Genomic DNA, 57,671 nt, shown 5'->3' with positions numbered 1-57,671 from the left:
GACCGGCGTTCATGCCGTGGTCGGCCGCAACGGCATGGGCAAGACGACGCTCTGCAACACCATCATGGGGCTGCTGAAGCCGCAGCGCGGCTCGATCCGCTTCGAAGGCACGGAGATCGCCGGCCTCGCGCCGCACAGAATTGCCGCGAAAGGCATAGGCTATACGCCCCAGGGGCGCCGCCTTTGGCCGTCCCTGACGGTGGATGAACACTTGAGGCTGTCGCAGAGCGGCGGCAACTGGTCCATCGAACGTATTTACGACAACTTCCCGCGCCTGGCCGAACGCCGCCGCAACGGCGCCGCCCAGCTTTCCGGCGGCGAGCAGCAGATGCTGGCGATTTCGCGGGCGCTGCTGCAGGACCCGCGGCTGCTGGTCCTGGACGAGCCGACCGAAGGCCTGGCGCCGGTGGTGGTGGAGCAGGTCGAGCAGCTTCTCGCCAGATTGGCGGAGGAGGAAGACGTCTCGATCCTGCTGATCGAACAGAATATCGCCGTGGCGACGTCGATTTCCAAGGACGTGGCCATCATGGTCAATGGCCGGATCAATCGTGTGATACCGGCGCGCCAGTTGGCCGGGGACCGCACTCTGCAGGAACGCCTGCTCGGGGTAGGCCGTCATTCCCACGAGGACCTCGACCTCGAGGTTCCGGCGGAAGAAGCGGCGCCGAGCGCGGAAGCAGAAACCGTTGAGGCTCCGACCGCTGTAGAGACAGCCGAGATGCCGGTGGCGTCGGCGCCTGAGCCTGCGCGGCCTTCCAGCCTGGTCTATGTACCGCCGACCCGCTGGTCGAGCGCCGCCTGGCAGGAAGGCAAGGGTCCACAGGAGTCGCTACCGCGGCCGGGCGGCGACCAGACACCGCTGCGGCCCTTCGACGCCAAGCCCGAACCCCTGTTCAAGGAGCCGCCGACGCCCCTGGGGGCGCTGTTCGGGGAGGAGGTCTATGTTGCCGGCACCTTCGATACCAAGGGCGCGGAACTGACCTACATCCGCAACTGCCTTCTGGACAGCGGCCTGCAGGCGGTCCGCACCGTCGATCTCTCGACCTCCGGGAAACCGTCGTCGGCCGATGTCCCGCCGCATATGGTTGCCGCCTATCATCCCTCCGGCGGCAGTGCGGTTTTCACCGGCGACCGGGGTGCCTCGGTCGGGGCCATGGCACTGGCTTTCCGGAACTGGATTCAGCGTCAGCGGGGGATCGGCGGCATCATATCCGCCGGCGGGTCCGGCGGCACGGCCTTGGCGACGCCGGCCATGCGCAGCCTGCCCATCGGCATTCCCAAGGTGATGATCTCCACCGTCGCCTCGGGCGACGTCGGCCAGTACGTCGGCCCGACCGACATCATGATGATGTACTCGGTGACCGATGTGCAGGGGCTGAACCAGATCTCGCGGCGGGTGCTGGCCAACGGGGCAAAGGCTTTTGCCGGCATGGTGGGGGATGTCGGGAAGTCGTCCGCCGCCCAGGCGGAGGAGGTGGAAAAGCCCGGTCTGGGGCTCACCATGTTCGGCGTCACCACCACGGCGATCCAGCAGATCACCGCACAGCTGGAAGACCGCTACGACTGTCTGGTGTTTCATGCCACCGGGACCGGCGGACGTTCAATGGAGAAGCTGGCGGACAGCGGCCTGCTGGCGGCCGTCGTCGATCTCACCACCACGGAAGTCTGCGACATGATGATGGGCGGCGTTTTTGCCGCCGACGAGGACCGCTTCGGCGCCTTCATCCGCACGGGCATCCCCTATGTCGGCTCGCTCGGGGCCCTGGATATGGTGAACTTCGGCGCCCCTGACACGGTGCCGGAGCGCTATCGCGACCGGCTCTTCGTCGAACACAATCCGCAGGTAACCCTGATGCGCACCACGGCCGCGGAGAACGCGCGCATGGGCGAATGGATCGCCGGCCGCCTGAACGAGATGACCGGGCCGGTGCGGTTCCTGATTCCCGAGGGCGGTGTCTCTGCCCTCGATGCGCCGGGTCAGCCGTTCCACGACCCGCAGGCCGATCGTGCCCTGTTTGATGCTCTCGCCGGGCGTTTTCAGGAAACCGCGACGCGCCGCTTGATCCGGACCCCTTACAACATCAACGACCCCGCGTTCGCCGATGCGGTCGTCGCTGCGCTGGAAGAGATAAACCCTACCAAGAGGACAAGCCGTTATGCCGCGTTTTGAGAGGAAAGTACTGCTGGAGCGGTTCCAGGAAATGAAAAGGCGCGGCGAGCCGATTGTCGGCGGCGGTGCCGGGACCGGCCTCTCCGCCAAGTGCGAGGAGGCCGGCGGCATCGACCTCATTGTGATTTACAACTCCGGGCGTTATCGCATGGCCGGGCGCGGTTCGCTTTCCGGCCTCATGGCCTATGGCAATGCCAACGATGTGGTCATGGAGATGGCCCATGAGGTCTTGCCGGTGACGACCAGGACCCCGGTGCTTGCCGGGGTGAACGGCACCGACCCTTTCTGCATCTTCGACCACTACCTGGATCAGGTGAAGGCGATCGGCTTTTCCGGCGTCCAGAATTTTCCAACCGTCGGGCTGATCGATGGTACCTTTCGCGCGAACCTGGAAGAGACCGGGATGTCCTACAGTCAGGAAGTGGACATGATCCGCCTGGCGCACCAAAAGGACATGCTGACCACGCCTTATGTCTTCAACGAAGAGGACGCCAAGGCGATGGCCGGGGCTGGCGCCGATGTTGTCGTCTGCCATCTGGGTTTGACGACCGGCGGCTCGATCGGGGCCGAGACGGCGCTGTCGCTGGCCGACTGTCCTGCGCTGGTGGACGCCTGGGCGCAGGCGGCGCTCTCGGTCAATCCTGACGCCATTATCCTGGTCCACGGCGGGCCGGTCGCGATACCGGCAGATGCCCAGTATGTCCTGGACAACAGCGAACACTGCCACGGGTTCTACGGCGCCTCCTCGATGGAGCGCCTGCCGACGGAACAGGCACTGACCGAACAGACAAAAGCCTTTAAGGCACTGACACTAGGTTCAAAGGGAGGGTGAGGTCATGACTAGCGGCCTGATCGGATCGATCATTCTCTGGCTCATCGTCGCGATCATCGTGATCGTTGTCGGGGTCTATCTGCTGAACTGGCTCTACCACCGCTCGACGAAAGAGGTCGCCTTCGTGCGCACCGGCTTCGGCGGCGAAACGGTGGTGATCAACGGCGGGGCGCTTGTGCTGCCGATTGTTCACGAGGTCACCTCGGTCAATCTCAATGTCGTGCGCATTCCCGTCGCGCGGGCCCGCGAAGCGGCGGTGATCACCCGCGATCGCATGCGTGTCGATATCGAGGCCGAGTTCTTCGTGCGCGTGATCCAGCAGAAGGAAGCGGTGGCCGCCGCCGCCTCGACCCTGGGTCAGCGCACGCTGGAGCCGGATCACCTGGCGGATCTGCTGAGCGGTAAGTTCGTCGGCGCGTTGCGCTCCGTCGCTGCCGAGATGACCTTGGATGAAATGCATGAGAAACGCGGCGACTACGTCGCCATGGTCGAGGCGCGGGCGGCCGACGCCCTGGCGCGTAACGGCCTGGAGCTCGAGTCCCTGGCGATCACCGATCTCGATCAGACCAATCTGGAATTCTTCAATCCTTCCAACCGCTTCGATGCAGAGGGCCTGACCCAGCTGATCCAGACCATCGAGGGCCGCCGCGAGCTGCGCAACGATATCGAACAGTCCGCCATGGTGGCGATCCGCACCCGCAACCTGGAGGCTGAAAAGGAAACCCTGAAGCTGGAACAGGAGAGCGAGAGCTCCCGCCTGAACCAGGAGCGGGCGCTGGAGGCATTGCGCGCCGAGCAACGGACCGAGATCCTGCGCAGCCGCGTTGTGCAAGATGCCGAGGCGGAGAAGTCCCGCATCGCCAGCGAACAGGAAACCCGGGAATACGATATCGCCCGGCGCCGCAGCCTGGAAGAGACCGAGATCAAGGCGCAGGAAGAGGTGGAGCAGGCAAGGATTGCGCAGGAGCAAGCGTTGGAGAAGGCCCGCATCGAACGGGAACGTCTGATCCGTCAGCAGCAGATCAAGCAGCGCCACGATGTCGAGACCGCGGAGATTGCCGCCGGCGAAGATGTCGAGCGTGCGAAGATCGTCTCGGAGCGCCAGCTGCGCGAGGCGCGTATCATTGCCGAGGAGGAGACCGAGGGTCGCGATATCGCCCGTGGGCAGGAGATCGAGACGGCGAAGATCGCCGCACACAAGGCGGTGGAGTCCGCCCGCATCGCCCAGGAGCAGTTGCTCGACAAAGTGCGTATCGAGCGCGACCGGCTGCTGCGCTCGCAACAGATCGCCCAGCGCCAGTCCATCGACGAGAGCGAGATTTCCGCCCAGGAGGAAATCGAGCGGGCGCGCATTGCCTCCAACCGCGGCCTTGAAGAAGCCCGCATTCTGCAGGATCGCGACCTGAAGCGCCTTGAGGTGGAACGTGCCCAGGCCCTGGAGCTGGCCGAGATCGAGCGGCAGATCGTGGTGTTGCAGAAACAGTCCGATGAAGCCGAGGTCCGTGTGGCAACCGAGGTGTCCCGCGCCAAGGCGGTGGCGGCGGAGGAGAGGGTCGTCACCACCCGCGAGACCGAAGTCGCCGAGCGGATTGCGGTGATCGACCGGCTGCTGGCGAGCAAGGATGCGGATACCGCGAAGATCGCCGCCGAGGCGGAGAAAGTCAGCGCCGCTGTTGCCGCCGAAGCGCAGCGTCTGCGCAACGAGGCGGAAAATATTCTCAGCGAGGATGCCCGCGCAACGATGCTGCGCTCCAAGATGATCGATCGTCTGGAAGGCATTGTCCGCGAGAGCGTGCGGCCGATGGAGAAGATCGACGGCATCAAGATCCTGCACGTTGACGGCCTCGCCGGCGGCGGGGGCAGCGGTAACCGTACGCCGACCGACGAGGTGATCGAAAGCGCCCTGCGCTATCGCGCCCAGGCGCCGCTGATCGACGAGATGATGAAGGAGATCGGTGTCGAGAACCCCAATGTCGCGCGCATGGGGGATATCTTCCGGTCTGCGCGAGACGCTCAAAGCCTCGCCAAGGATGCCGAAGCGCAGAAGAAGGACGACTGAGGATGGCGCAGGTTTACACCTCCTCTGTCATCGGCGCCCCGGCGGAGCGGGTCTGGGCGGCGATCCGCGATTTCAACGGCCTGCCCGACTGGCATCCGGGCATTGTGGAAAGCCGGATCGAGGGCGGTGGGCCCGCCGATCAGGTCGGCTGCGTGCGCGCTTTCCGGCTGCAGGATGGTGGCGTCATTCGCGAACGCCTGCTGGCGCTTTCCGACTACGACTACAGCTGCAGCTACGCGATCCTGGAAAGCCCCATGGGGGTGGAGAACTACATCGCCACCTTGAAGCTAACGCCGGTCACCGACGGTGCGCGCAGCTTTGCCGAGTGGTCGGCGGCATTCGATTGCGCGCCGGAGCGCGAGGCGGAACTGGTCGCCATGATCGGCAAGGACGTCTTTCAGGGTGGCTTTGATTCGCTGAAGAGCCGGTTCGGAAGCTGAGATGGTCGCCATCAGCCGCAGCACCATCATCGATGCGCCGATTGCGGCGGTCTGGGAGATTCTGCGCGACTTCAACGGGCACGACCGCTGGCATCCGGCGGTCGACCGCAGCGCGCTGGAGGAAGGCAGGAAAACCGATCAGATCGGGTCGGTGCGCAACTTCGTGCTCGACGGCGGCGAGCGGATCCGTGAGCGTCTGCTGAGCCTTTCCGACAAGGACCGGCGGCTGCGCTATGCCATCGTCGAAAGCGATGTGCCGCTGATGAACTATGTTGCCGAGGTGGCGCTGAAACCGGTGACCGATGGTGACCGGACGTTCTGGTCCTGGACCTCGAAGTTCGAGACGCCGGAGGGGCGCGAACGCGAGCTGGCGCAGCTTGTGGCCGAGGGTGTCTACGATGCCGGCTTCGAGGCGGTCCGGGCGCGGGTCGAACGCCACCAACCCGCCTTGTCCGCGCCAACACCGAGCGCTTCAGGGGCTGCCGCCATCGATGGTATGGCGATGGTGATCGAGCGCCACGGCGGCCCCGAGGAACTGCATCCGGTCGCGGTGTCGGCGCCGCCGCCGGGGCCCGGCGAGCTGCGCCTGCGCCATACGGCAATCGGGGTGAATTTCATCGATATCTACAGCCGCAGCGGCGCTTTCGATCTGCTGCAGCCGCCGGGCGCCCCGGGCATGGAAGCAGCGGGGGTGGTGGTCGATGTCGGACCCGGCGTGCGCCATCTGAGGCCGGGCCAGCGTGTTGCCTATGCCTGTCCGCCGGTCGGTGCCTATGCCAGCGTCCGCACCATGGCGGCGGCGCTGGTCGTGGCGCTGCCGGACAGCATCGACGATGAGATGGCGGCGGGCGGCCTGCTGAAAGGGATGAGCGCCGAATTCCTGCTGCACCGGGTGCGTGAAATCCGAAAGGGCGAAACGGTGCTTGTCTATGCCCCGGCCGGCGGGGTAGGGCGATTGCTTTGCCAGTGGGCGACGCATCTCGGCGCCACGGTCATCGGCGCCACTTCGAGCGAGGAAAAGGCCCGTCTGGCCCGGGCTGCCGGCGCCCGCCATGTTATTCTGCCCGGTACGACAAGCCTTGAAGAGCAGGTCCGCAGTCTCACCCAGGGGCGCGGCGCTGATGTGATCTATGACGCCGTGGGCCGTGACAGCTTTGCCCATTCCGTCGCGGCCTTGGCGCCCTGCGGGCATCTCGTCAGCTTCGGCCAGGCCTCCGGGCCGGTCGGCAGTTGGGACATCGGCACCCTGGCTGCCAGCTCGGCGACGATTTCCCGCCCGAATTTCGCCCACTACACCGACACGCCGGAAAAGGTCGCAGCGATCACCGAGCGCCTGTTCGACGCCATCGAGCGGCGGGTGATCACCGTTGAGATCGGCCGCCGCTATCCCTTGTCCGCAGCGGCGGAGGCCCACCGCGCCCTGGAAAGCCGCCAGACCACGGCCTCGACCATCCTGATACCGAATGAAAACGAGGAAGGCATCCGATGAAACTTGCGCTGTTCGCATGGCAAGACGGTCTCCATGTCGGCCGGATCGATGAGGGCCGGGGCGTTGTCGAGCGTTTCGACGTCGCGTCCGAAAACCTGGCAAACGACGGCGTCGCCAGCCTGATTGGCGGTGACCTGCCGCCGCTGGCGGAGACGCTGCCGTTGGACGAGGTCAGCCTGCAGGCGCCGATCCCGCGGCCGCGGCGCAACGTCTTCTGCGTCGGCAAGAACTATCACGAGCATGCCCAGGAGTTTGCCTCCTCCGGCTTTGACAGCTCCGCGGCCAAGGGCGCGGTGCCGGAGGCGCCGATCGTCTTCTCGAAACTGCCGGAGTCTGTTGCTGCCGCCGGGGCACCGATCAGGATCGACCCTGCCGTCAGTACGGCGATCGACTACGAGGCCGAGCTGACGGTGATCATCGGCAAGGCCGGGCGCAACATTCCGGCAGCCGAAGCTCTGTCCTATGTCTGGGGCTACACCATCGTCAACGACGTCACGGCGCGCGACCTGCAGGGCCTGCACAGCCAGTGGCTGATCGGCAAGTCGCAGGACAGCTTCTGTCCCATGGGTCCCTGGGTGGTGACGGCCGATGCGCTCGACCTCTCCGACACGGCGGTGCGCTGCTGGGTCAATGGCGACCTGCGTCAGGATTCCAACACCGGCTTGCTGATCTTCGATGTACCAACGATCATCGCGGCGATCTCCAACGGCATCACGCTCCAGCCCGGCGATGTCATCGCCACGGGGACGCCTGCCGGGGTGGGCATCGGTTTCACGCCGCCGAAGTACCTGACGCCGGGTGATCGGGTGAAGGTCGAGATCGCCGGCATCGGTAGCCTGGAGAACCCGGTGGAGGCTTATTGAGCCATGCCTGACCTGCATCTCGGCAGTCTGGTCATGGAGGACCATGGGGAAGGCCATGGAGAAGGGACGGCGGTCGTCCTGGTCCACGGCCTCGGTGGCAGCTCCAACAGTTTTCAGACGCTGATGGGGGCGTTGGAGGGCTACCGCGTGCTGCGCCCGGACCTGCCGGGGGCCGGCCGTTCGGCCTTGCGCCCGGGACGCCCTGGACTGCGCGGTCTGACCAGCGCCGTCGGCGATGCCTTGCGGTCGGCGGGTGTCGAGCGGGCGCATCTTGTCGGACATTCCATGGGTACGCTGATCTGTCAGTATCTTGCGGTATCGGCCCCAGAGTGTGTGCTAAGTTTGACTTTGTTCGGGCCGATCCTGGTGCCGCCGGCGGCGGCAAAGGTGGCCTTGAAGGAAAGAGCGGAAACGGCGCGTGCCGAGGGCATGGCTGGCATCGCCGGGGCGGTTGCAGGCGGCAGCGTCGCTGCCGCCTCGCGCGCGGCCAACCCCGTGGTCACGGCCTTTGTGCGCGAAAGCCTGATGCGCCAGGACCCGGCCGGCTACGCCGCACACTGTGATGCGCTGAGCACGGCCGAGGCGGCCGATCATCCGGCCATCCAGGCCCCGACGCTGTTGGTGGCGGGGGAGAACGACCCCGTCGCGCCGGTTGCCATGGCGCAGCAACTGAACGCGCAGATCGCCGGATCGACGCTGGAGATCATTCCGTCGGTCGCACATTGGATGATGATGGAGGCGCCACAGCGGTCTGCAGATCTGTTGCGATCGCATCTCGATGCAACCGCGCCGTGAGCGCGAGATAGAGGGAGACAGGACTATGGCAGAAAGCAGTTTCGGCGGCTGGGGCGGTGCCAGCAGCACTGGAAACGGCGAGAGCGAGATCGTCTTCACCAACGTGCGTGTCCTCGACGGCAGCGGCGAGCCACCCTATGCCGGCGAGGTCACCGTCGCCGGCAATCGGATAAAGTCGATTGTTCGCTCCGGCGGCGGTTTCGGCTGGAGCGCGAACGGCGGCCAGCGCATCGACGGCCGCGGTATGACCCTGATGCCGGGACTTATCGATGCCCATCTGCATCTGAGCTGGAACAACGCGCCGGGCATCGACCCGATCCAGATGATGCCGGTGGAGGAGCATGTCATCAATTGCGTTCAGATGGCGCGCCTAGTGCTCGATGCCGGCTTTACCGCCGGCTACGGCGCGGCGGCGGCCAAGCCGCGGCTCGACGTGGTGATCCGCGATGCGATCAACCAGGGCAGGGTGCCGGGGCCGCGCTATACCGCAGCGGGCCCGGAGATCACCGCCGTCGGCGGTCTGGGCGATGCTTCGAAGCCGCACATCCCCGACGAAGGCCTGAACCTTGGGATCGTGGTCTCCGGGCCGGAAGACATCCGCCTGAAAGTCCGTCAGCTCATGAAGTGGGGGGTGGATACCATCAAGATCAACCTCTCGGGCGAAGAGATCACCGGCATGGGGGCGGAGGAAAACCAGTTCTCCGACGAGGAGATCGCCATGGCGGTGAACGAGGCGAAGCGCCGCCATCGCCGGGTTGCCGCCCATGCCCGCTCCAAGGAGTCGATCAAGAAGTGCGTCGAGTTCGGCATCGAGATCATCTACCACGCCTCCTTCGCGGATGAGGAGGCCCTGGATATGCTGGAGGCCAACAAGGACAAGCATTTCGTCGCGCCTGGCCTGGCCTGGCTGATCAACACGGCGCGCAATGCCGGCGACTACGGCATCAAGCCGGGGACTCCGATCACCATTGCTTATGAGCGCGAACTGGAAAACGCCATCGATACGATGCAAAAGATGCACAAACGCGGCATCCGCGTGCTGACCGGCGGCGATTACGGCTTTGCCTGGACACCGCATGGTACCAACGCCAAGGATCTGGAGTACTTCGTCGACATGGTTGGTTTTACGCCGATGGAAGCCATTCAGGCGGCGACCAAGTACGGCGGTCAGATCATGGGCATGGGCTCTGAGCTCGGCCAGATCCGCGAGGGCTACCTCGCCGACCTGCTGCTGGTCGATGGAGACCCCCTGGCCGATGTCCGCGTTCTTCAGGATCATAAACGCCTGGTGGCGATCATGAAGGACGGCAAGTTCCACAAGGCGCCGGAGAACCTGACATCGGGTATGCGGTTGACGGCTTAGAGATAACGTTGCAACGGTGCTGTCACGGTAACTGAGTGACGGGTCGGCAACCTATTCCGCCGCTACGGGTTTGGGACCGTCGAGGCCGGACAACTCGGTCTCAATCGCTTTTTCGATCGTGGATCGCGGCGTGGTGAGACGGCCCAGCAGGCTGTAGAGCACCGGTGTGAGGAATAGCGTCAGGACACCGGAAAACAGCAACCCGCCGACGATCACCGTGCCGATGGCCATCCGGCTCTCCGCGCCCGCGCCGCTGGCCAACACCAGTGGCACCGCCCCCAAGATGGTCGATATCAGGGTCATCACGATGGCGCGCAGGCGCAGCACCGTGGCCTCCACCGCTGCGTCGCGCAGGCTCATTCCCTGATCGCGGAGCTGGTTGGCAAACTCCACGATGAGGATACCGTTCTTTGCCATCAGTCCGATCAGCAGGATGATACCGATCTGGCTGTAGATGTTCAGCGTGATCCCGGTGAGCGCCAGCGAGAAAACCGCACCGGCAATGCCGAGCGGCACCGTCAGCATGATCACCAGCGGATGCACAAAGCTCTCGAACTGGGCCGCAAGCACCAGGAACACGATGAGGAGTGCCAGCACGAAGGTGGTCATGGCGCCGCTGGAGGTTTCCCTGAACTGCTGCGATTGGCCGGCAAGCCCGATCCTCGCTTCGCTGGGCAGTGCCTCCGCTGCGGCTTGCTCCATGAAGGCGACTGCCTGGCCCAAGGTGTAACCCTCCGCGAGCGATCCCTCCACCTGGATCGAGGGCAAGCGATTGTAGCGCCGCAGTTCCGCCGCCGCCGCCACCGTCTCCACGTCGATGAGCGCGCTGAGGGGCACCAGCGACGTCTCGTCGCCGGCACGAATGAAGATGAAGTCGATATCCGAGGGTGAGGCGCGATCGCTCTCATCGGCCTGCAGGAGCACCGGGTATTCGCGGCCCCGGTCCACGAACTGTGTCACCTCTCTGGAGGCCAGCATGGTCTGCAGCGTGGCGGCGATGGTGTCGACGTTGATCCCCAGGTCGTCGGCGCGGTCACGGTCGACGTTGATATCGATCTGCGGCTGGTTCTCCTCGTAGTCCATCTCCATGTTTTGCAGGTTGGGGTTGTCCTGCGCGATGGCGAGGAGATCGCTCGCCCAGCCTTTCACGCTTTCGAAATCGGCGCCGCTGACCACGACGCGTAGAGGCGTGCGACTGCCCCGCAACCCAAGCCCCGCCGGCGTCACCGGACGGCCGCTGGCGGCGGTGATCTGACGCATCTTGGGGTTCATCGCCGTCACCACGTCTCGGTGGCTGCGCTCGCGCTCCGACCAGTCGGCGAGCCGCAGCACAATGAAGGCGCGGTTCTCGCGGCCGAAACTTCCACTGAAAGTAAAAACCGTCTCCACGTCGCCCGAATCGCGCAGCGGCTGGACGATCCGCTCCACCTGCCGCGCCGCGCCGTCGGTGAAGGTGACGGTACTTCCCTGGGGGGCTGTCAGCGGGACGAAGACCACGCCCCGGTCCTCACTGGGGCTGAGTTCCTGCGGAATTGTGCCGTATACCCCATAGCCGATCCCCGCGATCGCCAGCGCCAGCGCGATGACGACAATCGGGATTCTGATGGCATAGTCCACGCAGGCGCGGAAGCCGCGCAGGAACCAGCCTTCGTGTCTGGGTAGTTTCAGGACATCTTCGGGCAGCGAGGCCGGTCCGCGTAGAACCTTGGAGGCCAGCGCTGGGCAGGCCGTGAGGGCCACGAAGGTGGAGATCAGCACCGCGCTTGCCATGACAAAACCAAACTCGGTGAACAGGCGCCCGACTTGTCCCTGGAGGAAGGACAGCGGCACGAACACGGCGATCAGGGTGAGCGAGGTGGCGATCACCGCGAAGGTCACCTGGCGAGAGCCGAGCACGCTGGCTTTCAATGGGCTCTCCCCCTGGTCGATGCGCCGTTGAATGTTTTCCAAGACCACGATGGCGTCGTCGACAACCAGCCCGATGGCCAGAAGCAGTGCCAGAAGCGTCAGTACGTTGATGGAAAAACCCATGGCGGCGATCAGTGCGAGGGTACCGATGAGTGCCACAGGAATGGTGATCGCCGGGATCAGCGTCGCCCGCCAGGACCGCAGGAACACGATGATGACCCCCACCACCAGGGCCAGCGAGATGCCGAGTGCCGTTGCGACTTCCCGGATTGACGCGCCGACGAAGATCGCGTCATCCGAGCCCACTTCGATGGCCATGCCCTCCGGCAGGCCGCCGGCCATCGCCGCGATCTCGGCGCGGACCCCGTTGGAGATGGCAATGGTGTTGGACTGGCTCTGCCGCACCACCGCGAGGCCCACCGCGGTGACCCCGTTGTTGCGCACGATGGTGCTGTCGTCGGAGACGCCCGCCACCACCCGCGCCATGTCGCCCAGCCGAATCGGGTGACCCGCTACCCGGTCGATAACAACGTTGGAGAAGGCCTCCACCGTTGGAATGCGGCTGTTGAGGCGAACCGTGAGCTGGCGGGAGGCGGTTTCGAGCTCTCCGGCGGGCAGCTCGATGTTGGCGCGCTGAAGCGCCGTCTCGATGTCGGCGACTGTCAGGTTGCGGGCCGCCATCGCCCTTCGGTCGAGCCAGATCCGCACCGCCATCGGCCGGTCGCCGTAAAGGTCGATGCTCGCAACCCCCGGGACCGTTGCCAAGCGGTCCACCACGTAGCGGTCCACGTAGTCGGTAATCTCGTCGGGTGTCATGTTGGGGTTCACCACCGCCAGACGCATCACCGGGTCGGCATCGGCATCGTTCTTGATCACCTGAGGTTCCTCCACGTCCTCCGGGAGCTCGGCACGCACCCGCGCGACGGCGTCGCGTACATCGTTAGCCGCCTCGTCGATACTACGGCCCACCTCGAACTCGATGGTGACGGTGCTCCGCCCACGGCGGCTTTGGGAGCTAATGGTCTTGACGCCGGAGATCCCGGCGATGGAACCCTCCAGCACCTCAGTGATATCGGTGTCGACGATTTCGGGTGCGGCCCCGGTGTATTCGGTACGCACCGAGACTATGGCCGCGTCGATGTCGGGCAGCTCGCGGACCGGTAACTGGGTTAGCGCAGCGATGCCGAACACGATGATGAGAAGGCTTGCGACGGCGGCCAGCACCGGGCGCCGGACGGCGATGTCGGACAGCATCAGGAGTGGCTCCCTTCAGCCGTTGGCGTTGTTAGCGCTGCTGGCGTTTCCTCGGTGGCCAACGGCGGGACGTCCTCCTTGGCAGGGACGGGGCCAGAGTCCGGGGCGGGAACGGCGGGCGGTGCGTTCATCACGTCGACGGCAATGCCGTCGCGCAGCGATTGGATGCCGCGCGAGATCACCGGTTCCCCCGCCGTGACCCCGGTTTCCACCTCCACCACGCCCTCGCGGCGCAGCCCGGTGGTGATGCGCCGGCGCACCGCTTTTCCGTCCTCGACTACGAACAGAAATGCATCGCCCCCCTGCACCAGGATCGCCTCCTCCGTTACCACCACGGCATCACGCTCACCCATAGCCAGGGTGAGGCGCATGAACATACCGGCCGGCAGATCACGATCCTCATTGGGAAGCCGGGCGCGCACCCTGAAGGCGCGTGACGTCTGGTCGACGCGGCTGTCGACGACGACAACGGTTCCGGTGAAGCTGCGCCCGGGGAAGGCCGCGGTAGAGGCGGTGACGGGTTGACCCTCGTCGATCTGGCCGTAGACCGTTTCCGGCAGACGGAATTCGATCTCCACCGCCGACAGGTCGTCGAGGCTGGTCAGCACGGTGTCGCTCTCCACCCTCGCGCCCAGATCCACCGCGGTGATGCCCAGGACGCCTGCGAAGGGCGCGCGGACGGTGCGATCGGCAAGGCGCCGCTGCGCACGCTCGCGCGCCGCCCGGGCGATGGCCACCTCGGAGCGCACCTGATCGATGGTGGCGTGGCTGACATTGTTGCGGCTGAGCAGCGCCTCGGACCGCTCCAACGCCCGGGTTCTCTCCTCCAGTATGGCCTCAGATTCGGCCAAGGTTGCCTGCTCGATCTCGTCGTCCAGCCGCGCGAGCACCGTACCGGCCGCCACCTCGCGGCCGGCCACGATATCGATTTCGACCATGCGCCCCTCGACGTGCGGCACGATGTCTACTGAGCGCAGGGCCCGCGTGGTCCCCACAGCCTCCATAACCACGCTCAGCTTGCGGGCCTCGGCGGGGGCGACTTCGATGCCGATGCTTCGAGGTGTGCGCTGCTTCGACGGAGCGGCTGTCTCCGCCGGGGCGATGATCATTTCCTCATAGTAGAGGTATCCCCCGACAGCGAGGCCGGCGAGGATCGCCACGGACAGAATTTGGCGCAAACTTCCCATCATACCTCGCTTCTCGCGTCTACCCAGTGCGCTCCGCAGTGTCGAAGTCAACCCCCGGAGAGCGTTTGATTTCACGATCGATGTACGTCAATACCCTGCTTTGAGGAGCGGTTCGGATAAAAGTTTGTCGCAAAATGTAACGGCGACCGAGGTTGCGACAAACTGCGACAAACTTGCTGCCGGCCAGCTTTTTTGCTGTGAAACAACATCTATCTCTAGTGATTGCAGGAGCATCCTGCCAAGCCATTTATCGTCGGGGCAAAGACCATATGCTCACAACTGATGTCGCCATCGACCACGAAGCAGGTGAGCGTCGCCGCGGGTGGAATTCGACGCAGATTCCCCATCAAACCTCGTTTGGCGCGCCTGCGCGCAATGCATTCCGCAATTCCAAAGTCAGATCCCCAAGCACCTTAGCCTTTTCGGCGTCGATGCCTGCCTGCGCGATAGAGAGTGCTCGGTGTTCTGGTTTGGCGCGACTGTACACAAAAGGGGCGCCCATAGGTCCGCAGCCGGAAGGATAAAACCATGCCCAAGACCTCGACATATGATTTCATCTCCCGTGTCAATCACTGGGTCATCGCGCTTGTTGTAATCGGGATGATCGGTTTCGGTCTCTATCTCGCATACGGCGGTCTCGCGCGCGAAGACCGGGGGCCTCTGATTGCCATTCACAAATCTATCGGTGTTCTGGTCTTCGGCTTTGGCGTGTGGCGTGTGTTGTGGCGGATCGTTCAGGGCTTTCCGGCATCCGCATCGGCGATGCCGGCATGGCAGGAAACGGCATCGAAGTTTGCGCATTGGGGACTGATGGCGGGAACCCTTCTCATGCCGCTATCGGGTGTCCTGTCGTCTGTCTTCCGCGGGCGCGCCGTAGAGGTCTTTGGCTGGTTTGCGATCCCGGCGCAGACGGAGATCACCTGGTTGGCTTCACTCGGCTCGGCGACCCACCAGTTTGTCGGTTATGGGCTGGCCGCCCTGGTGACGGTTCATGTTGCAGCAGCGCTGAAACACCATTTCCACGACACGGATCTGACCTTGAAGCGCATGCTGCGCGGAGAATCTCAGACCGGGCCGTCCTGATAGGGGAACGCTCATATCTCGCCCCTCATCCTGCCGGACAGGTCAGTCCGTGGCGAAGCAATAGAACAGACCGTCACCGCCCGTGCCTTGCAGGTCGGCAAGGCTGCAGCCGCGCGACGGGTGGGCGGCGTTCCAGGAGGTCGGGTTCGCACCGCCGCCCGTCCGGTCGTGATGTCCGACCATCGCCGAGCCCTCGCCACCGCTTGTCCAGTCGGCGCAGGCAGAACCCTCCAGCCGGCCATCAAGGCCTGAACCTGTAAGGATATCGTGCCGGTTCGGGTCGTCTCCGCGCCCGTTCACCACCTCGCCCCGCTCGTTCAGCGACGCGGCCTTGCTGAGCCCGTTGTCCTCGCTGTGCAGCGCCTCGACATCGTCTGAAACCTTCACTCCCGCCGCGTTGTACCAGGGACCGCTGCCGATCCGATCCCTAGCATCTTCTGCGCTGGATGACAGGTAGGCCCGCCAGGTCTTGCCCGTGACACCGGCTGCTGCAGCAAGGTTGTCGCAATGAGCGTCCGCACCCTCAAGGCCTCCGAGATTGGCGCCCTGTCCGGGATTTTCACTGGTGATGAAAAAGCTCATTGCGGCCTCCTGACCGGCGGCGGCCGAGACGAAGCCAAATGACAATGCGGCTGATAGCGCTAGGCGGATGATCATGGGGGGTGTCCTTGCATCATGCTTTCTGGGGTAGCGATTCAGATGACGATGGTTCTCGGCATCAGGCGGTCCGGGCTATGACCCGGATTACGAGAGGTCTACGGACTTCGTTGAAAGTCCGACGGAGAGAGACAGAGACCCCTCGTTCACGAGCCACCGGCGCAGCGTGAAGCGGCGTGCGCCGCATCTGTGCATGGGGTCGTCAGCAGCAAGTTCCTGTGCTTCCTCAAACGATCCTGCGCGGTAGACAATCAGGCCGGTGCCTTGCATCAGCTCGCCGGTCGGGTCGGACAGAGGTCCGGCGAAGGCGAGCTTTCCGGCTGCCTCAAGTGATCGCTGGTATTCCAGGTGTTCGGGCAGGTTGGCGCGGACTTCGTCCGATGTCTCCGCGGGCACCGATTCCACAACGAAAAGTTCAAGGGCCAAGGCCCCACGCTCTTTTGCCGTGCGTTTGTAGGCTTCCCAGGAAGGCATTTAATGACTTTTCTCGACAGTTGCGTAAGAAAATCGATTTTCTTTGACTATATCATGAATAATCGCCAATGATAGGGAAAACGCAACAGGGGAGCCAAGATGAGATTTGTTGTCGGCAGTCATAACAGCGCCCAGGCCGTGTTTCTTGTTGAGGATGACAGGGCGGTGAACCTTTCCCTGGCTCATCCCGGTGTCGGGGCGGATCTCATGGGGCTTATCAACGCGCCGGCCCTGATGGCTGAAATCGCGCGGGTTGGTTTGTCGGGAGAGACCCTGCCTGTTGCCTCGATCACGCCAGCGCTTCCGGTGGCCAAGCCGGGGAAGGTCATCTGCCTTGGCCTGAACTATATAGATCACATCAAAGAGGGCGGCTACGACGTTCCGGATTACCCGGCGCTCTTCATGCGATCCCTCAATTCTCTCATGGCGGCGGGTGAGCCTATGGTTCGTCCCTCTTGCTCCGAACGGCTGGACTACGAGGCCGAGCTGATGCTGATCATCGGTACGGGTGGCCGGCATATCGCCGAGGCCGACGCCTTGGATCATGTGTTCGGATACACCGTGTTCAACGATGGTTCGGTTCGCGATTACCAGCGAAAGACCCATCAGTGGACTCCGGGCAAAAACTTCGATCAGACGGGCCCTATCGGCCCCTTCGTCGTTACACCCGACGAACTGCCAGACGGGGCGACCGGGCTCAAAATCGAAAGCCGGGTCGGTGACGAGATCCTGCAAAGCGCCAATACGTCTGACATGTTGTGGTCCGTTGCGCGAACCATCGCAACGATCTCGGAATTCACGACCCTGGAGCCCGGAGATCTGATCGCCATGGGTACGCCGCCTGGCGTGGGCCACGCGAAGACTCCACCGCGCTGGCTTCGGCCTGGAGAAACAGTCGAGGTCGAAATCGAAGGGATCGGCATTTGCGCCAACCCGATTGTCGACGAGGCCGATTGGTTGAGATCCACGGCGGCTGAATGATGGCGCTTACGGGAGAAGAATTACAGCAGGCCCGGCACGCAGCGCAGGACGCCGTTCGGGCGGTGCGTGCGGGAAAAGCCGAGCTTGACGGTTCATCGATCGATCTGATCCTGCGGAAAGCGCGGTCGCACTATGCATGGCACGACAAGCCGGTTTCCGAGGATCTCCTGCGCTTGATCTACGAGATAACGATCGCCGGTCCGACCAGCATGAATTGCTGCCCGGCGCGGTTTGTCTTCGTTACGAGCGGGGATGGGAAAAGGCGGCTCTCAAAATCGCTGAAGGCCAAGAATGTCGACAAGATGATGGCGGCGCCGGTGACCGCGATCATCGCTTACGATCCGGATTTCTGGACCGAGCTTCCATTTCTTTTCCCTCATGAAGACCGTCGGCCTCATTTCGAGGGCAAGCCGGAGCATTCCAGGGATACCGCCTTTCGTAATTCCACCCTGCAGGGCGCCTACTTCATGATCGCGGCGCGGGCTGTCGGTCTGGATGTCGGGGCGATGTCCGGCTTTTCGAATGCGATTGTGGACGAGGAGTTTTTTTCCGAAAGCGGTTGGAAGTCCAATTTCCTCTGCAATCTCGGCTACGCTGATGAAACGGCGCTTTTCCAGAGACTGCCAAGGTTCCCGTTTGAACATGTCTGCAGCTTCTTATGAAGACAGGATAGGCCTGCGAATGAAAACATCCGTAGAGCTGCGCGCAAAGGCGGACTGCCCATCGCACTCTCGCGCTTATGTCGGCGTTCGCGACTTGGTTTTTGTGATCGACGAGCCGGTAGAGCGCGGGGGCGCAAACATGGGCCCCACCCCGACCGACATGGCTCTGGCGGCGCTGATCGGCTGTATGAACGTCATCGGCCACAAGTGTGCGGATCGGCTGGGTGTCGATATTGGGCATTTGGCCATAGACGCAAGCTGCGCGTTCGATCGCCGGGGCGTCACGCTCGACGAAGAAGTCGAAGTGCCCTTCCAGTCGATCATCCTGGTCGTGAAGAGCAGTGGCGGTGCGTCGGCAGAAGACCTGCGAAGGGTAGGGGCGGAAGTTGAGAAGTACTGCCCCCTTTCCAAGTTGTTTGGCAACGCAGGCACCAACCTGGAGGTCAGTTGGCGCAACGATTGATCGAAAAGCCGGGCGCAGGTGCCCGCAAAAAAAAAGGGAGGAAAGAATGAAACAATGGATCACAGGAACGGCTTTGGGCGCGGCCCTGGCCGGTTTGACGGCGCTTCCGTCGTTTGCGACGGAGACGATAAACGCTGTCGTCATCGATGGTTATCCGGCGCGCGCACTCTGGGTTAAAGAGTTTTCGAACTTCTTCATTCCCGAGGTGGACAAGCGACTCGCCGAAACCGGCAACTACAAGATGAACTGGCAGGAAAGCTACGGTGGCGCGATCGTCAAGCCCAAGGGCGTTCTGGATGGCGTGAAGCTGGGCCTGGGTGATATCGGCATCGTCACCACGATCTTCCATTCCTCGAAGCTTCCCAGCCAGGCGATCTCCGCCGTCACGCCGTTTATTGCGCCCGACGCGCGTGCCGTTGCCAAGGCGGTCGATGAGATTGCCAAGGAATACCCTTCCATGCAGAATGAGTTCGCAGCGCAGAATCAGGTGTATCTGGCCACGGGCGTCGTGCTGGACACTTATCAGGTGTTCTCGAAAGAGCCGGTCAGCGCGCTGGCGGATGTTGAGGGTAGCAAGGTTGCCGGCGCCGGGATGAACCTGCGTTACCTTGAAGGCATCGACGGCGCGGCCGGTGTGCGCGGTGGCCTGACCGATTTCTATAACATGCTTCAGACTGGTCTGGTCGACCATGCGATGCTGTGGCCCGAGGCCGCCAAGACCTTCAAGATTGCCGAAGTCGCGCCTTACATGCTGCGGGCCGATCTAGGGGCGGTGAACACCAAGACGGTCACGGTCAACAAGGACTATTGGGATGGGTTGCCGGACGAGGTCAAGGCTGTGCTGCAGGAAGTGGCGGTCGCATACCGTGATCATCTGGCCTCAATCGCAATGGACCGCGCGCAGGCGAGCCGCGAAGCTTTCGTTGCCGCGGGCGGAACGATCGTCGAGTTAAATCCGGCTGAGCGGGAAGGCTGGGCGAAAGCCATGCCGAACATCGCAATCGAATGGGCTGCCGGTCTCGACGAGCGCGGCGAGCCGGGTTCGGAGATGTTGCGGGCCTACATTGGCAAATTGGGAGCTGCCGGTTATACGCCCCTGCGCGATTGGGCATCCGAACTCGCCTCCAACTGAGGCGAGGAAACGGGCGGCTGTAAAACATGCCCCACGTGCTTTCCATCGCTGCGCACGCAGTCTCTAAACTGGTCAATGGCATTGCCGTTGGTGCGAATGCCGCCGGCACCCTCGTCGTGCTGCTTCTTGTGCTGGTCGTGAACTATGACGTGGTGGCGCGGGGTGTTTTCAATGCCCCGTTCCTGGGGGCGGTCGAGGTCGTGCAGTTCTCCATGGTGTTAATTGTCTTTCTTCAACTGCCCGACGTGATCCGGGTCAACCGCCTGACCCGTTCCGACGGCTTCCTGACGGTCCTCGGCGTGAAATACCCGAAGGCGAGTTCCGCCATTCGCCGCGCCATCAATGCGCTTTCCGCCATGATGATGGCGCTGATCGCCATCGCAATATGGCCGGAATTTCTCGAGATGCTGGAGACCCGCGATTACTTCGGCATACCCGGGGTCTTCACCGCCCCCTGGTGGCCGGTAAAACTGGTGATCTTCTCAAGCGCGGCGCTTTGCCTGATTGTGTTTGTGATCAAGGTCATCGCGCCTGACAGGGACATCTCACCCGTAAGGGGCCCGGAACACGCCGAGGACCCGTCGTGACCCCGATCGAGATCGGCCTGGTCTCAGTCATCGCGATCATCGTGCTGGTCTACATCGGGGTTTACATCCCGATTGCGCTGGGGGTCGTTTCCTTTGTCTCCATCTGGCTGATGCGGGACAATTTCGACTTGGCGATGAACCTTTTGAAGATCGCCATCGGCGACAGCGTCATGGAGTACACCTTCGCGACCGTGCCGCTTTTCACCTTCATGGGCTTGGTCGTTTCCAAGGCGGGGCTGGGCACGGACATCTATCAGGTCATGAACGCCGGCTTTCGAAAAGTGAAAGGCGGGATCGGTATTGCAACGGTGGGCGCCAACGCGGTCTTCGCCGCGGTCACGGGGTCGTCCATTGCTTCGGCATCGGTTTTCGCAAAGGTCTCGGTACCGCAGATGCTGACCTACGACTATAACCCGCGCTTTGCTGTAGGCGTGGTCGCGGGCTCGTCGGTTCTTGGGATGATCATCCCGCCTTCTGCGATGCTGATTATCTATTCCTTTGTCGCTGAGCAATCGGTCGGGGACATGTTTATAGCGGGTATCCTGCCCGGCCTTCTGTTGGCAGCCGCCTATGTGATCGCGATCTGGACCATGGGTCGGGTGGCCCCGGCTTTCGTCGGCGGGCGTTCGGTGGGCGAAACCGAGTGGATGACGGCCCGTGAGATCGCCGGTAAAACGCTTCCCATCCTGCTGCTGATCGTCGTTGTCCTCGGCGGCATTTATACCGGTTGGCTCACCCCTGTCGAGGCGGGGGCAACCGGCGCTCTTTTGGGTCTGGCCATCGCCGCGCTGCGCAGGAAGATGACATTGAAGGCCTTCTGGGAGGCGCTCCTCGAAACCGGTCACATCACCGCCGCGATCCTCTTCCTGATCACGACCGCATCGATCTACAGCCGAATGCTGGGATTGGCCGGCTTGCCGAACGAACTGGGTGATATCCTGTCCCAGTCGCAGATGAGTTTTTTCTGGATCATGTTTATCTATGTTTGCCTTATGATCTTTCTGGGAACGCTTCTCGATACGGCGTCCATCATCCTGATTGTCGTGCCGCTGTTCCTTCCGCTGGTCGAACCGATGGGGCTGTCGCTCGTTTGGTTCGGTATCATCACTGTTGTCGGTGCCGAGATCGGGCTTCTTACACCGCCGCTGGGCATATCCTGTTTCGTTATCAAAGCGACACTGAATGATGACCGCATCAGTCTGAAGGACGTTTTTATGGGCGCCTTTCCCTTTGCGGTCGTGATGCTGATCGTGCTCATCGCGTTGATCCGCTTCCCGTCGCTCAGCCTTGCCTTACTCAACTAAGGAGACCTCCATGCGAAACGTCACAAAGGAGAACATCACAGATGTTTTCATGGGGTATTTCGGAAAAGATACCGACCCGCGCCTGCTGGAGATCATGCAGAGCCTTGCCAACCACCTGCACGCCTTTGCCGTAGAGACCAAACTGACCCATGCCGAATGGCAGAAGGGGATCGCGTTTCTTGAATGGGCAGGGGATATCTCGGACAAGGAACGGCATGAATTTGTGTTGCTTTCCGATGTTCTGGGCCTGTCATCGCTTGTCGACATGGTGAACTCGGTGCCCGATGGCACATCCTCCAGCGTGTTGGGGCCGTTCCACATTACGGGAGCGCCACCCTTGAGTATTGGCGGAGACATGAAGCGGGACTATGAAGGAGAGATCCTGCTGGTCGAGGGTTTTGTGAAAGATCCCGATGGTGAGCCTATCGCGGGCGCCGAACTCGATATCTGGCAAACGGCACCGAACGGGCTCTATTCCAGCCAGGATCCGGCACAGGAAACCTACTCATTCCATGGCATTCAGACCACGGATGCAGATGGACGTTACGCCTTCACCACGGTAAAGCCGGTCAGCTACACGGTTCCGACGGACGGGCCGGCGGGTGAGATCCTGAACGCGACCGGCCGCCATCCCTGGCGTCCGTCCCATCTGCATTTCATCGTGAAGGCGGAGGGACACCGTCCTCTGGTGACAGAAGTGTTTCCCGACGATGACCCCTATCTTGACGAGGACACCGTGTTCGGCGTTCGCGACGATCTGGTGATGACCTATGTCGAACAGCCCGCGGGCAGCTTTCCCGCTGGTTTCGATCTCTCGGGGAAAGTCGACGGCCCCTATCTTCGTGTGGACTTTGACCTGGTTCTCACCCGCTTGCCGGCGGCCCGGCGAAACCCCTGAAACGGCGACTAGGTTGCCCGCTAGCGCTGTTCTGACGCGGTGCTGAACAGCCCGGTCAGGAACGCGCCGGTCTGCCGATAGTGATTAAGCAGCCGCTCGGACGCCAGATCCGCATTTCTTTCGATCGCCGCATTCAGGATGTCTTCGTGTTCCTTGGATACGTCGCGTTTTTTCTGATAGTTCAGCGATTTCCCGGCGAGGTAGCGATAGCGAATATTGAGGTCATAAAGCTGACTGCAGAATCTCAAGAGGATCGATGATCCGCAGTTGTCGAGCAGGGCCATATGGAAGGCCTTGTGGCGTTCTTCGAACCTTTCGATGTTGTCGCGGGATTCCCGGACCATTCTGTGATGGCTCAGGACCAGGCTTTCTTCCCATTGCTCGGAGGCGTTAGCGATGCTCTGACGCAGCGCCATATCTTCCAGCGAACACCGTAGCGCCAGGATCTCCTCGAAGTTCTCGAGGCTGGTAGCCGCCGTACGAAAGCCGCGTTGGTCAATCCGTTCCACCAACTGATCGGAGGTCAGAAGGCTCAGGGCCTCGCGGATCGGCGAGGCGCCCGTATCGAGCATCGACCGCAGGCTGTCGATCTTCAATTTCTCGCCGGGCGGCAGCTCGCCGACAACGATCATGCGCCTTATCGCCAGATAGGCCCTCTGCGTTGCCGAGGCGTCCTGGGTTGATGCTTCGGGAGAAGGAGAGAGGGTCTTGATGTTCATAGCGGCGAAATATCGAGTTTTTGCATCTTTTCCAATACAGTTCGCAACACTGGAAGCCCCCTGTCACTTCGCTGACCCTAAAGAATCGGCCCCTCAAGCCAGCGAATCCTAGCACATCTGGGCCCAATAACGTCATCTCATAGGCAATCTAAAACGATAAAATAATAAGTATATATAAAAAATCGATATTTTATTGAAATGTGACTCCCTGTCGTCTACTGTCTTTGGCAAATAAAGGGAGGATGTCATGAGAGTCTCACTGAAAGCTGCCGCACTTGCCGTTGCCGTCAGCCTGACGGCGGCGGGAGCGAGCGCTGAAGAGCTCAGAATTGGTACTGCCAGCCTGGGCGGCGCGTTCTATCCAATCGGTCAGGGCATTTCAAACCTGGTGAACAAGTATGCCGGTGATGGCCTTACGATGACTCCGGTGGTGACCGGCGGGTCGGTTCAGAACCCACGTCTGATCGACTCCAGCGAGGTCGAGATTGCAATCACCAACAACAATCTTGCAGTGCTCGCGCTGGCCGGCAAGGGTCCTTACAAGAGCGGTGCGATCGATTTGACTGCAGTCGCCGCGCTGCACCCGAGCATTTTGCACATGATTGTGCTTGAGGGCTCCGACATCCGGACATTCGAGGATATTAAAGGCAAGCGGGTTGCCATCGGGCCGGCAGGCGGTGGAACGCTTGGCTTCATGAACTTCCTTCTGCCCTTGCACGGGATGTCGATGGACGACATCACACCCAGCTTTTTGTCATACTCCGATGGCTTCAGCCAGCTGACCGACGGCAATGTCGATGCTGCTTTCGCACTGTCCGGCTATCCGGCCGGTGCCGTTATGCAGGCTGCTGCGGGCAGCAAGCTGCGATTCATCTCGTTCTCTGAGGGCAAGCTGGCCGAAGCGCTGGCCAAAAACGGCGCCTACAAGGCGGTCGAGGTTGCGTCCGAGGTTTATGGTACCGAGCAAGCCGGCAAGCTGATCGGCGTGAACAACGTGCTGGTTGTTTCCAGGACCATGGATGCCGACGTGGTCGAGAAGATCACTGCCGCGGTCTTTGACAACATCGAAGAGTTTCGCGCCGAGAATGCGAATGCCAAGCAAATCGATCCCGCCGACAGCCTGAAGCTGGCCATTCCGCTCCACGAAGGTGCGGCACGTTACTTCAAGAAGTAACGTGGTTTGTGCGAAGCGCCTTATCTAGAGGCGCCGCTGTCGATCCCGGGCAGGTCATCCGGGCCCTGACAACGAGAAGCTGGAGCGAGCGGCCGTGCATCGGTATTTCAAATCCGAGAACCTTCTCTTCCTGATCGCTCTCGGGTTTGGCGTCTACCACTTGATGGTGGTGTCGGGTCTTCTCGCGGTCTCCACGATGCAGACGCGGCTTGTGCATCTGATGCTGGCGCTCACGCTGGTCTTTGCGCTGAAGCCTCTGCGGCGGGACCTGTCGGGATCGCGCGCCGATCGCCTTGTTTCCTTTGTTCTCGTATTGGCGACCCTTGCTGCCAGTTTATGGCTGTTGGTTCGTTGGAAAGCCATCGCTTTCAGCGGCGGTCTGACCGAACCCGGGGATTTCTATGCCGGACTCGTCATCATTGTGGTTGTCTTTGAGGCTGCCCGGCGGGGCATCGGTCTGATCCTGGCCGGGATTACCCTGGTCTTTTTCTGCTATCCCTTTGTCAGTCCCTACCTGCCGGGTCTTTTGAACAGTCGGGGCTACAGCCTTGAGCGCATGGTGATCTTTCTGACCACCGACACGCAAGGCGTCTACGGCATCCCCATCGGCGTTGCGTCAACCTACATCATTGTCTTCACGATTTTCGGGGCATTGCTGTCCCGTTTTGGGGCCGGAGATTTCTTTTTTGCGCTGTCGGTTCGGCTGACTGCCGGGCTACGGGCGGCCAGCGCCAAGTCTGCGGTAATCTTTTCGACTCTGATCGGCATGGTGTCGGGCTCCGCCGCGGGCAATGTCGCCGTCACGGGAACGCTGACCATTCCGATCATGAAGCGGGAAGGCTATGCGCCGCACCAAGCCGGTGCGATCGAAGCCGTAGCCTCGACCGGCGGGCAACTGATGCCGCCTGTAATGGGGGCGGCGGCCTTCATCATGGCGGAAATCGTAGGGGTTCCCTATATATCGATTATGGGCGCGGGGCTTCTGCCGGCGATCCTGTTCTTTGGCTCGATCTTCTTCGTCGTTCACTTTCAGGCCGTCAAATCGGGCCTCGAGCCGGTTAAGATCGACGCCGAGGATGATCGTTCCACGCTGCGGGTGCTGATTGAGGGGTTTCCCTTCATCGCCTCCTTCGGAACCCTGATCGGGCTTATGCTTGCAGGCTATTCGCCCTTCAAGGCGTCACTCTGGGCCATGCTGGTTCTGATCGGTCTCGACCTGGCCTGGCAGAGAAAGTTCGATCTGGACTACGTCCGCAAGATCCTTGGCGGTATCGCCGAGGGCGCGCGGGGCGTTGTCACGATCTCGGCGGCCTGCGCCGCGGCGGGGATCATCTCGGGCACCCTCGGAATTACGGGGCTTGGGTCGAAGATTGCGGTCCTGATCGACATCGCTTCCGGCGGATACCTGCTTGTCGCGCTCTTTTTCACCATGGTCACCTCGATCATTCTGGGCATGGGGCTGCCGACGACGGCGGCTTACCTGATCCTGGCGACTGTCGTCGCACCCGCCTTGGTGAAGTTGGATGTGCCGATGCTGACGGCGCATTTCTTCGTCTTCTATTACGGCTGCATATCGACGATCACCCCGCCTGTCGCGCTGGCGGCCTATGTCGCCGGCGGTATCGCAAAGGCCGACGTCAACAAGGTCGGGTGGACCGCCGCGGCCTATGCCGTCACCAGCTTTTTCCTGCCCTTTGCCTTCGTTTTCGGACCCGGGCTTTTGCTGCAGGATGGCATCGGGGAGAACCTCCTGGCTGTCGTGACCGGGATCGTCGGGACCGGTGCTGTGGCGGCGGCGGTCATCGGGTGTCTCGCGCGACCTCTGAGCCCTTTTTCCAGGTGTCTTGCCTGTGCCGGCGGCGGTTGCCTGATCATACAGATCCCGGCGACAGCGCTTTTGGGCACGGTCCTTCTTTTGGGACTCATCGTGATTGAAAGCCGGTCCCTGCGGGCCGCTACGAAACTTTAGAACTCAGGAAAGCAAGCCATGGCCCAGAAATTCCGCCGCGTCGTCACCGGTCATGATGCCAAGGGCGTTGCCTGCGTGGTCTCGGACCAAGATGCCGGTCACATCCTTCAACGCCCGAACCGGCCAGGCGTAACCCTGACGAATTTCTGGCAGACCGACGGCACCCCGGCGGAGTACGACGCCGCCACGGAGACCTGCGATGGGCCTTTTGTCCTGCACCCTCCCGCAAACGGGACTGTTTTCAGGTGTGTCGAGTTTTTGCCTGAGGACCCGGAGGTTTTGGCGAGCTTGGACGGCAAGTCTGCCTTCGCCGAGATGGGGGCGGGCGCCAACATCGTCGAGGGCGCGCGCCACCCCTTCATGCACCGCACGGACAGTGTCGACTACGCCGTGATCCTCAAGGGCGAGATCTTTATGCTGCTTGATGAGGAGGAGGTGCGGCTCTCGGCAGGCGACATCGTGGTGCAGCGCGGCACCAATCACGCCTGGTCGAACCGCGGAACCGAACCCTGCGTGATCGCCTTTGTCCTGATCGACGGGGTGACGGATCGCGCGCTGGATGGTTCAGCGCGAACGGGAACCCCAAGCCGTTAGGCTCTGTGAGGGCACTGTCACACTGACAGGGGCCTTGATATGTAAGGGAAGGAACTGCAATCCAGCGATATCGTAGGACGCTTAATTTGGGCTATTTTCTGATGCTTAGTGATCATCAGATTGGCATTGCAAGTGAATGTCGGTTTCGGTGGTTGCGGGCCCCCGCAGCCAATAAATTTGTGCCGCGCCGCCGACGCCAAGGCCCCGTTTTAATCCGCAGCCTTCACCGATTTGAAGGACTTGCTCGGCGTTTGCCCGGATTCCTGGCGATCTCAGGTTCAATCTGAACCTTCGGGATATCGCCAACTTGTTTGCTGGGCAGGCTATAGATGTAAGTGACGAGATGGTATGCGGCTGGGCTCGCGCGTTTTGGAACAGTCGGCGACCCTCGGCATCTCGGCGCAGTGTTCGGCGACCTTGGCCGTCGGAAGTTGTATCTGCGCGGGGGGCAGGGTTATTGGTCAGTTGGCGTCTTGGATTCCTCGATACGGTTTTGGGCGTTGTGGCATGCTGCGGCGAAGGTCCTCAGCACTTCGGTGGCGACCTGCAGGCCCGCGGGGTCTGCACTCTGGAAGCTTTCCTTAATGGCGCGTCCGACCTGGCTGTAAAGGGCGTCGACGCGCGGGTAACTCCGATCCGGGATATTGACAAGCACCGACCGGCGGTCGGTGCTTGACCGGTGCCGTTCGACCAAGCCGACACGTTCAAGGCGGTCTACCAGCGCCGTTACCGAGCCGCTGGTGAGGTTTGCACGCCGGCCGATCTCGCTTGCCGACTGTGGCCCGTTCTCCAGAATGTTAAGGCAGCGCAGGTCGCTGCGATGGATCCCCAGCATTTTCGCTATCTGGTCCTCGACCAGATCCACGGCGGCATAGACCTCCCGGCTCGCCTGCGTGAGCTCTTCAAGAAGGGGATCCTGTTCATTCATTTAACTTGACCGTCAAGAATCTTTATGATCAATTCAAATTGCATCGTATCAGCCCTGAAGAGGTGCGTACACCGTGTTCCAACGCCTCAGATTGCCTCTGCCCGGTGCGGTGTACAAGGCGTGATGCTTTTGGCGGTGGAGCTCAAGGATTTAGCGTCTCGCATAAGTTTTTCTATTTGTAATTGTAGTTGTTTCAAGTGCCCATTTTGAGGAATTTATTACAATAGGCAACCAGTTGGCAGAGTTCTGAATTGCCTGCCGTAAGTAAATCCTAAAAATACGGCGTAGATAACGTCGATCTATCTTTCTGGCTGAATGGGCGCATTGAAATCGAGCGCACAGAAAAGAAATAACCTGCCCTCTTTTATTGGTCTTGCCAAATAAAGAGATGTCGAGGTCAAGTGGGAGACAGGTAGTGATGGACGACTTCAGTCGTAGCCATGAGGGTCAGGACGACCTCACGGACAAGTTTACCGAGAATACTTCAGAAACCGTGGGATTCGCCATTGGCGATGGCAGCGCGGTCCTGCTCGGCCAGGCCGGCGCGGTGGTGGACATCGCGCGCCCGGCGCCCGGCCAGACCGTCGAGGTCCAGGCTGTCGCCGGCCAGATCTACAACCTGAACTTCCCGCCGGATGGGGCGCAGGTGCAGGTGGAGGGCGCCAACTTCGTCCTGGTCTTCGACGACAACGACGACGGCATACCGGACAGCCAGATTGTCTTCCTCGATATGGTGACAGTGGTCGAGGGCGGCGATACCCCGACCTTCACCATGGCAGGCACGGAAGTGGGTGCGGACGTGCTGCTGAGCCAGGCCCTGGCGCTTGCCGGGTCCGGCGAGGCGGACCTCGAGACCGCCGCTGGCCCGGGCGCCCAGGGTGGTGGTGCGACGCAGTACAACGATGATCTGGGCGAGACTCTCGATCTCTTGGCGGCGGCGGTGGGCACGCTGGCAGGGGCCACCCCGACCGCCGTGGCGGGCGCGGCCGCCCTTCCCGAAAATGAGATTCCGGATTCGATCCCAACGGCGGAGAACAGCGCCCTTACTTTCGACGAAACGCCGGGAGTCGATGACGCCTCAGACGACACCGACCTGCCCGCCGGCATCGAAAGCACGCTTGCGGGTGCCTTTGACAACAGCTTTCCCGGCGCTGGCGGGCTGCCGGCGGTCACGGGGGCGGCCAACGGCAGCCTGACCTTCGATGCCAACCTCAACGGGCCGGCGCGGGCCGTTGATTTCTTAAGCTATGCCGATGTCGACAGCGGGCTCGACACCGGCGGCCGGGCGAACCCCGAAGATATCCTGCTGCGGACCGATCCCGATGACAGCCGCATTGTCTGGGGCATCGGCGCCGACAGCGGCGCGCCGGTCTTCGTCGCCTTCATTCCGGATTTCGAAGCCTTCGCCTCCGGCCCCGGCACGGCGGACTTCTGGTTCGTCACCTTCCAGCCGATCAACCACCCCGTGGCCGGGGCGGAAGACCCCGGCGCCACGCCGGACCCCTTCGACGAGGCGGTATTCCTGACGCTGCAATACGTGGTGACCGACAATGACGGCGACGTCTCGCCGCCCGCCACCATCACGCTGACCATCGAGGACGACGGTCCGGCGGCGGGTCTGGCCCTGCTGCCGGCTGCGGCGATCGTGGTTGACGAGAGCCTGGGGGAGAACCCCGGCGAGGACGAGAGCGTCAGCCTGGGCGCGGTGACGGTCCTGGCCGCCGATCTCTTCGTCGACTCTGCCGATGCCGGTACCGACGGCCAGGCGAGCAAGGTCTACACGCTGGAACTGGCGGCGGGCGCCAGCGGTCTGACCGACACGGCCTCCGGCGAGGCGGTCATCCTGGTCGACAACAACGGCGTGATCGAGGGCCGCACCGAGACCGGCGATGCGCTGGTTTTCACCGTCGCGGTCGATGCCGGCAGCGGCGACGTGACGATCACCCAGCTGCGCGCGCTGGAGCACGGCGATACCGGCAGCTCGGATGAGAGCGTGAGCCTGAACGGCGATCTGCTGTCGCTGGTGCAGACGGTGAGCGACGGCGACGGCGATGTCGACAGCGCCTCGGTCGACCTGGGCAGTGTGATCTCCTTCGAGGATGACGGTCCGGCGGCGGGCCTGGCCCTGCTGCCCGGCGCGGCGATCGTGGTTGACGAGAGCCTGGGGGAGAACCCCGGCGAGGACGAGAGCGTCAGCCTGGGCGCGGTGACGGTCCTGGGCACGGACCTTTTTACCGACAGCGCCGATGCCGGTGCCGACGGCCAGGCGAGCAAGGTCTACACGCTGGAACTGGCGGCGGGCGCGAGCGGTCTGACCGACACGGCTTCCGGCGAGGCGGTCATCCTGGTCGACAACAACGGCGTGATCGAGGGCCGCACCGAGACCGGCGATGCGCTGGTTTTCACCGTCGCGGTCGATGCCGGCAGCGGCGACGTGACGATCACCCAGCTGCGCGCGCTGGAGCACGGCGATACCGGCAGCTCGGATGAGAGCGTGAGCCTGAACGGCGATCTGCTGTCGCTGGTGCAGACGGTGAGCGACGGCGACGGCGATGCCGATGACGCCTCGGTCGACCTGGGCAGTGTGATCTCCTTCGAGGATGACGGCCCGGCGGCGGGCCTGGCCCTGCTGCCCGGCGCGGCGATCGTGGTGGACGAGAGCCTGGGGGAGAACCCGGGCGAGGACGAGACGGCAAGTCTGGGCGCGGTGACGGTCCTGGCCGCCGATCTCTTCGTCGACTCTGCCGATGCCGGTACCGACGGCCAGGCGAGCAAGGTCTACACGCTGGAACTGGCGGCGGGCGCGAGCGGCCTGACCGACACGGCTTCCGGCGAGGCGGTCATCCTGGTCGACAACAACGGCGTGATCGAGGGCCGCACCGAGACCGGCGATGCGCTGGTTTTCACCGTCGCGGTCGATGCCGGCAGCGGCGACGTGACGATCACCCAGCTGCGCGCGCTGGAGCACGGCGATACCGGCAGCTCGGATGAGAGCGTGAGCCTGAACGGCGATCTGCTGTCGCTGGTGCAGACGGTGAGCGACGGCGACGGCGATGCCGATGACGCCGCGGTGGAACTGGGTTCCCTGATCAGGTTCGAGGACGACGGGCCGGCGGTGACGGTAACGGCGAGCACGGTTGAGACCCTGTTGCACTTCGAGATGCCGGCCCCCGACGGCGATGCCGACGGCATCGCCTTTGCCGGCCTGTCGGAAGCGGTGCAGAACCGTTTCAACGCGGTCGAGAACCCCGGCGACGATCCGGATGCGGCCGGCAAGGATAACGGCGCGGTGGGTTTCGCTGCCAACGCCGGCGGCTTGATCACGGTGACCGCCGCCGACTTCGGCGCCGACGGACCGCTGGGCGGCGACGGACCGCTGGGCGGCGACGCCGATGCCGCGACCAGCTTCGCCCTGGCGATCAACGGCAACAACGGCTTGGTCGATTCCGGGCTCGACACCGCCGATGACCTGGATATCTATCTGTTCCTGCAAGCGGACGGGGTGGTGGTCGGCCGGGTCGATCAGGACGGCGATGGCAGCGCCGGGCCGGACGACCCGGCGGCTTTCGCCATTGCTGTCGATCCCGCCAGCGGCGCGATCTATCTGGCCCAGTGGCTGTTGCTGGCCCACGACAACAGCCCGGAGACCTTCGACCAGGCCATCGCCCTGGCCGCGGATGCGCTTCAGGTCGTGGTCACGCTGAGCGATGGCGACGGCGACCAGGTCCGCGCCGCCGCCGACATCGGCAACCTTGTCCAGTTCCAGGATAACGGCGCCATCGCCATCGCCCCGGTCATCGACCTGACCGGTCTGGGCAACCCCCAGGGATTTGTCATCCAGGGCGACGCGGACCGCGATCAGGCCGGCTGGAGCGTTTCCTCGGCGGGTGACGTAAATGGAGACGGCTTCGACGACCTCGTCGTCGGCGCGTTCGGTAATGACGGCGGCATCGGGGCGGCCTATGTGATCTTCGGCAAGGCGGAGGCCTTTGGGACCATCGACCTGGAGAACCCTCTGGACCCCACCGTCGGCTTCGTCATCCAAGGCGCTGCGTCGTTCAACTGGGCCGGCCGAAGCGTTTCCTCGGCCGGAGACGTCAATGGCGACGGCTTCGACGACCTCATCGTCGGCGCACCGCTTAACAACGACGCCGCGTTCTTTGCCGGCGCGGCCTATGTGGTCTTCGGCAAGGCGGATGGCTTTGGGACCATCGACCTGGCGAACCTGGCTGCGACGGATGGCTTCGTTATCCAGGGCGCCGATAGCGGCTACAGGACCGGCGGAAGCGTTTCCTCGGCCGGGGACGTCAACGGCGACGGCTTCGATGACGTGATCGTCGGCGCGCCCTATGGCGGCGGCTTGGCCGGGGCGGCCTATGTGATCTTCGGCAAGGCGGATGGCTTTGGGACCATCGACCTGGCGGACCCGCTGGCCTCCGCCGGCGGTTTCCTCATCGAGGGCCCTGTGGGGCGTAATATAGCCGGCGGAAGCGTTTCCTCTGCCGGGGATGTCAACGGTGACGGCTTCGATGACCTGATCGTTGGCGCGCCCGGAAGCGGCGGCTATGCCGGTGCGGCCTATGTGATCTTCGGCAAGGCGGGCGGATTCGGTGACATCGATCTGGCGAACCTCACTCCGACGGATGGATTCGTCATCCAGGGCGACGTTCCGGGCGACCAGGCCGGCGTGAGCGTTTCCTCAGTCGGGGACGTGAATGGCGACGGTTTCGACGACCTGATCGTCGGCGCCCACTATAACGACGAAGGGGGCACGAATGCCGGGGCGGCCTATGTGATCTTCGGCAAGGCCGAGGCCTTCGGGACCATCGACCTGGAGAACCCTCTGGACCCCGCTGTCGGCTTCGTCATCCGGGGCGCAGCGACGGACGACAGGGCCGGCTTGAGCGTTTCCTCGGCCGGTGACCTGAATGGCGACGGTTTCGACGACCTGATCGTCGGCGCGCCCCGTAATGACGACGGGGGGGACGATGCCGGGGCGGCCTATGTGGTTTTCGGCAAGGCCGATGGCTTCGGCTCGTCCGGAACGCCGGGGGTGCTCGACCTGGCGGCCCTCACTCAGGCCGAGGGTTTCGTCCTTCAGGGCGATGTGCCCGGTGACAGGGCCGGCTACAGCGTCTCCTCGGCCGGTGACCTGAATGGCGACGGCTTCGACGACCTGATCCTCGGTGCGCCGCGTAATGATGACGGCGGGACCGATGCCGGGGCGGTCTATGTGGTTTTCGGCGGCGCCTTCGGTAGCGGCGACACGCCGGTGACGACGACCGGGACCAGCGCACAGGAGATCCTGATCGGCGGCCGGGGCAACGACAGCCTGGCCGGCGGCGGCGGGGCCGACGTGATCCGCAGTGGGGCCGGCGACGACCTCTTGATCGTATCCGATACCGGCTTCGCGCGGATCGACGGCGGCAGCGGCTTCGACATCCTGGCACTGGACGGTGCGGATCTGGATCTCGACTTCACAGCCATCGACAGTTCCTCTCAAGTGACGGACATCGAGGCCATCGATCTCACCGGCAGCGGCAACAACACGCTCGCGCTGGATACCCAGGATCTGCTGCAGCTCTCCGACGAGACCAGCGACCTCTTCGTCTTCGGCGACACCGGCGACAGGGTGGCATTGACCGGCGACTTCAGCGCCGCCGGAACCGAGACCGTCGACGGCACCATCTACAACGTCTATACCTCCGCCGGGACCGAGGCCCGACTGCTGTCGGAAACCGACGTTACGGTCGAGATAAGCTAAGGCGGCATCACCAAATGGATGGCGGAGAGATGACCAAGACGGCCGCGACCGGCGCGACCCAGGCGGCCAAGGTGGAACTGACGCCCTCGCGGCAGTTCCCCAACTGGCTGGCCGAGCGGCAGACCAGCCTGGCCTTCACCACCTATCAGGCCGGCAAGCTGTTCCTCATCGGCCTGCAGCCCGATGGCCGCCTGTCGATCTTCGAGCGCACCTTCAACCGCTGCATGGGCCTCTGGGCGGAGGGCGACAGCCTGTGGATGAGCACGCTCTACCAGCTCTGGCGCTTCCAGAACGCGGCCCAGGATGGCCAGGCGGCCAACGGTTACGACCGGGTCTACATCCCGCAGCTCGCCTATACCACCGGCGACCTGGACATCCACGACGTGGCGGTCGACGCCGATGGCCGGGCGATCTTCGTCAACACCCTGTTCGGCTGTCTGGCCACGGTCAGCCCGGCGCACAGCTTCGTCCCGCTCTGGCAGCCGCCCTTCCTCAGTAAGCTGGCGGCGGAGGACCGTTGCCATCTGAACGGCCTGGCGATGGAAGACGGGCGGGCCCGCTACGTGACGGCGGTCAGCCAGTCCGACGTCGCCGACGGCTGGCGTGACCGCCGCGGCGACGGCGGCTGCGTGATCGATGTGGCCTCCGGCGAGATCGTCGTCAGCGCTCTGTCGATGCCCCACTCGCCGCGCCTGCACAACGGGCGGCTCTGGCTGCTGGATTCGGGCACGGGCCATTTCGGCTATGTCGATCCCGAGAAGGGGCATTTCGAGCGGGTGGCCTTCTGCCCCGGCTATCTGCGCGGCCTGAATTTTATCGGCGACTTTGCCGTGGTCGGACTGTCGCGTCCGCGCGGCAACCGCACCTTCAGCGGCCTGGCGCTGGACGACAACCTGGCCAAGGCCGACAGCGATGCGCGCTGCGGTCTGATGGTGATCGACCTGAAAAGCGGCGACATCGTCCACTGGCTGCGCATCGAGGGCGTGGTCGAGGAACTCTACGATGTCGTGACCCTGCCCGGTGCCGTCCGCCCCATGGCGCTCGGCTTCAAGACCGACGAGATCCGCCGCGTCCTCAACGTTGGCGAACCCGGCGCCCTGATCCCGAACTGAGACGCTTTTGCCAGGCCGCAGATGCACGACCGCCGAATGATCGCTTCTGGCGAGAAGCAACTCAGTCGAGGGCAGCGCCGTTCGCCCTGAACTCGAAAATCCAAATCACCGGCAGTTGTGTCTGTGATGCTCCACGCCCAGGTGTCTAGATCGGATCATGTTTTGACGGAACCACTTTGTGGCTGCGCCAAAACATGTGAATCCGATCGCCATCAAATAGTTAGTGCAGATTCACCCGGTCGATGGATCGCCTCTGGCGATTCCATCCGACCGGGATCTGCTCTAGCTGCATGTCCTAGATCGGCGACAAGCAAAGGGCAGCATTAAGTCGGCCTTGGATTTACTGCAGAATTCGATTGTTAGATCAGTACCTTAAGCAAATGTCGGTTTCGGTGGTTGCGGGCCCCCGCAACCAATAAAAGCCCCGTCCAAAAGACGGGGCTTTGTTGGTTTCTGGAAACGGAGTTTTGGAACTTCAGAACAGATCGAAAACTCGCGCGTCTCAATGCCGAGATCGTCGTTCTCGCATGCTTCCGTGGATTTCCGGCATTCAGCGCCGGCGTTTGATCGCGAGATCGAGAGGGTTGATGCTTTCCTCGATTGCCTTGACCTCGCGTTGGAGCAGATCGATAAGTTGTGGCAGGCGTTCTGGCTGCAGTCTGGCACTGGTCATATTGATTGCGAGCGAGCCGACGACGTCGCGGCCATGGGGTAGGATTGGCACGGCGATCGCTGAAATTCCTTCGACCAGGCGGCCATGATCGAAAGCGTAGCCTTGATCCCTTATCTCAGGCAGGCGGTTGGCAATTTCGCTGTTCGATAAGCCGTTGAAGTTGTCATACTGGGGCGCATTGGTTTCCAGGATGATCTCGGCCTCCTCGGGCGGCAGGAACGCGAGGATTGCCTGGCTGGCCGGACCAACGCCGAGTGGGATCTGTCCGCCGACCTGGCCGGTCAGGCTATCGATCATGTAGCTGCCTTCCTGGCGGTCTACGCACACAGTGTTGAAACCACTGCGTGCCATGAGGAAGACCGTGTCGCCGGTCTCAGCGGCCAGGCGGAGGAGCGCGGGATGGCAGATCCGCCGGAAACCAGTGCCATCCGCCGCCTGTGCACCGAGCACGAAAAGTGAAAGCCCGAGGCGGTATCGCCTGGTCGCTTCCTCGCGTTCGATAAGGCCGTGCCGTTCAAGGGCGGCAATGATCCGATGGGCCGTCGGTTGAGTCAGATCCACGGCTTCGGCCAGTTCAGCGGATTTGGCCCCTTGTTCTCCGGCACTGCCCAGATAGCTCAAGATCGCAACAGCGCGATCGAGGAGCTGGGTCCCGGTCGCTTTTTCAGTTGCCTTGTCCTTAATCAAACCTTGCCTCTGCAACATCGACACGGCCGCCAATAGGCCACCGCTGCTTTGTAGACTTAAGTCCGGCATTGCCGGACGACGAACTCAATAGTCTCCTGGCACCTGCCCGGAGTTCTTCGAACCCGATTGCCGAACTCGGAGGCCTGCCACCGGGATTTCAACTTTAGGCATTTTGCACCGTCAATCCAGAACCTTGTTGCGAGTCCCCAAGAGCCGGTGAATTTGCGAGAACATCAAAAAGCGGCTGGGCGTGACCTTCATCAAGCTTCTCGATAGCGGATATCAGAGACGAGGCGAGGCTGGAATCAATGAGATCTTTGGTCGCCGTCTCGAACTTCGCCTTGAGATCGTTTCGGGTCATGGGATTGGTCGCTTCACCCTTGGGCTCGATGATTGTCCGTGTGACACGCCGGTTCGGCATCGTAACCTCCAGCCGTGCCGGTACAGCCTTCGAGAACATGGCATCCAGTTCCGGGTCGACCCACAGGTGGACGCGCTTCGCCAGCGCTATGACCTCGCGGTCTCCAAGAGACTCTTCGGTGAGCGGTAAAAAAGCGCCGACCCCGCGCAATGCCATGAGAGCGAGACAGAAGGGCACGCTGTATTGAGCCGCCTCGAGGTTGGCTGGGGCCAGATCGTTGTTGAGCCTGAACACCCGGCTGAAGGTGTGAACGTCGATCCTTTGTACGGCGGCCAAGTTGACCGCTCCCTCAGTCTGAAGTTCCAATAAGGCGTCGAGTGCGGCATGGGCCCATCGGCAGCAGCTATAGGGTTTGAAGTAGATGCCATCGATCAGCCAGCTTTTACCGAGCGCCCGGGAAAGCTTAAGGGGATCGTAGAATTTGTCGTTGTCGAAGAGATCGATCGGCCCGGTGAACCCTGCTTGCGCCAGATCGACCGCCGCAAGGCCCGTCGCCGTCGCCCAGGCTATGCCTTCCTTCACATGATTACCCATGACCCGCGAGTAAGCGACTGCCGCCAGGTTCGGGGCTGTCGAACCGGCAATCGCAATAGCTTGGGCAATTTTGCTCGGTGGGAGTTTACGGAGCCAGCTGGCTGCTGCTGCCGCACCCTGACCGCACCAGGGCCCGGTTACAAGGGTGTCGAGATTGTCCATGTCTCGTGCGGCGGCAATCCGAATGGCTATCTCGTACCCCAAAGCTATGGCGGTCAACACACGCTCTGCATCCGCTCCACAGGATTCGGCCGTTGCGAGCACGGCCGGGATGATGCAGGCGCCGGGATGGCCGGCCGCTGCCCGGTGGCCGTCGTCCAAATCCATCATCGACGCCGCTGCGGAATTGGCAAACGCTGCGCCGGTGATCGTCAGGCGCACCGGCGAGAACCAAGCCGCAGATTCACCCGCTCCCCAGATTGCTTGCGCGGCGTCCCTGGCCGCCCGCCCACCCGGGGATTCATGCCCCGCAATGGCTGCCGTCATGAGGTCGAAAACAGCACTGACGGCCATTTCTCGTGTCGCCTGCGGTACCGACGTGGTTTCGCTCACAAAATGCGCCAGTTCCTGGGCAATCGTCATGCTGTTCTCCAAGGGATGCGGTCGTTCCGTCAATCTGTGCCGCTTCATCAAGGTATCCAGTATCATCATATAATGATAGATTCTACTTGTATATTCCATACTATGGATTATAAAATATGAGTCAGTGAAGGGCAGATGAGCGTTTTGCAACGCCGGACCAACCGGTGAGCGAAGCGCCGGGGAGATGAACGACATGGGCTTGGCGGGGCATTCCCAGGGACAGTTGCGGCGTGTCGCAGCGACGGACCGGCCACGGATCGCATTCACCCTCGATGGCGCCCTGCTGGAGGCGCTGGAGGGAGATACCATCCTCACGGCAATACTTACGAATTCGCGGTATCTGCGCCGCTTTGAGTTCAATGGCGAACCGCGCGCCGGCTTCTGCCTGATGGGCGCCTGTCAGGATTGTTGGGTCCGTCAGAGTGACGGTATGGCCTTGCGCGCCTGCACTACGTTGATCGAGTCCGGCATGACGCTTCTGACGAGAGGCGCTGACGGTGGCTAGCATCATTTCCTGCGCCGCGACGGTCCGCGCCGGCCATCAAATGTTGCCTGAGCTCCTCAGTGGCACTTGGACGCCTTTGAAGCGACCCGGGATGTCACTATGCGGAACGTTTCCAACGGCCATTCCGCCGGCAGGGGCCTGCCAGCGATTCATGAACATGGGAGATTGGACCAAATGACAATAGTCCAGAATAGAAATGAATCCCGGAAAGGGCGCCTGGCTTCCCGCGCAGGGCGGCCTTTCATTGTTGCAGCCGCTTTGGCCGGACTTTTGGTTTGGGCACCAGGGGCGCAGGCAGCCGATGCCGAAGTTATTGATGCGGATGCCCGTTTTCCCGAGGGCCCGGTTTGGCATGACGGGAAGCTTTACTATGTCGAGTATGGCGGCCACACGGTCATGTCCTGGGATGGTCAGGACAGCGCGGTTGTTTGGACCTTGGACGGCTGTGGGCCCGCTGCTGTAGAGCCGAACGGTGAAGGCGCCTTCCTGGTTACCTGCTATGACAGCAATAGCTTGGTGAAGATCAGCAGTGCCGGAAAAACGCTTCAGACCTATGAGAAAAGCGAGAGCGGAATAGCGCTCATTGGTCCCAACGACATTACGCCTGACGGCAAAGGCGGGTTCTACGTCACGACATCCGGGCCCTGGGAGACGGCGCCCATAGTCGGCGGGGTGTTCCATTACGGTGCGGACGGTTTGATCCGTCAGCTAGCCGATGACCTTCACTATGCAAACGGCGTCGCTTTGTCACCAGATGGCAAGACCCTCTACTGCTCGGAATCATATGCCGGCAGGATCGTCCAATTCACTGTTCAAGACGACGGCTCGCTTGCGGATCGGCGCGAATTTGTCCGCCTGGACAGAGTGATGGACGACACCACCGAGGAGGGCCTTACGCCGGACGGAATGGAGTTCGACGCCGAAGGGAACCTTTACATCGGACTCTATAACCGTCTGGGAAAAATTCTCGTTGTCGATGCCGAAGGAAAATTTCTGCGAACGCTTGACGTGCCATCGCCATACGCTCCAAACCTCTTTTTCGACCCGTCTGGCAAGTTCATCTATGTGACGGCGGTGGACGATGGCGACAACGCGCCTTATCCGGGAAAGGTCTACAAAATTGGCCTTGATTGAGTGGCAAATGGGCAGGCCATCTCATCGGATGAACCGTTGGGCCCTCCTGTACTCCGCAATTCTCACGGGGCCTAGCATGGCAATTGCGCCGAGAGGTACCGGGAATGCCTAGCACCGTCATCGTCGGCGCCGGTCCCGCGGGCGTTCGCGCCGCCGAGACCCTCGTGCAGGCAGGCATTCGCCCGACTGTGATCGACGAGGCCTCCATAAGCGGCGGCCAGATCTATCGGAGACCACCTTCGGTATTCCGCCGTGATCCCAATGCGCTTTACGGTTTCGAAGCGAAGCGGGCCGGTGACCAGCACCGAACCTTCGACAATCTGAGAGACCAGGTTGACTATTGGCCCAACGCCGCTGTCTGGTCTGCGCAGGGACGGACCTTGAGTGTTGTGACCGAGACGGGTCCGAAAGAGTTGAGATGGGACCGCTTGATCCTGGCGACCGGGGCTATGGACCGGGTCGTTCCCTTCGCGGGTTGGACACTGCCCGGTGTCTACACCCTCGGCGGCGCGCAGGTTGCCCTCAAGTACCAGGCTTGTGCCATCGGGGAGCATCCTGTCTTTATCGGCACGGGGCCGTTGCTTTACCTCGCCGCGTATCAATATGCCGCTGCGGGTGTCGATGTCAGGGCCGTACTCGATACGGCGCCGTTCGCCGCCAAGTGCCGCGCGCTACCGGGGCTTATGAGCGGCGGTCGGACCTTTCTAAAAGGCCTCTACTATGTTCTCCGATTACGCGCGCGTGGTATCCAACTAGCGGCGGGCATACGGCCTGTCGCTGTTAATCCTGGACCTGACGGCACGGTTTCAGGGGTTGTTTGGCATGACCGTCGCGGCCGGGAGAAACGGACGGCCTGCGACGCCCTGGCCGCAGGTTTCGGCTTGCGGTCGGAGACCCAGCTTGCCGATCTCTGCGGTGTCTCCTTTGTCTTCGACCCGGTCCAACGCCAGTGGCTGCCTAGCCAGGATGGCGAGGGGCGCGCCGACATCGAGGGTGTCTATCTCGCCGGCGATGGAGCGGCCGTAAAGGGAGCGGATGCTGCCGAGTTGAGTGGCGCACGTGCTGCGCACGCTCTTCTCTACGATCTCGGCCGAGCCGAAAGTGCAAGAGAGCTCAAAGCATTGAACCGGCGGCTCGCCCGGTCTGAGCGTTTTCGCCGATCACTGGAAGCAGGGGCTTTTCCTTTCCCCGCCGATCTCGCGGCCGGAGCCGCTGACGACCTTATGATCTGCCGCTGCGAAGCCGTCACGGCGGGTGAACTGCGCAAGTCCGTTTGTGAGCTCAAGGCAACCGAGCTCAATCGGGCCAAGGCCTTTACGCGCCTTGGCATGGGCCGCTGCCAGGGCCGTGTCTGCGGCCCCGCAGCAGCCGAGATACTCGCCGAGAGCCTCGGGGTGCCTCTTGAAGCGGTCGGACGGCTGCGCGGGCAGGCGCCGGTTAAGCCGGTCCCGATGACTGCCTTCCTCGATGGTGCCGTGTCATGACGAAGGTTGACGTGGCGGTCATTGGGGGAGGGCTGGTGGGCTGTTCAGCGGCCCTCCACCTGCGCCGGCGCGGGGCATCTGTTGTCTTGCTGGAACGACGGCGCTGCGGCGGTCAGGCCAGCGGTGTGAACTACGGTGGCGTGCGGCAGCAGGGCAGGGACCTGGTGGAGTTGCCGCTGGCCAGGCGCAGCCGGCGGATCTGGGCTGAACTCGATGCACTGGTCGGTACTGATTGCGAGTTCGAGGCTACGGGGCACCTGAAGCTGGCCCGCTCGGAATCCGAGATGGCTGAACTGGAAATCTATGCGAGTCGCGCCCGCGAATTCGGCCTGCAACTCGAAACGATAGGACCTGAAAGGATTCGCACGCGATTTCCCTGGCTCGGCGATGGCGTTGTCGGCGGCTCGTTTTGCGCCGAAGACGGTCATGCCAATCCAAGGCTCGTCGCGCCGGCCTTCGCCCGCGCGGCTGTCGCGACGGGGGCCGATATTCGTGAGGAGATCGAAGTCCTCCACGCGTGCCATGACGGTGAAGTCTTCGAACTTTGTCTTTCCGACGGAACATCGGTTCGGGCAGGCCGGCTTATCAATGCTGCCGGCGCCTGGGGTTCGACGGTTTCCGCCTGGTTCGGTGAGCCGGTGCCCGAAGAGGTGATGGCGCCGAACATGTGCGTTACAGGCCCCATCCCATATTTCCTGGTGCCGAATCTCGGCGTTTGCGGCGGTGGTGTCTATGTCCGTCAGATCCGCCGGGGTAATGTCATTTTCGGCGCCGGGGTCGGCGTCGCCGACCGGGATGAAATAGTGGCGCGTCCCTTGGCCGATGTTACCGCTGGCGCCGTCAGGCTCGCGGTCGATCTGGTGCCAAAGCTTGCAAGCGCGCAGATCATCCGGACCTGGACCGGAATCGAGGGCGTTATGCCTGACGGGCTGCCGGTCGTTGGCCTGAGCGAGACGACGCCCGGTCTGATCCACGCCTTCGGTTTCTCGGGTCATGGGTTTCAATTAGGCCCGGGCGTGGGCGCGGTTCTGTCCGAGTTGGCTATCGATGTCGCAACGACGGTGCCCATCGATCCTTTCCGGATAGGTCGATTCTCGAACGACGGGACTTCCCGGCATAGGGCCGGGTCTGCCGCCAGTTCGCCTGGGCGGCAGTCTGGGATGCAGTCCGGGCGGCAGTCGGGCACAACCCGGCTGTCACCGGTCACCTAGGCCCAACATAGCAACCATGTCGTTACAAGGAGGCAAGAATGAACAACAAACTAAAGCACGGATTTCGCATCAGTACACGATCACTGCTGGTTGTGGCCGCTTTTGCCGTCGGCATCTCTACAGCGGCAGCGGCGGAATGGCGGCTTTCAACGTCGTATCAGCCCGGCTCCGATGGCCACAAGGGCTCGCTGGATTTCGCGGAACGCGTCATGAAGGCGACGGATGGCCGCATCGATGTTGAGGTATATCCTGCAAACCAGCTGGGGGACTGGGTGGAGGTTTATGAGCAAGTCATGAGCGGCGCTGTCGAATTGACCATGGGTGCCGTGCCGTCGACCTTTGATCCCCGCCTTGCCATTGATTCCTTCCCTTACGCTGTCACAGACTATGCAGAAGCACAAAAGGCATATTCACCAGGCGGTTACCTCTATGAAATCGTCGATGAGATCGTCGCCGGTCAGGGTGTCAAGATTCTGAGCACATGGGCAAAAGGCATGGGCGGGGGTGCTTTTTCCGAGATCGTGCCAAATCCATACGATCCAAATGCCAAGCAAGGCATGAAGCTGCGCGTCTGGCCAGGCGGCGTAACCGCACGCGCATTGATGGAACGCTTTGGCTATAGCGTCACCATGATCCCTTGGGACGAAGTCTATACGGCGATGCAGACGGGGGTAGTTGAAGGTGTGATCGGGGGTAATCCGGAGCTCACGGTAACCAACTTCCTCGACATCACCAAGATGTACATCCAATACAACAACCACTTCGAAAACCACTACATCATGGTCAATCGAGATCTGTTTGAATCGCTTCCCCCGGAAGACCGGGCGGCGGTCGAGCGGGTGGCCATCGATATCATGAACGAGCGCTTCCCGCTGGCTGAAGCATCTGACGAAGCCTACATGCAGCAAATGCGGGATGCAGGAGTTGAGGTTGTGACCTTCCCGCCGGAACAAGCCGCAGCCTTTGCGGCCGTAGCGCGAAAAGATGTATGGCCCGAAATCAAGGGCGAGATCGGCGATGAGCTCTACAGTCGTCTGAAGTCCGAACTGAACATCAACTGATCGCATCGCGGTGCGGGATCGGATTGCAGCGATCCCGCACCTTCGCCCTCCCGAAAACTCCGCCGGAACGCGACGGGCCGATATGCATGATTCAAAAGGAACGACGATGCTACTCCTGGCGCGCATCTGGCATTTCAAGCTGTTCTTGAAACGCCTGACACTCGTGATCACCTGCACCCTTTTTTCTGTGGTCGTCATTGTTCAGATCGTTGTCCGCTACTTCCTCGTGATCCCAATGCACGGCCTTGAAGAAATTGCCGTCTATTCCGCGGTCTGGACCTATTTTATTGGGGGAGCTTACGGTGCCTATGAACGCTCTCACATTTCGGCGAGCTTGATGGAGATGGTGATTGCGGGCCAGGTTGCCCGCAATTGGATCAAGGTTTTGGCCAACGCGATCACGGTGGTGGTTGCTGTTTGGGCGACGGTCTGGACCTTCCAGTATTTTCAGTGGAGCTTGAGACTTCAGCCGAGATCCCTGGAACTCCAGGCGCCGCTCTATTGGGCTCATGCCTCTATGTTCGTCGGGCTTGGGCTCATGGCTTTCTATTTCGCTATCGAATTTGTCGACAATCTGCTGCGCGTGCTCGGCATTCGTACTGCCTCTGCTGGGTGAACGCTGATGGAACCGATCATCCTCCTGGCCATCAGCCTGCTTGTGCTGTTTCTCGTGATCGGCGTCCCGGTTCCGATGTCGTTCGGTGCCACGGTCATATTCCTTTTCGTTGTCGGCGATTATGGTTCCAGCAACTTCCTGGTGGCGGCAGGCTTCAACAAAACTTCATCGATCATTCTGCTCGCGATGCCGCTGTTCATCCTGGTCGGTGAAATTATGAGCACTGGCAGTCTGGCCAGTCGGCTCGTTGACTTTTGCGATAGTATCTTCGGTCGCCTGAAGGGCGGTCTGGGTGTTGTTGTCGTTGTCGTAACCGCCGTGTTCGGGGCGATATCGGGCACGGCATCCTCGGCGGTTGCGGCAATGGGGACCATCATGGTGCCGCGCATGGTCGAACGCGGCTATGACCGTGGTTATGCTGCCGCCCTCGTCGCGAATTCGTCTGTTCTTGCCCTTCTGATCCCGCCAAGTTCGGCCCAGATCGTATATGGTTGGATATCCGGAACGTCGATCGCGGCTTGCTTTCTTGCGCCGATCCTACCTGCGGCAATTCTCGTCTTCTTGTTCAGTTTCTGGAACTTCTTCCTGACCCGCTCTATGCCGATCCAACAACCGGATCCCGCACCGCCGCGCGAAATCATTCTGGATGTGGCGGAAAAGGGTAAACGGTCGACACTTGCGCTGGTTATGCCCATCCTCATTTTGACCGTGATCTACGGTGGCTTTGCGACGCCGACCGAAGCGGCGGCTGTCGCTGTCGCCTATGCCCTTGTGATCGGCGTAGTGATCTATCGCGACATCAAGATGAAGGACCTCTGGCGGATCGGACACAATGCCGGAACCACGGTCGGCGTCGTCATGGTCCTGGTGTTCTTTGCCGTCATGCTCAGCCGACTTTTCACAATGGAAGGGGTGCCGCAGCAGATTGTCGAAACGCTGCTCTCGATTACAGAAGATCCGCTTCTGATCTTGCTGATGATCAATCTCTTTCTCGTCATCCTCGGCATGCTGATGGATGATTTCAGTGGCCTGCTGCTGGCCACGCCGATCTTGATTCCCATCACCCAGGAAATCGGCGTCCACCCGGTGCATTTCGCGGCGATTATCGGCGTCAATCTGGGCATGGGGAACATCACTCCGCCCACGGCCCCACTTCTCTACTTCGGCGCCCGGATCGGTCAGGTACCACTGCAGAAGATGCTCAAGCCGTCTCTGGTCTTTGTTGTGTTTGGCTACTTGCCAGTTCTTCTTCTCACCACTTTTATTCCCGCCCTGTCGCTTTGGCTGCCACGGCTGGTACTAGGAATCGAATAGATGACAGGCAATCGACAGGCATTTTCTACCGGCGAGTTTCGGGGCCGGGTTCGGCGCGTGCAGGAGGAAATGGGCGAGCGCGGAATCGATGTGCTTTTGATCCATTCACCCGAGAACATCTATTATCTCACGGGGCACCAGACTTCCGGTTACTTTGCCTATCAGGCCGTAGTTCTCACTCCTCATTCGGATCCACAGCTGTTGCTGCGCTATCTGGAACGCGGCAACGTGGACGAGTATTCCTGGCTTCCGGGGGCGGAAACTTGGAAAGAAGGCGATGATGTTGTGGAGAAAACGCTCGATCTGCTGCGCGCAGCGGGAGGGCAGGGTAAGACGATCGGCTTGGAAAAGCGGTCCTGGTTTCTGACCGCTGCCGTTGCTGAGGGGCTGGTTGCCGGCTTGTCGGCGCACATGATTGTCGATGCCAGTCTCCTGGTCGACCATGTCAGGCTGATCAAGTCGGAGGTCGAGGTTCGTTATCTCCGTCAGGCGGGCGCTATTGCCGAAGTCGAGCAACGCGCGGCTGCGGAAGCTATCGCCAACGGCGTTACGGAAGCAGATGTCGCAGCGGCTGTCTTTCATGCCGGAGTCGCGGCGGGTTGCGAGTACACCGGGCTGCCACATCACATCATGTCCGGCTATCGCTACGATGTCTGCCATGCGAACTGGGGACCAAAGGTTATCCGGCGGGGTGAGTTGGTCCTTCTGGAGCTATACGGCTGTGTTGAGCGCTATCATGCCACCCAGATGCGTACCATTTCGATGGGGCCGCCAAGCGATCAGGTAAAAGCGGCGACTGACATCGTGATCGCCGCGCAGGACGCGGCGCTCGCCGCCATGAAGCCCGGAGCTTCGGCGCGCGAGGTTGATGCCCTGGTGCGGGCGCCAATCCGCAAAATTCGACCCGACTACTTCAATCGCAGCGGCTATTCCACTGGCATCGGCTTCCCGCCACGCACGGCGGAATGGGAAGCGCTCGACTTCAACGAACAAGATGACTGGGAGATCAAGCAAGGAATGGTCTTTCACATGCTCGCGCTGGCGTCTGGATTCGGTATCAGCGAGACCGTGGTGATCACGGATAGCGGAATCGAGTGTCTCACGCCGTCCAATGCACGGGAGCTTCTGGTCAAATAACAGGTGCCGGGAAGCAGAGAGTTGGACACTGGAACTACTGCCGGGGGCGATCGTGCCCGCAAGACCATCAACAGGGAGATCTGATATGAAAAAAACAATGAACAAGCCTATTTCGCGTAGGACCGTTCTGGCTGGAACGGCTGCTGCCGCTGCCGCGCTGCAGGCCCCATGGGTTCGTCGCGCTTCTGCCGCCGAATTCTCGGGCAAGGAACTTCGGGTTCTTACCTGGTCTGACGCAACCGGACAGGCGGCGGTCCGCAATATTCTCAAGCCGTTCGAAAAAAAGACCGGCGCGCGCATCATTGCCGATCTGACCGGTACAACGTCGGATATGATCGCTAAAATCAAAGCATCGGCCGCCCGTCCGCAGTACGACGTGGTGATCTTGTCCGGCTTTGGCGCAAATGCGCTGGTAGAGGCCGACTTGCTGGCGAAGCCGAACCTGACGGAAATCCCGAACATCGAGCGCGTGGCCGCCAAGCACCAAACTGGAGCAGACGGGTTTGGTGTCGGCTACTTCCTGTGGAGCGATGGCCTCCTGTACAACACGAACGCCTATGCGTCGCCGCCGACATCCTATGGCGTGCTTTGGGATGATGCCAACAAGGACAAGATCTTTGTGCCGCAAGCAAAGAACCTCGCCGCGATGGAGCTTGTCATTGTTGCGACAAAGCTCGCAGGCGGGGATGCCTTTAGTGACCCGGAACCTGGCTTTAAGCTTCTCGGCGAGCTGAAAGACCGTCTGCTGACAATTTCCACCAACCCAAATCAGCTGGCTGACCTTTTTCGCTCGAAATCGCTCAATGCCGGTGGTGTGTACTCGCCGCTTGTGGTGTCGAAGTTCATCCGTGATCCGGGTTACAATCTCAGCGGAACCTATGATCTCGAGGAAGGGTTCTTCGTTGACCTGCAGTACATGGTCGCACCAAAGGGCCATCCCGGTGATTCGGAAGTCATTCACGCCCTCTACGATTTCGCGCTTGATTCGAAAGTGCAAGGCACGATGGCGGAAGAAGTCTGGTACGGGCCAGTCAATCAGGACGCTGTTCTCTCCGACTCTGCGAGAAACAATCCCAACGTGCCATCACCCGAGGTCATCAAGAATAGAACAGTTCAGGTCGATAGCGCCTATCTGGCAAGCGTCCGCGAGGACTGGATTAAGCGCTACACCAACGCTGTCGGCGGGTGACAACCAACAGGCAGGCCGAGGGGGAAACTCCTCGGCCTGAATTCTCAAAAGAAACTGGGCTCATCGCATGCTGGCTACGAACACGACACTAATGGATAGCGATCCAACGATATCGGGTGAAAACCTGCCTGTACTTCGGTTGCAAAACATATCCCGAACATTCGGCAGCGGCAGAATCGTTGCTGTTGATGACCTAAGCCTCGATGTCTATCCGGGCGAAATCGTTTCCATTCTCGGCCCATCCGGTTGCGGAAAAACCACGACAATGCGCTTGATTGCCGGTCTCGACGAACCGACAGGGGGCGACATAGAGGTTTTCGGAAAGAGCGTAAACGGACAACCGCCGCATCGCAGAAATATTGGGCTGGTTTTCCAGTCACTGGCTATTTTCCCCCATATGTCGGTTCACAAGAATGTCGCCTTTGGGCTGCGTATGAAAGGGGTCGAGCGCCGGACAATCGATCAAAAGGTCGAAGAGGTGCTCGATCTCGTGCACTTGCCGGCAGCAGAATATGGCGCCCGCATGCCGAGCCAACTCAGCGGCGGTCAGCTCCAACGGGTCGCATTGGCGCGGACGCTGGCCACCGAACCATCGTTAGTCCTGTTCGATGAACCTATGGCCGCGCTTGACCGCCGTTTGCGCGACTACATGGCTGTGGAACTTCGCAGTATTCAAAAAAGCCTCAATGTTGCTGCTGTTTACGTGACCCATGATCAAGAGACGGCGTCGGCGATGTCTGATCGCATTGTGATTATGGAAGCCGGCAAAGTCGTGCAGGTGGGTACGCCGGAGGAGGTTTATGAAAGGCCGGGTAATCGCTTCGTTGCCACCTTTCTTGGCGACATGAATTTTTTGGAGGCTGGTTCCGTAGGGGTTTGGAGTGACGGTTCCAGAACGGTCCATATAGCCGACGGCAGTCTGGTCGTTGCCGACGAGATCTCGGGGCGGCGGGAGGGCGGCTCGGTTATGGTTCGCCCGGAGCATGTCGAGTTGATGACGCTCGAGCCGAACGGCCCCGGTCTGTCCGGGCGAATTTCAGAAACGCAATTTAGCTCGGGATTTTACCGTTCGCGCATTTGCCTGAGTGACGGTCAGGAGGTGCTGACGAGAAGCACGGAGAACACAGCGGTTGTCTGCGGTGTGGGGGCGAAGATCTGGCTGAAGATCAAGCAGGGGCGCGCAAGGATGCTCAGATCGTGACCGCGCTTGTCTCGAATCGGCAACGCAGCGCAGGAGCGCAAACGGCAGTGAGTAGCCCGTCGCGGTCCAAACTAAGGACGGTGACGATGCTGTTGTTGCCGGCCTCGTTCCTTGTCGGTCTGCTCACGGTTTGTGGCCTAGCTGTCTTACGGATGAGCTTTGGTCGGAAGAACGCCGAATGGTCGGACTGGAGCTTCGATAGCTATGTCGCACTGGCCGATCCTTACTTTGTCAACATACTGGCCGATACGCTGTGGCTCGCTCTCTTGAGCGCTGTGATCACCTCGGTGATCTCCTTCCCGGTTGCGCTTTTCATGGCAAGGACCAGGTCTGAAGTGGCAAGGCGAATGGTCCTGATCTGCATCATGCTGCCGATGCTGGTCAGCCTACTTGTTCAGAGCTTCGGATGGGTCGCGATCCTAGGCCCCGACGGATTGGCTAACCAAATCGTAGGAGCGATCTTGGATGTCGAGCGCCCACTGGCGCTCCTCTTCAATCGAACCGGTGTATTGCTCGGGTTAATCCAGACCACGGTCCCGCTGGCTGTCCTGCCGATGGTTGCATCGCTGAAAGCCATACCGCTGAGCCTTGAAGAAGCTGCGAGCGTCTTGGGCGCGTCCCGCGCCAAGGTCTACACCAACGTCATCCTGCCACTGGCCTGGCCGGGTATTGCCGCTGGGCTGGTCCTTGTCTTCGGTTTCAATACCGGCGCATTCGTGGTCCCCCTTCTTTTAGGAGGACTGAAAGTGACGACGCTGGCCCTGGTCATCAGAGATCAAATGGGCGTCCTGTTGAATTGGCCAATGGGGTCCGCGCTTTCGGTGATCCTGATTGCTTTCGCGCTGACCGTGCAGGCCTTGCAGAATGTGATTGGCCGCCGCGTTTCCACAGAGGAGAATAGCCATGGATGAAAACACATCCATCGGCCGCGCGGGCGTGGAAGCCACGGTCATCAAGGCTCTGACCTGGTTCTTGTTGCTACTGCTCTTGCTTCCAATTGCGATGGTGCTGGCCATGTCATTTACATCAGTCACCACCCTGCAGTTTCCGCCACCGGAGTTGAGCCTACGGTGGTACGCCGATGTTTGGTCGATGGTGAGCGATGAACAGAACGATTTCACGCGCCTTCGGGAGTCGTTTGAGACCAGTTTTGTTATCGCCGCAGCAACATCCTTGGTGTGCCTTGTCGCTGGGGTGCCGGCTTCTTATGCGCTGGTTCGGTTCCGGTTTCTCGGACATCGTGTCGTTGAAGAGCTGCTTCTTAGTGTACCGATCATCTTCCCCACCGTCGTCCTCGGCGTTGCCCTGCTTGTGATCGTGAGCATGAGTGGGTTGGACTTGGGAATATTCCAAATTGTAGTCGCTCACTCGATCATTGGTTTGCCCTTTATGATGCGAAACTGCGTCGCAGCGTTGCACGGGATCGATCCCTCCCTTCAGGAGGCGGCAAAGACACTCGGCGCCTCCAGCATCAGGGCCTTTACAGAGATCATACTGCCCCTCATCCGCGGCGGTATGTCCTCTGGTGTTCTTCTTGTCTTTATCTTGTCTTTCAATGAGTTCACGCTCAGCTACTTTCTCTACACCATCGACGTCTTCCCGCTCTCGATCTGGCTGTTCCAGCAAAGCAATACGTCATTCAGTCCGGCCATATTCGCCGTTTCGTCTCTGATGATCGTCATAAACATCGCTGTGATTCTGATCGTCGACAAGGCCTTCGGAACTCAAAAGGCTGCACGTTGACATGATACAACCCGACACGTTCGTCATTGACGATGATATGCGCGCGGCGCTGGAGCATGACGCTGCCTTTCTAGAGCAGCGAAACTTCGACCTTCTGGCGGCTGATGGGCAACTGGCGCTCAACGACGAACTGAGCCTCTACTGGAGTTCCGAGAAACCGCCTGTTGCCTTTGTGAAGAGTGAGATGATTGTCGTTGCGGACAGGTCCATCGAGCTGCGGACGTTTTTTCCGAAAGGTGACATGACCGACAGATACATCGTCTGGGTTCATGGCGGCGGCTGGAACGAAGGCAGCCTGGATGGGTATGAGCGGTTGATGCGGATCTTGGCTAATTCGGCGCGTTGTGCCGTCGTCGGGATTGGTTATACCAAAGCGCCGGTGGCCCAGTTTCCAACGCAGCTCAATGAGCTGTATTCGGCGTTTCAATACATATCGAAGGTACTTTTCCCTGACCGACCGTGCAGGAGCGTAGCCGGATACTCGGCGGGCGCAAACCTCATAGTCTCGACCTTGACCGCCTATGCGGAGGAACTTGGGCCCGACTACTTCCAGAGAGCCGGCCTTGCCTGCGGCGTATATGACTGCGATTTTGGATTGCCCAGCTACAGCCGATACGACAACACGGTATTGGGAAGTTCGAAGGCCCGCCTGTTGGATATTCTTGAGACCTATGCGCCGGGGGCCATCTCTCGGCGTGACCCTCTGGTTTTCCCCGTCCATAGCCACCAGGGGGTCTGCAGCGACTTCCTCGTCGTGTATGCCGAACATGATCTGCTGCGGGACGATTCCATCAAACTGGCCGAGTCCTTGAGAGACCAGGGAAAGAATGTCATGGCGCGCCAGATTTCCGGCGTCACACATATTTTTCTGCAGCGGTCGATGAGGGTGTCGGTCGCATATCAGACCATAGTCGACATGGGGAAATACCTGTCCGCCGCTTAGAGTATCTCCGGTAGCGCGTCGTAAAGGAGTGGAAGTGAAGCAGGTTGAGGAAGCTGACACCGCGGGTGGAAGTCGTACTGACGTGAAGAATGAAGAGCTGCTACCTGACTCTGAGCTTTCATTCCGGCCGATGGAGGCTCTGTCGGCCGCCCTGGCTGAGGAGAGAGTGACGTCAGAGGCTCTGGTCGAGGTTTATTTCAGCCGGATAGAAAAACTCGACACCAAGCTTCATGGATTTGTGAGCGTTTATCCCGAACAGGCGATGAAGGAGGCAAGGGCCAGCGATGCGGCCCGGGTGGCCGGTAGAGCGGCTGGCCCGCTTCACGGCATACCGATTGCCATCAAGGACATTTTTGATTATGCCGGCCATCCGACGGAGGCCGGTTCGCTTGCCTTGACGGATCGCAAGCCCGCCATCTCGGCAACAGCCGTACAACGCTTGGAAGCTGCCGGCATGATCGTGCTGGGCAAGACTCAGATGGTCGAGTTTGCCTTTGGCGGCTGGGGAACCAATCCGGTGAAGGGCACTCCTTGGAACCCTTGGGACCTTGAGACGCACCGGGTTCCGGGCGGGTCGAGCAGCGGCTCGGCCGTGGCGGTGGCCGCCGGGCTCGCGCCGGCCGCGCTGGGCACCGACACAGGCGGGTCCGTGCGGACGCCGGCCTGTTGGAACGGGATCGTGGGCATGAAGACCTCGTCGGGCCTGATTGGCCGGGGTGGCGTGGTGCCGCTTTGCCCGACGCACGATAGCGTCGGTCCGCTTACGCGCTCGGTCCGAGATGCTGCGGTTCTTCTTGAGGTGCTCGCCGGATTCGATCCGCGAGACCCGGCGACGGCAGAGGCGCCGCAAATTGCGCCCCTTGCGGCAATCGAGCGCGACATCGACGGCTTCAGGCTCGGCGTTTTGGGTGAAGACGATCTCACCTCTATGGAACCGGCAGTTCGGCTGCTTTTCGACAAGGCGCTCAAGGATTTTGAGGGCCTTGGCGCCCGGGTCGAGGAGATCCGCCTGCCACTGTCGATCGAAGAATATCTGGCCGGCGGTGGGGACATCATGAGTGTTGAGAGCTATAAGCACCTCGGCCATTACGCCGAGCCGACGAACAGTCCCGTGGACCCGGTTATTCGGGCGCGGATCCTGCGGGGCCGCGAGATATCGGCACCCACCTATATGGAATTGCTGGAGACGCGCCGTGCCGCGCAGGCCGACTTCCTCAAACGGTTGGACCGGCTTGACGCGCTCATCGTGCCCGGCTGCCACCAAGTTTCTATCCCCGTCGATCAGGTCGACGAAGACATGCCGCCTAATGTCTTTGGCCGCTTCGTGAATTTCCTCGACCTGGCCAGCCTCTCCCTGCCGATCGGCCTGACCGATGCCGGATTGCCCGCCGGGATGCAGGTCGTCGTGCGGCGCTTCGACGATCCGCTCGCCTTGCGTATTGGACGTGCTTTCGAGAAGGCGAGAGGCGGCCTGGTACAGAGACCTCCGGAACCATGACATCGCACGTAGCCCCTGGAGCGCGACTGCCTCAAACCTGGAATCCACTTTCTTTGGAATGGAACGATGAAGAAGATACTCAACAGCCCCGATAGTTACGTCGACCAAGCACTTGCAGGCATGGTGCTGGCCCATCCGGCGGCCTATCGGCAGGCGGGGACCAAGGGGCGCGTCATTGCCCGGCGCTACACGAAGGAGGTTGGCAAGGTCGGCATAGCAAGCGGCGGCGGTTTCGGTCATTTACCCTTGTTCGCCGGCTACGTCGGTACTGGTTTACTTGATAGTTGCGCTGTTGGCGATGTCTTCGCCGGGCCGTCTCTTGACGATGTGGAACAAGCGCTTCGCGTTGCGAACCTCGGCGCAGGCATTCTCTGTGTTATCGGCAACTATGGTGGAGACAAGATGGTCTTCGGCATGGCGGCGGAGGCGCTTGAGGCCGAGGGAGTGGAGATCGAAACCGTTGTTGTAGCGGATGATGTGGCGAGCGCGCCGCCTGAGAATGCCGTCACCCGCCGTGGTGTTGCCGGCGTGGTCTTGGCTTTCAAGATTGCCGGTGCTGCTGCTGAAAGCAGCCGCAGTCTTCGGGATACTGCCGCAGTGACGCGAAAGGCGCTGGAGAGTTGCAGATCGATCGGTGTTGCTTTGTCGTCCTGTACGGTTCCCAAAGCTGGTAAACCGACCTTCGAGCTCGAAGACGATGCCATAGAGATGGGCATGGGGATTCATGGCGAGCAGGGTGTCTGGCGTGGGGCTCTCAGATCCGCTGACGACCTGGCGGACGAGATGCTGGACCGTCTCCAGGCCGATTGTCCTCTGCAGGGCGGTGACCGGGTCGCTGTTCTTTGCAACAGCCTCGGTGCGACGCCGCTTGACGAACTCTACATTCTTTACCGTCATCTCGCCGGCCGCCTGGCGTCGATGGAGGTTGAAATTGCGTTTCCGCTGATGGGGCACTATGCGACGTCCATGGAGATGGCCGGCGCGTCCTTGACGGTTATGAAGCTTGACGACGAGCTGGCGTCGCTTTTACAGGCGCCGGCGCGCTGCCCTCACTGGAAGGATCTGCAATGTCCGGAATGAATAAAGCGGATCTTCAGGCTGTGCTGCGGCGCGCGGCGTGGCAACTGGAACGCCGTAGCGCCGAACTGAACGACCTGGACGCAAGAACCGGCGATGGCGACATGGGATCGACACTGGCATCGATCTCAAAGGCTCTTTGTGACGAGATCGAGGACCTGCCCGAAGAACTCGGTGAGTGCTTCGGTGGAGTTGTCCGCGTGATTGGCGCAACCTCAGGTTCAAGCCTCAGTGCGGTTGCGATGACGGGCTTTCACCGGATGGCGGCGGAGACGAAGGGTCGGACCACGGTGCCCTGGCCGGCGCTTGGTGGCCTCCTTCAACTGGCCGTGAAGTCAATGCAGGAGCGCAGCGGAGCCGATCTGGGCGACAAGTCGGTTATCGATGGCCTTATGTCAGTGGCGGAGGCTGTTTCGGAGGAGACCGACCCCACGATTATGGCGGCCTTGGCGGATGCTGCGGTCACGCGCAGTCTGGATACGTTTCGCGACAGGCCATCGAGAATCGGCCGCGCCCGGCTCGCGCCACGGCAGGGCATTGGTCAGGACGATCCGGGCATGGTTGCCTTAAAGAGGGTCATTGAAGCCATTCGTCGGTCGGATGACGGTCCATCGGCCGATTCTGTAATGCGGGCAAAAGCGGGCAGTACTTCACCGTAGATGCTTTGCCATGGTTGAATTTCCGGCTCCTCCCTGTGCCTCCGGTCCGGCCTTGCGCCGGGCCCTTTTTCGGTGCCGGGACGCGGGTGTGAGCCCATAGCTTGGCGGAGCACCCCCTGCCGGCTCTGGCGGGCGGTCGGCGATAAAGACACGGTGCTCGACCTCCTGGTGCGGTGTCGACGTTGTGCTCGATCGACGAGGCGTTTACTGCGAAAGCGGCTGAAGAAGCAGGGGTTTGCGCCGAAACGCGTTACCACGGGCAAGCTCAAATCCTATGCCGTTGCCATTCACAAAGCTGCTCTTTGCAGATGGTATCGGCAATCTGTTGATGTCTTAGGAGACGAGATTTGGATGAATTTTTTGGATACTTGCCAATCATCAGATTGGTATTATAAGCGAGTTCAGGCCTCGGTAGTGGCTGCCTCCTGATCGCATCCAGATTTTTGTTCGGTAAAGGTGGTTGCGGGCCCCCGCAACTAAGTTTAGACGTGGCGTTCTATTGTAGGGGCTTGAATTAATCCTACCCCCGCGACCAACAAGCCGGATCGGCACTTCAAATAGCCTTGGGAAACCCCAAGGCTATTTGTTTATGCGCGCATCAGCAAAATCCCCTGGAAGGACACCTGCAAGAAAAGCTGGTTTTTTATGCTTAACGTTCCCCTCAGTTGTGTGTCGAGGGGCGTGTTTCGTGTTGATTTGCAAAGAATTAACGAAAAAGATAATACCATTCCATTGTTTTGGCGCATGATGCGAGCCGACATACAACAGCAAATGTAAGCAAACGAAGCCGGGTGTCAGGGCCACTTTGTTTGCGTCCTGTCTGGTTGATCTCGGACGGTGGATGTGGGGCCAATGCACTATCTGCAAAATCACGTGATTCTATCTTCAACGGACGTCGATGATGTTCGTGAAACCATCAAGAGTTTGAGTTCACCTCATGACTTTGACGTCAAAGGTAAACGCGCGGTGTTGGATGCCCGCGTGATGGCTGCGCAATGCGGTGATCTCAACTTAATGCATTCGACTTTCGGAGACGTCAGGGTCGACCTGAAGTCGCGGGAGGAAAATACGGACGGATTGCTGCTTTTCTTGCTTACCAGTGGCGCAGGTAACGCGCGGCATGGGGCGCAGGACATAGAGTTCTCAGTGGGCAGAGGGTTCTTTCGCGATTTGGCGGTACCCATGAACGCCAGTGAGGAGGGCTTTGGGTCCTTTATAATTCCCTTGTCCAAACAAAGACTGAAGGCTCATGCGCGTACTTTGATTGGGGACGAGGCGGATCCGATGGAACTGGCATTCGACCCCGAGATTGATTTCACCGCGCCGGGTGGAGCGGTTGTTCGCAATACCGTTCACTATATCTCTGAAATCCTGGACGGTCCTTTGCGCGAACTGAACAACCCGATCATTACCACACAGATGGAAGACTTGTTGCTGACCCAGTTCCTGACTCTGTTGCCCAACAGCTACCAGGACTTTCTCAATGGCCGTTCCGTGACAACGGTTGTTCCCTATCACGTCAAGCGCGCGCGCGAATACATCTACGCCCATGCAGATCAAAAACTGGGGCTTGCTGACATTGCGCGCGCGGCCGGATGCGGCTATCGGGGGCTGCAGAGAGGGTTTATGGACGCCTACGGTGTTTCGCCTATGGCCTATTTACGCCTTGTGCGGCTAAAGCGTATCCGAGCTCAGTTGCTCACGGGCCAGGGCGGGGGCGCGATCTCCGACGTTGCGAAGAAATGGGGATTCACCCATATGGGGCGTTTCGCCGAAGCCTATGGCCGAGAATTTGGTGAACTCCCCTCGGAGACGCTGCGCAAACGCGCTTAACCATACGTAGATATCCAAAAAACGGATGAAGCATCCGAAGAACGTCACAAACACCCAACCGCCCATCATTACACGTTTATTTATGCCAATCCCCGTTCCTATTCTGTGTGCGGGAGAATGATCTGTCGGATTTTTTCGGCGGATATTGAGAGCGCCCGAAAACAGCGCGGTCCGATACGACAGCGGCTCCGGACCCTCTGATTGCAGAGGCGTCTGAGGCCTTGGGTAGGCGCTGATGCGAAAGCCGGTCCGTCAAGGCCGGCTTTTGCGTCTGCCGGGGCGGTTTTGGGAACAGGTGGGAGACGAACATGACGGACGATCTCAGCCGTGGCGACGAGGGTCAGGACGGCCCGGCAATCGAGCCTGGCGCAAGCGCAGTGGATATCGTGACATTTGGCGATCCGGCCAGCGGTTCGGCCAGCGACACAACCATGACCGGACAGGCGGGGGCGGCGGTGGCCGTGTCGCGCCCCGATGCCGGCCTAACCGTTGAGGTCCAGGCGCTGGCCGGTCAGAGCTACAGCCTGGATTTCGCCCCTGGGGAGGCAGAGGTAGAGCTCGACGGCGCCGATTTTATCCTGATTTTCGATGACGGCAGCCGGATCGTCTTTCTCGACCTGGTGACCCTGGCGGAGAGCGGTGACGCACCGGCCTTCACGGTTGCCGGCGCCGAAGTGGGGGCAGATGTGCTGCTGGCGCAGGTCCTGGCGCTTGCCGCCGCGGCCGATACCGCCCTCGATACGGCGGGTGATCCGGGTCCGCAGGGCGGCGGCGCCACGCAGTACAGCGACAATCTGGGCGATCTTCTGGATTTTGTTCTGGCCACGGCCCAGGGCGTGCTGACACCGCTTACCCAGAGCGCGGCGGCTGATGCGGACGCCTTCTTTCCCTTTGAAAACGAGATCCCGGATTCTATCCCGACGGCAGAGAGCGGCCCCCTCATCTTTGACGAAACGCCGGGGATCGACGGCGCCACGAACGACGCGGTCCTGCCCGCCGGCATTGAAGGCGCCCTCGCGGCGGCCTTCGACAGCGGCTTCCCCGGTGCCGGCGGCCTGCCGGCGGTCAAGGGCGCGGCCAACGGCACCCTTGCCTTCGATGCCGGCCTCAACGGGCCGGCGCAGGCGGTTGACTTCATCGGCTATGCCGATGTCGACAGCGGGCTTGACAGCGGCGGCCGGGCGAGCCCCGAGGATATCCTGCTGCGGAGCGATCCCGGCGACAGCCGTATCGTCTGGGGCATCGGGGCCGACAGTGGTGCCCTGGTTTTCGTTGCCTTCATCCCGGATTTCGGGGGCTTGGCCTCCG

48 protein-coding genes (2 of these 48 only partly in view) are annotated in these 57,671 nt (G+C 61.4%); 40 read left to right on the top strand and 8 right to left on the bottom strand.

The window, feature by feature from the left end:
* The 8 genes in view from HBA54_RS29045 to HBA54_RS12500 are tightly spaced (at most 25 nt apart) and all read left to right on the top strand, a layout consistent with a single transcriptional unit that may run on beyond the window.
* A protein-coding gene (locus HBA54_RS29045) for an ABC transporter permease (protein ID WP_167224968.1) crosses the window boundary here: on the top strand, nt 1-2,170 show its 3' portion. It extends 113 nt beyond the left edge of the window; only the last 2,170 of its 2,283 coding nucleotides appear in the window; the start codon falls outside the window, past its left edge; its stop codon occupies nt 2,168-2,170.
* Nucleotides 2,157-3,002, top strand: coding sequence for a phosphoenolpyruvate hydrolase family protein (locus HBA54_RS12535; RefSeq protein WP_167224966.1), 846 nt, complete (start codon nt 2,157-2,159; stop codon nt 3,000-3,002). The genes HBA54_RS29045 and HBA54_RS12535 overlap by 14 nt, the downstream gene beginning before the upstream one ends.
* A 4-nt stretch (nt 3,003-3,006) precedes the next feature.
* Complete coding sequence (locus tag HBA54_RS12530; protein ID WP_167224964.1) at nt 3,007-5,061, top strand: flotillin family protein; 2,055 nt, start codon at nt 3,007-3,009, stop codon at nt 5,059-5,061.
* Nucleotides 5,062-5,063: 2 nt separating this feature from the next.
* On the top strand, nt 5,064-5,501 hold the full coding sequence (locus HBA54_RS12525) for an SRPBCC family protein (protein WP_167224962.1): 438 nt from the start codon (nt 5,064-5,066) through the stop codon (nt 5,499-5,501).
* A 1-nt stretch (nt 5,502) separates the two neighbouring features.
* Nucleotides 5,503-6,990 (top strand): SRPBCC family protein, encoded by a 1,488-nt coding sequence (locus HBA54_RS12515; RefSeq protein WP_205944616.1) that lies wholly within the window; start codon nt 5,503-5,505, stop codon nt 6,988-6,990.
* Nucleotides 6,987-7,853: a fumarylacetoacetate hydrolase family protein gene (locus tag HBA54_RS12510; protein ID WP_167224960.1), complete on the top strand. Its 867-nt coding sequence runs from the start codon at nt 6,987-6,989 to the stop codon at nt 7,851-7,853. Before HBA54_RS12515 ends, HBA54_RS12510 begins: the two co-directional genes overlap by 4 nt.
* Before the next feature lie 3 nt (nt 7,854-7,856).
* The gene (locus HBA54_RS12505) at nt 7,857-8,648 is read left to right on the top strand and encodes an alpha/beta fold hydrolase (RefSeq protein WP_167224958.1); all 792 of its coding nucleotides are present in this window, start codon (nt 7,857-7,859) and stop codon (nt 8,646-8,648) included.
* 25 nt (nt 8,649-8,673) lie between these two features.
* Entirely contained in the window at nt 8,674-10,011 is a 1,338-nt protein-coding gene (locus tag HBA54_RS12500; RefSeq protein WP_167224955.1) for a metal-dependent hydrolase family protein, read from the top strand.
* A 51-nt stretch (nt 10,012-10,062) separates the two neighbouring features.
* Here HBA54_RS12500 and HBA54_RS12495 read toward each other — a convergent pair whose 3' ends face one another.
* Complete coding sequence (locus HBA54_RS12495) at nt 10,063-13,173, bottom strand: efflux RND transporter permease subunit (protein WP_205944615.1); 3,111 nt, start codon at nt 13,171-13,173, stop codon at nt 10,063-10,065.
* Complete coding sequence (locus tag HBA54_RS12490) at nt 13,173-14,363, bottom strand: efflux RND transporter periplasmic adaptor subunit (RefSeq protein WP_167224953.1); 1,191 nt, start codon at nt 14,361-14,363, stop codon at nt 13,173-13,175. Before HBA54_RS12490 ends, HBA54_RS12495 begins: the two co-directional genes overlap by 1 nt.
* 525 nt (nt 14,364-14,888) lie before the next feature.
* Here HBA54_RS12490 and HBA54_RS12485 point away from each other — a divergent pair.
* Complete coding sequence (locus HBA54_RS12485) at nt 14,889-15,443, top strand: cytochrome b (protein WP_167224951.1); 555 nt, start codon at nt 14,889-14,891, stop codon at nt 15,441-15,443.
* 42 nt (nt 15,444-15,485) lie between these two features.
* Here the strand turns inward: HBA54_RS12485 and HBA54_RS12480 are convergent, their stop codons facing one another.
* Together HBA54_RS12480 and HBA54_RS12475 are read right to left on the bottom strand one after the other, a co-directional pair.
* Complete coding sequence (locus HBA54_RS12480; protein WP_205944614.1) at nt 15,486-16,025, bottom strand: hypothetical protein; 540 nt, start codon at nt 16,023-16,025, stop codon at nt 15,486-15,488.
* Nucleotides 16,026-16,187: 162 nt separating this feature from the next.
* Nucleotides 16,188-16,574 (bottom strand): YciI family protein, encoded by a 387-nt coding sequence (locus HBA54_RS12475; RefSeq protein WP_167224947.1) that lies wholly within the window; start codon nt 16,572-16,574, stop codon nt 16,188-16,190.
* 99 nt (nt 16,575-16,673) lie between these two features.
* Here HBA54_RS12475 and HBA54_RS12470 point away from each other — a divergent pair, with 99 nt between their 5' ends.
* Genes HBA54_RS12470 through HBA54_RS12440 form a run of 7 tightly spaced genes read left to right on the top strand, consistent with a single transcriptional unit; the run spans nt 16,674 to nt 22,601 of the window.
* Complete coding sequence (locus tag HBA54_RS12470; RefSeq protein WP_167224945.1) at nt 16,674-17,555, top strand: fumarylacetoacetate hydrolase family protein; 882 nt, start codon at nt 16,674-16,676, stop codon at nt 17,553-17,555.
* Complete coding sequence (locus HBA54_RS12465; RefSeq protein ID WP_167224943.1) at nt 17,552-18,217, top strand: malonic semialdehyde reductase; 666 nt, start codon at nt 17,552-17,554, stop codon at nt 18,215-18,217. Before HBA54_RS12470 ends, HBA54_RS12465 begins: the two co-directional genes overlap by 4 nt.
* A 19-nt stretch (nt 18,218-18,236) precedes the next feature.
* Complete coding sequence (locus HBA54_RS12460) at nt 18,237-18,680, top strand: OsmC family protein (RefSeq protein ID WP_205944613.1); 444 nt, start codon at nt 18,237-18,239, stop codon at nt 18,678-18,680.
* Between the two features lie 46 nt (nt 18,681-18,726).
* Nucleotides 18,727-19,812, top strand: coding sequence for a C4-dicarboxylate TRAP transporter substrate-binding protein (locus HBA54_RS12455; RefSeq protein ID WP_167224939.1), 1,086 nt, complete (start codon nt 18,727-18,729; stop codon nt 19,810-19,812).
* A 26-nt stretch (nt 19,813-19,838) separates the two neighbouring features.
* On the top strand, nt 19,839-20,399 hold the full coding sequence (locus HBA54_RS12450; protein ID WP_167224937.1) for a TRAP transporter small permease subunit: 561 nt from the start codon (nt 19,839-19,841) through the stop codon (nt 20,397-20,399).
* The gene (locus HBA54_RS12445) at nt 20,396-21,703 is read left to right on the top strand and encodes a TRAP transporter large permease (RefSeq protein WP_167224935.1); all 1,308 of its coding nucleotides are present in this window, start codon (nt 20,396-20,398) and stop codon (nt 21,701-21,703) included. The genes HBA54_RS12450 and HBA54_RS12445 overlap by 4 nt, the downstream gene beginning before the upstream one ends.
* A 10-nt stretch (nt 21,704-21,713) precedes the next feature.
* Entirely contained in the window at nt 21,714-22,601 is an 888-nt protein-coding gene (locus HBA54_RS12440; RefSeq protein WP_167224933.1) for a dioxygenase family protein, read from the top strand.
* Between the two features lie 20 nt (nt 22,602-22,621).
* Here HBA54_RS12440 and HBA54_RS12435 read toward each other — a convergent pair whose 3' ends face one another.
* Nucleotides 22,622-23,320 carry a GntR family transcriptional regulator gene (locus tag HBA54_RS12435; protein WP_167224930.1) on the bottom strand — a complete coding sequence of 233 codons (699 nt, stop codon included), beginning with the start codon at nt 23,318-23,320 and terminating at the stop codon, nt 22,622-22,624.
* Nucleotides 23,321-23,567: 247 nt separating this feature from the next.
* On the opposite strand from HBA54_RS12435, the gene HBA54_RS12430 reads away from it, so the two are divergent.
* The 3 genes from HBA54_RS12430 to HBA54_RS12420 all read left to right on the top strand — a co-directional run bounded on the left by HBA54_RS12430 (nt 23,568) and on the right by HBA54_RS12420 (nt 27,057).
* On the top strand, nt 23,568-24,494 hold the full coding sequence (locus tag HBA54_RS12430; protein WP_167224927.1) for a TAXI family TRAP transporter solute-binding subunit: 927 nt from the start codon (nt 23,568-23,570) through the stop codon (nt 24,492-24,494).
* A 94-nt stretch (nt 24,495-24,588) separates the two neighbouring features.
* Nucleotides 24,589-26,463 (top strand): TRAP transporter permease, encoded by a 1,875-nt coding sequence (locus tag HBA54_RS12425; protein ID WP_205944612.1) that lies wholly within the window; start codon nt 24,589-24,591, stop codon nt 26,461-26,463.
* Between the two features lie 18 nt (nt 26,464-26,481).
* Entirely contained in the window at nt 26,482-27,057 is a 576-nt protein-coding gene (locus tag HBA54_RS12420) for a cupin domain-containing protein (RefSeq protein WP_167224925.1), read from the top strand.
* A 454-nt stretch (nt 27,058-27,511) separates the two neighbouring features.
* Here the strand turns inward: HBA54_RS12420 and HBA54_RS12415 are convergent, their stop codons facing one another.
* Nucleotides 27,512-27,985, bottom strand: coding sequence for a MarR family winged helix-turn-helix transcriptional regulator (locus HBA54_RS12415; protein ID WP_167224923.1), 474 nt, complete (start codon nt 27,983-27,985; stop codon nt 27,512-27,514).
* 418 nt (nt 27,986-28,403) lie between these two features.
* On the opposite strand from HBA54_RS12415, the gene HBA54_RS12410 reads away from it, so the two are divergent.
* A complete protein-coding gene (locus HBA54_RS12410) occupies nt 28,404-33,749 on the top strand; it encodes a DUF5801 repeats-in-toxin domain-containing protein (protein ID WP_167224921.1) in 5,346 nt (1,781 codons plus the stop codon).
* A gap of 29 nt (nt 33,750-33,778) precedes the next feature.
* Nucleotides 33,779-34,861 carry a TIGR03032 family protein gene (locus tag HBA54_RS12405; protein ID WP_167224919.1) on the top strand — a complete coding sequence of 361 codons (1,083 nt, stop codon included), beginning with the start codon at nt 33,779-33,781 and terminating at the stop codon, nt 34,859-34,861.
* A 550-nt stretch (nt 34,862-35,411) separates the two neighbouring features.
* On the opposite strand, the gene HBA54_RS12400 is transcribed toward HBA54_RS12405, so the two are convergent.
* Together HBA54_RS12400 and HBA54_RS12395 are read right to left on the bottom strand one after the other, a co-directional pair.
* A complete protein-coding gene (locus HBA54_RS12400; RefSeq protein WP_205944611.1) occupies nt 35,412-36,221 on the bottom strand; it encodes an IclR family transcriptional regulator in 810 nt (269 codons plus the stop codon).
* Between the two features lie 163 nt (nt 36,222-36,384).
* A complete protein-coding gene (locus tag HBA54_RS12395; RefSeq protein ID WP_167224915.1) occupies nt 36,385-37,758 on the bottom strand; it encodes an MmgE/PrpD family protein in 1,374 nt (457 codons plus the stop codon).
* A gap of 184 nt (nt 37,759-37,942) precedes the next feature.
* On the opposite strand from HBA54_RS12395, the gene HBA54_RS12390 reads away from it, so the two are divergent.
* From HBA54_RS12390 to HBA54_RS12300, 19 genes are all read left to right on the top strand, one after another.
* Complete coding sequence (locus tag HBA54_RS12390; RefSeq protein ID WP_322096033.1) at nt 37,943-38,263, top strand: (2Fe-2S)-binding protein; 321 nt, start codon at nt 37,943-37,945, stop codon at nt 38,261-38,263.
* Between the two features lie 174 nt (nt 38,264-38,437).
* A complete protein-coding gene (locus HBA54_RS12385) occupies nt 38,438-39,397 on the top strand; it encodes an SMP-30/gluconolactonase/LRE family protein (protein ID WP_167224912.1) in 960 nt (319 codons plus the stop codon).
* A gap of 104 nt (nt 39,398-39,501) precedes the next feature.
* Entirely contained in the window at nt 39,502-40,881 is a 1,380-nt protein-coding gene (locus HBA54_RS12380) for an FAD/NAD(P)-dependent oxidoreductase (protein WP_167224910.1), read from the top strand.
* Nucleotides 40,878-42,092, top strand: a complete 1,215-nt coding sequence (locus tag HBA54_RS12375) for an NAD(P)/FAD-dependent oxidoreductase (protein ID WP_167224908.1) — start codon at nt 40,878-40,880, stop codon at nt 42,090-42,092. The genes HBA54_RS12380 and HBA54_RS12375 overlap by 4 nt, the downstream gene beginning before the upstream one ends.
* Before the next feature lie 38 nt (nt 42,093-42,130).
* Nucleotides 42,131-43,153, top strand: a complete 1,023-nt coding sequence (gene dctP, locus HBA54_RS12370; RefSeq protein WP_167224906.1) for a TRAP transporter substrate-binding protein DctP — start codon at nt 42,131-42,133, stop codon at nt 43,151-43,153.
* A gap of 106 nt (nt 43,154-43,259) precedes the next feature.
* A complete protein-coding gene (locus HBA54_RS12365; RefSeq protein WP_167224904.1) occupies nt 43,260-43,769 on the top strand; it encodes a TRAP transporter small permease in 510 nt (169 codons plus the stop codon).
* Nucleotides 43,770-43,775: 6 nt separating this feature from the next.
* Nucleotides 43,776-45,083: a TRAP transporter large permease gene (locus HBA54_RS12360; protein ID WP_167224902.1), complete on the top strand. Its 1,308-nt coding sequence runs from the start codon at nt 43,776-43,778 to the stop codon at nt 45,081-45,083.
* A complete protein-coding gene (locus HBA54_RS12355) occupies nt 45,084-46,220 on the top strand; it encodes a M24 family metallopeptidase (RefSeq protein WP_167224900.1) in 1,137 nt (378 codons plus the stop codon).
* Nucleotides 46,221-46,305: 85 nt separating this feature from the next.
* Nucleotides 46,306-47,409, top strand: a complete 1,104-nt coding sequence (locus HBA54_RS12350; protein ID WP_205944610.1) for an extracellular solute-binding protein — start codon at nt 46,306-46,308, stop codon at nt 47,407-47,409.
* Between the two features lie 67 nt (nt 47,410-47,476).
* Nucleotides 47,477-48,610 (top strand): ABC transporter ATP-binding protein, encoded by a 1,134-nt coding sequence (locus tag HBA54_RS12345; protein ID WP_205944609.1) that lies wholly within the window; start codon nt 47,477-47,479, stop codon nt 48,608-48,610.
* The gene (locus HBA54_RS29040) at nt 48,607-49,521 is read left to right on the top strand and encodes an ABC transporter permease (protein WP_205944608.1); all 915 of its coding nucleotides are present in this window, start codon (nt 48,607-48,609) and stop codon (nt 49,519-49,521) included. Before HBA54_RS12345 ends, HBA54_RS29040 begins: the two co-directional genes overlap by 4 nt.
* Entirely contained in the window at nt 49,514-50,353 is an 840-nt protein-coding gene (locus HBA54_RS12335; RefSeq protein ID WP_167224896.1) for an ABC transporter permease, read from the top strand. Before HBA54_RS29040 ends, HBA54_RS12335 begins: the two co-directional genes overlap by 8 nt.
* Before the next feature lies 1 nt (nt 50,354).
* Nucleotides 50,355-51,296 carry an alpha/beta hydrolase fold domain-containing protein gene (locus HBA54_RS12330; protein ID WP_167224894.1) on the top strand — a complete coding sequence of 314 codons (942 nt, stop codon included), beginning with the start codon at nt 50,355-50,357 and terminating at the stop codon, nt 51,294-51,296.
* 130 nt (nt 51,297-51,426) lie between these two features.
* The gene (locus HBA54_RS12325) at nt 51,427-52,794 is read left to right on the top strand and encodes an amidase (RefSeq protein ID WP_167225024.1); all 1,368 of its coding nucleotides are present in this window, start codon (nt 51,427-51,429) and stop codon (nt 52,792-52,794) included.
* A 66-nt stretch (nt 52,795-52,860) separates the two neighbouring features.
* Complete coding sequence (locus tag HBA54_RS12320) at nt 52,861-53,874, top strand: dihydroxyacetone kinase subunit DhaK (protein ID WP_167224892.1); 1,014 nt, start codon at nt 52,861-52,863, stop codon at nt 53,872-53,874.
* Nucleotides 53,862-54,530, top strand: coding sequence for a DAK2 domain-containing protein (locus tag HBA54_RS12315; RefSeq protein ID WP_205944606.1), 669 nt, complete (start codon nt 53,862-53,864; stop codon nt 54,528-54,530). The genes HBA54_RS12320 and HBA54_RS12315 overlap by 13 nt, the downstream gene beginning before the upstream one ends.
* A gap of 72 nt (nt 54,531-54,602) precedes the next feature.
* Nucleotides 54,603-54,959: a DDE-type integrase/transposase/recombinase gene (locus HBA54_RS29870; protein ID WP_367575709.1), complete on the top strand. Its 357-nt coding sequence runs from the start codon at nt 54,603-54,605 to the stop codon at nt 54,957-54,959.
* 423 nt (nt 54,960-55,382) lie between these two features.
* Nucleotides 55,383-56,363 (top strand): AraC family transcriptional regulator, encoded by a 981-nt coding sequence (locus HBA54_RS12305; RefSeq protein ID WP_167224887.1) that lies wholly within the window; start codon nt 55,383-55,385, stop codon nt 56,361-56,363.
* Nucleotides 56,364-56,671: 308 nt separating this feature from the next.
* Nucleotides 56,672-57,671: the beginning of a DUF5801 repeats-in-toxin domain-containing protein gene (locus HBA54_RS12300; RefSeq protein ID WP_167224885.1), read on the top strand. 9,236 nt of this gene lie beyond the right edge of the window; 1,000 of the gene's 10,236 nt are visible here — the first part of the coding sequence; the start codon lies at nt 56,672-56,674; the stop codon falls past the right edge of the window.

Origin of the sequence: Pelagibius litoralis (genome assembly GCF_011683915.1) — a bacterium.
GTDB lineage: Bacteria > Pseudomonadota > Alphaproteobacteria > Kiloniellales > Kiloniellaceae > Pelagibius > Pelagibius litoralis.
This window is presented reverse-complemented; position numbering and strand designations above follow the sequence as displayed.

What these genes read in the sequence shown, in the direction of transcription:
- HBA54_RS12535 (WP_167224966.1), top strand. Translation starts at nt 2,157, where the DNA reads ATGCCGCGTTTTGAGAGGAAAGTACTGCTGGAGCGGTTCCAGGAAATG.
- HBA54_RS12530 (WP_167224964.1), top strand. Translation starts at nt 3,007, where the DNA reads ATGACTAGCGGCCTGATCGGATCGATCATTCTCTGGCTCATCGTCGCG.
- HBA54_RS12525 (WP_167224962.1), top strand. Translation starts at nt 5,064, where the DNA reads ATGGCGCAGGTTTACACCTCCTCTGTCATCGGCGCCCCGGCGGAGCGG.
- HBA54_RS12515 (WP_205944616.1), top strand. Translation starts at nt 5,503, where the DNA reads ATGGTCGCCATCAGCCGCAGCACCATCATCGATGCGCCGATTGCGGCG.
- HBA54_RS12510 (WP_167224960.1), top strand. Translation starts at nt 6,987, where the DNA reads ATGAAACTTGCGCTGTTCGCATGGCAAGACGGTCTCCATGTCGGCCGG.
- HBA54_RS12505 (WP_167224958.1), top strand. Translation starts at nt 7,857, where the DNA reads ATGCCTGACCTGCATCTCGGCAGTCTGGTCATGGAGGACCATGGGGAA.
- HBA54_RS12500 (WP_167224955.1), top strand. Translation starts at nt 8,674, where the DNA reads ATGGCAGAAAGCAGTTTCGGCGGCTGGGGCGGTGCCAGCAGCACTGGA.
- HBA54_RS12495 (WP_205944615.1), bottom strand. Translation starts at nt 13,173, where the DNA reads ATGCTGTCCGACATCGCCGTCCGGCGCCCGGTGCTGGCCGCCGTCGCA.
- HBA54_RS12490 (WP_167224953.1), bottom strand. Translation starts at nt 14,363, where the DNA reads ATGATGGGAAGTTTGCGCCAAATTCTGTCCGTGGCGATCCTCGCCGGC.
- HBA54_RS12485 (WP_167224951.1), top strand. Translation starts at nt 14,889, where the DNA reads ATGCCCAAGACCTCGACATATGATTTCATCTCCCGTGTCAATCACTGG.
- HBA54_RS12480 (WP_205944614.1), bottom strand. Translation starts at nt 16,025, where the DNA reads ATGAGCTTTTTCATCACCAGTGAAAATCCCGGACAGGGCGCCAATCTC.
- HBA54_RS12475 (WP_167224947.1), bottom strand. Translation starts at nt 16,574, where the DNA reads ATGCCTTCCTGGGAAGCCTACAAACGCACGGCAAAAGAGCGTGGGGCC.
- HBA54_RS12470 (WP_167224945.1), top strand. Translation starts at nt 16,674, where the DNA reads ATGAGATTTGTTGTCGGCAGTCATAACAGCGCCCAGGCCGTGTTTCTT.
- HBA54_RS12465 (WP_167224943.1), top strand. Translation starts at nt 17,552, where the DNA reads ATGATGGCGCTTACGGGAGAAGAATTACAGCAGGCCCGGCACGCAGCG.
- HBA54_RS12460 (WP_205944613.1), top strand. Translation starts at nt 18,237, where the DNA reads ATGAAAACATCCGTAGAGCTGCGCGCAAAGGCGGACTGCCCATCGCAC.
- HBA54_RS12455 (WP_167224939.1), top strand. Translation starts at nt 18,727, where the DNA reads ATGAAACAATGGATCACAGGAACGGCTTTGGGCGCGGCCCTGGCCGGT.
- HBA54_RS12450 (WP_167224937.1), top strand. Translation starts at nt 19,839, where the DNA reads ATGCCCCACGTGCTTTCCATCGCTGCGCACGCAGTCTCTAAACTGGTC.
- HBA54_RS12440 (WP_167224933.1), top strand. Translation starts at nt 21,714, where the DNA reads ATGCGAAACGTCACAAAGGAGAACATCACAGATGTTTTCATGGGGTAT.
- HBA54_RS12435 (WP_167224930.1), bottom strand. Translation starts at nt 23,320, where the DNA reads ATGAACATCAAGACCCTCTCTCCTTCTCCCGAAGCATCAACCCAGGAC.
- HBA54_RS12430 (WP_167224927.1), top strand. Translation starts at nt 23,568, where the DNA reads ATGAGAGTCTCACTGAAAGCTGCCGCACTTGCCGTTGCCGTCAGCCTG.
- HBA54_RS12420 (WP_167224925.1), top strand. Translation starts at nt 26,482, where the DNA reads ATGGCCCAGAAATTCCGCCGCGTCGTCACCGGTCATGATGCCAAGGGC.
- HBA54_RS12415 (WP_167224923.1), bottom strand. Translation starts at nt 27,985, where the DNA reads ATGAATGAACAGGATCCCCTTCTTGAAGAGCTCACGCAGGCGAGCCGG.
- HBA54_RS12410 (WP_167224921.1), top strand. Translation starts at nt 28,404, where the DNA reads ATGGACGACTTCAGTCGTAGCCATGAGGGTCAGGACGACCTCACGGAC.
- HBA54_RS12405 (WP_167224919.1), top strand. Translation starts at nt 33,779, where the DNA reads ATGACCAAGACGGCCGCGACCGGCGCGACCCAGGCGGCCAAGGTGGAA.
- HBA54_RS12395 (WP_167224915.1), bottom strand. Translation starts at nt 37,758, where the DNA reads ATGACGATTGCCCAGGAACTGGCGCATTTTGTGAGCGAAACCACGTCG.
- HBA54_RS12390 (WP_322096033.1), top strand. Translation starts at nt 37,943, where the DNA reads ATGAACGACATGGGCTTGGCGGGGCATTCCCAGGGACAGTTGCGGCGT.
- HBA54_RS12385 (WP_167224912.1), top strand. Translation starts at nt 38,438, where the DNA reads ATGACAATAGTCCAGAATAGAAATGAATCCCGGAAAGGGCGCCTGGCT.
- HBA54_RS12380 (WP_167224910.1), top strand. Translation starts at nt 39,502, where the DNA reads ATGCCTAGCACCGTCATCGTCGGCGCCGGTCCCGCGGGCGTTCGCGCC.
- HBA54_RS12375 (WP_167224908.1), top strand. Translation starts at nt 40,878, where the DNA reads ATGACGAAGGTTGACGTGGCGGTCATTGGGGGAGGGCTGGTGGGCTGT.
- dctP (WP_167224906.1), top strand. Translation starts at nt 42,131, where the DNA reads ATGAACAACAAACTAAAGCACGGATTTCGCATCAGTACACGATCACTG.
- HBA54_RS12365 (WP_167224904.1), top strand. Translation starts at nt 43,260, where the DNA reads ATGCTACTCCTGGCGCGCATCTGGCATTTCAAGCTGTTCTTGAAACGC.
- HBA54_RS12360 (WP_167224902.1), top strand. Translation starts at nt 43,776, where the DNA reads ATGGAACCGATCATCCTCCTGGCCATCAGCCTGCTTGTGCTGTTTCTC.
- HBA54_RS12355 (WP_167224900.1), top strand. Translation starts at nt 45,084, where the DNA reads ATGACAGGCAATCGACAGGCATTTTCTACCGGCGAGTTTCGGGGCCGG.
- HBA54_RS12350 (WP_205944610.1), top strand. Translation starts at nt 46,306, where the DNA reads ATGAAAAAAACAATGAACAAGCCTATTTCGCGTAGGACCGTTCTGGCT.
- HBA54_RS12345 (WP_205944609.1), top strand. Translation starts at nt 47,477, where the DNA reads ATGCTGGCTACGAACACGACACTAATGGATAGCGATCCAACGATATCG.
- HBA54_RS12335 (WP_167224896.1), top strand. Translation starts at nt 49,514, where the DNA reads ATGGATGAAAACACATCCATCGGCCGCGCGGGCGTGGAAGCCACGGTC.
- HBA54_RS12330 (WP_167224894.1), top strand. Translation starts at nt 50,355, where the DNA reads ATGATACAACCCGACACGTTCGTCATTGACGATGATATGCGCGCGGCG.
- HBA54_RS12325 (WP_167225024.1), top strand. Translation starts at nt 51,427, where the DNA reads ATGGAGGCTCTGTCGGCCGCCCTGGCTGAGGAGAGAGTGACGTCAGAG.
- HBA54_RS12320 (WP_167224892.1), top strand. Translation starts at nt 52,861, where the DNA reads ATGAAGAAGATACTCAACAGCCCCGATAGTTACGTCGACCAAGCACTT.
- HBA54_RS12315 (WP_205944606.1), top strand. Translation starts at nt 53,862, where the DNA reads ATGTCCGGAATGAATAAAGCGGATCTTCAGGCTGTGCTGCGGCGCGCG.
- HBA54_RS12305 (WP_167224887.1), top strand. Translation starts at nt 55,383, where the DNA reads ATGCACTATCTGCAAAATCACGTGATTCTATCTTCAACGGACGTCGAT.